Source organism: Ancylothrix sp. D3o (assembly GCF_025370775.1).
Taxonomy (GTDB): domain Bacteria; phylum Cyanobacteriota; class Cyanobacteriia; order Cyanobacteriales; family Oscillatoriaceae; genus Ancylothrix.
In genome coordinates, this window is record NZ_JAMXEX010000005.1 from 239,880 (window position 1) to 297,550 (window position 57,671).

Sequence of the window (57,671 nt, forward strand, 5' to 3'; positions counted from 1 at the left end):
TCAGCAGTGCAGGAGATGTCAACGGTGATGGTTTGGCTGATTTAATTGTTGGTGCACGCTATGCTGATACTGCTCCTAATAATGATGCCGGCAAGTCATACCTGGTGTTTGGCAAAACAAACAATACGGCAATTAATTTAAATTCTCTCGGTACTGGTGGTTTTATCATTAATGGTGAGGCGGCTAATGACTTTAGCGGCTATTCTGTCAGCAGTGCAGGAGATGTCAACGGTGATGGTTTGGCTGATTTAATTGTTGGTGCTCGCTTGGCTGATACTGCTCCTGGTAATAATGCCGGCAAGTCATACCTGGTGTTTGGCAAAGCAGACACTACGGCAATTAATTTAAGTTCTCTCGGTACTGGTGGTTTTATCATTAATGGTGAGGCGGCTTTTGATCAGAGCGGCGCTTCTGTCAGCAGTGCAGGAGATGTCAACGGTGATGGTTTGGCTGATTTAATTGTTGGTGCACGCTATGCTGATACTGCTCCTGGTAATAATGCCGGCAAGTCATACCTGGTGTTTGGCAAAACAGACAATACAGCAATTGATTTAAGCTCTCTCGGTAGTGGTGGTTTTATCATCAATGGTGAGGCGGCTAGTGACTTTAGCGGCCAATCAGTCAGCAGTGCAGGCGATGTCAACGGTGATGGTTTGGCTGATTTAATTGTTGGTGCTCCTGGTGCTGATCCTGCTTCTGTTACTAATGCCGGCAAGTCATACATCATATTTGGTGGAGACTTCACCAGCGCCGTCACTCAACTTGGTACTGCTGGTGTTGATAATCTCACCGGCACCGCAAATAATGAAGCTTTAGTTGGTGCAGCCGGCAATGATATTCTCACCGATGGTGGTTTCAGCAATATCCTGATGTATGGTGGCTCAGGAAATGATTCGATCAGCATCAGCAATGCTAATTTCCGCCGTTTAGATGGTGGTTTAGGGAATGATACTTTGGTGTTAGCAGGAAGTGGCATAACTTTAGACCTCACCGGCTCTTCAGATAATACCAAAATCGCCTCTTTTGAAACCATCGATTTAACCGGCACCGGCAATAACACCTTAAATTTAAGTTATGGTGCATTGTTGAATTTGGTTGAAGAAACTCGCGCAACGGGTGGTTTCAACCGTTTAACTATACGGGGTGATAGTGGAGATGCGGTGACTGCCAATTTAGCCGGCTTTGGTTTCAGTAGCAGTGTTGTTGGCTCTGAAACAATTTACACTAAAGGCAAGTTGCAGTTAGCTGTGGAAACCGATGTCACTCAAACCGGCATTGTGATTTAGTCTTAAGAAGCCGGCTTTTTCAGTTAACTTTTCACTTCGGAGTTAACCTTGGAAAAATGCCGGTTTCTCTCTTTAAATTTTGCCAATCAAAAAAAACCGAAAAACCCCCTAATTTCTGCCAAAAATCCCTTGACAATCAGCAGACCGGCGTGATATGCTAAAATCGATAAGGAAGAACCATCATAAAATATCACATTAAATTGTAGAGACCGGCATCTTAAAAGATTTATAACATCGCAGAGAGAAAGAGAATAGAAACCGGCTTTAAGAAGAGAGATTTAGCTTGACAAAACCCAGCAGATATGCTACACTGAAACCGATAAGGAAGAACTATCATAAAATAATCAGGTAATGAGAAGGGCCGGTTAGCCTAAATATATAAGCTTGCAGAAAAAAATAAAATAAAAACCTGCATTTTCCCCTCATTGAACCCAACAAACAAAAAAAGCGTTAGCTATTAAACCGGCCAGCCTTGCGGTCTTGTGAGAGAAAGCCCGCTCCAAAGCTAAATATCCGAACACAGTTTGATAGGATAAGGAAAATTGATGATTTTGTCAGGTTTTTTTTCAAGCAATTTTCTTTCCCCTATCCCCCATTCGTCTAATTATGCGATGTCCTTTTTGTCATTACACCGATAGTCGCGTTTTAGAGTCGAGGTCTTCAGAGGCCGGTGCCTCTATCCGACGCCGGCGCGAATGCCTTAACTGTAAGCGGCGTTTCACAACCTACGAACGTATAGAATATGTGCCCATAACAGTCATTAAACGTGATGGCCGGCGCGAGTCCTTTGACCGATTTAAACTATTACGCGGCATAGTCCGATCCTGTGAAAAAACCGGCATTCCCTCAGTTCGCTTAGAAGCATTTGTCGATGAAATAGAATCAGAAGTTCAGCAACAAACCACACGAGAAGTCACCAGTAGTGAAATTGGAGAACTCGTACTCAGCCGCATTCACAACCTCAGCGAAGTAGCCTATATCCGATTTGCCTCCGTCTACCGGCAGTTTCAAGGCATCCGCGATTTTGTCGAAACCTTAGACCACCTGCAAAACCGCCAAATTTCCTCCACCTCAGCCGAAAAGTTGCTTGACGAATCGCCAGAGCAGGAAGATAACGAGCCCGTCATCCCCAAACCCGCACCGCTTTCTCTTTAATTTCCTTAATCAGAATTTTTTTTAAAAAACCTTGTTCACATAAGCTGAAAATCAATATTATCAAGACTTTCGAGATTTTTGATAACCGGCCCAAACCCCAAAACCGTATCCCTCGTCTCTGACCAATCAGGCTGGATTTAAGGCAAGGGACAAATAAAAGTGATCGCAAGCCATAGCATCAAGTTATAATTGAAGATCGAAGCTTTCACGACTTCCAAGGCTCCGCCTAAAAAGCGATGGAAGCGTTGTAGATGTAACGAACCACGAAACTCAGCCGTGTTTGTCCTACATTTACAGGAGGCCAAATTACTACGGAGAATACCCAGCAGGAAACAAAACGCATGGTCAATCAGAAAACAATCACTAAAGAAGTTGGCTTTACTCACGAAGACTTCGCCGCCCTACTTGACAAATACGATTATCACTTTAGCCCTGGTGATGTAGTAGCAGGTACAGTATTCAGTATAGAACCTAGGGGCGCTCTGATTGACATCGGTGCTAAAACAGCGGCCTACATACCCGTTCAGGAGATGTCAATCAATCGCGTAGACTCTCCCGAAGAAGTTTTACAATCCAACGAAACCCGTGAATTCTTCATCCTCACCGATGAAAATGAGGATGGGCAGTTAACCCTATCAATCCGGCGTATCGAATATATGCGGGCTTGGGAGAGGGTACGCCAATTGCAAGCTGAAGATGCCACCGTGCGCTCACTCGTGTTTGCTACAAACCGAGGTGGAGCGCTTGTTCGCATTGAAGGGTTGCGTGGTTTTATCCCCGGATCTCATATCAGCACCCGCAAACCAAAAGAAGATTTGGTGGGAGAAGAATTACCTTTAAAATTCTTGGAAGTAGACGAAGATCGTAACCGTCTGGTTTTAAGTCACCGCCGCGCCTTAGTGGAGCGCAAGATGAACCGTCTCGAAGTTGGCGAGGTCGTTATCGGCAACGTTCGCGGCATCAAGCCTTATGGTGCGTTTATCGATATCGGTGGAGTCAGCGGCTTACTGCACATTTCCGAAATTTCTCACGATCATATTGATACTCCCCACAGTGTCTTTAATGTCAATGATGAAGTCAAAGTGATGATCATTGATTTGGATGCAGAACGGGGTCGGATTTCTCTGTCTACCAAGCAACTCGAACCAGAAGCGGGTGATATGGTGAAAAATCCGCAGTTGGTTTATGAAAAAGCAGAAGAAATGGCTGCCAAGTACCGCGAACAACAGCGGGCTAAACAGCAAGCTCAAGCTGCCGGTGCTGTGGCCGGTGCTACCGATGAAGCTACCGATGAACTAGAAGAAGTGCCCCCAGCAGCCGAACTAGAAGAAGTGCCCCCAGCAGCCGAACTAGAAGAAGTGCCCCCAGCAGCCGAACTAGAAGAAGCGCCCGCAGCAGCCGAACTAGAAGAAGCGCCGTCGGCGGTTGAAGTTTCCCCCGAAGAGGAATTAGTCAGCGCTGAAGAATAAGCCGACATGGCTGTATCTGTGCAGCCGGTGTTTGCTAAAAAGCCGGTTGCGCTTCCATTTTGGGCGCAACCCTCTTTTTTTTATGGCTTTCGATTGGACTGTGAGTTTTTTTCTAAATAGCAACGTAGATTTATTTTTTCAAGGGCAGATGTAAGCGGTTAAATAATACTCCTCAAAAACAGCCATAGTAAATTGGTATCGGCGGCGTAGAATCGAAAATTGGAGGAAATTTTGGCAACAATTGAATGTCGGGGTGTGAGCTTCCAAAACATTGAAGCGGTCATTTTTGATAAAGATGGCACCTTGGAAGATACGGCAGATTTTTTACGCAACCTCGGACAAAAACGCGCCCGGATGATTGATGCTCAAATTCCGGGCGTCGGGGAACCGCTGTTAATGGCTTATGGTATTGAGGGTGATGAACTTGATCCTGCCGGTTTGATGGCTGTGGGAAGCCGGCGCGAAAATGAAATTGCTTCGGCTGCTTATGTGGCTGAAACCGGCAGGGGTTGGCTAGAATCTCTGGAAATTGTCAGCCGTGCTTTTGAAGAGGCAAACCGGCCCTTAAAAAATAATGCCCCTTGTCCGCTTTTCACCGGCACCACAGAATTGCTGAAAATTTTGTCAGATGGCGGTTTAAAACTGGGTATTCTTTCAGCAGATACAACCGAAAACGTGCTGAAATTTGTTTCATACTATCAACTTGAGTCTTACATTCAACTGCAAATGGGAGTCGATGGCGGCGTCAGTAAACCTGATCCGTCGCTGTTTTTAGCGGCTTGCCGAACTTTGGCAGTTTCTCCGCAGTCTGCTTTGATGGTGGGAGACTCGCCGGTGGATATTCAAATGGCACGAAATGCTCAGGCTGCCGGTTGTATCGCTATTTGCCGCAAAAAGTCGGCGCATTCACATCTCAAAGATGCAGATGTGATTATCTCCCAACTTAACGAAATTTCCATCGTCTCCTGAATTTGTGCCATTTTGAGGGATGATGGATAAATTTACGACCACTTTGCCAAATTCTTCAAACTAGAAGGAGGAAGAATCCTTGACGAAACGTTATCTGTTTACTTCTGAATCTGTGACCGAAGGACATCCTGACAAAATCTGCGATCAAATTTCCGATACGATTTTGGATGCCCTGCTTTCAGAAGACCCGAAAAGCCGTGTTGCTGCTGAAGTTGTGGTGAACACCGGCCTGGTTTTGATTACCGGCGAAATTACCACCAAAGCCAATGTTAATTTCGTGAACTTGGCGCGGAAAAAAATTGCTGAAATTGGCTATACCGATGCTGATAATGGCTTTTCTGCCAATAGTTGCACGGTTTTGGTGGCTTTGGATGAGCAGTCTCCTGATATTGCTCAAGGTGTGAATACGGCTCAAGAAACTCGCCAGCAAAGCGATGATGAGTTAGATAAGGTGGGTGCCGGTGATCAGGGGATTATGTTTGGTTTTGCTTGCAACGAAACCCCGGAATTAATGCCCTTACCGATCAGTTTGGCACACCGGATTGCGCGCCGGCTGGCGGCTGTGCGGAAAACCGGCCAGTTGCCTTATTTGCGTCCCGATGGCAAAACTCAGGTCACGGTGGCTTATGAAGATGGCCGGCCTGTTGGCATTGATACCATTTTGGTTTCTACTCAGCATGATGCAACCATTGGTGAGTTGAGAACCGATGCCGAAGTGCAAGCCAAAATCAAGGAAGACCTCTGGACGGCAGTGGTGCAGCCAGTGTTTGCGGACATTGAGGTTCAGCCTGATTCACAAACTCGGTTTCTTGTCAACCCCACCGGCAAATTTGTTATCGGTGGCCCGCAGGGGGATTCGGGGTTGACGGGTCGGAAGATTATTGTTGATACCTATGGCGGTTATTCTCGTCATGGCGGCGGTGCGTTCTCTGGCAAAGATCCGACAAAGGTTGACCGCTCTGCTGCTTATGCTGCTCGCTATGTGGCAAAGAATATTGTCGCCGCTGGGTTGGCTGCTAAGTGTGAGGTGCAACTCAGTTATGCAATTGGGGTGGCACGTCCGGTGAGTATGATGATTGAAACGTTTGGTACTTCTACGGTGGATGAGCAACGTTTACTCGAAGCTGTGCAGCAGCTTTTTGAGTTGCGTCCAGCGGGGATTATTCAGGCGTTTAATTTGCAAAAGTTGCCGGCTGAACGAGGCGGTCGTTTCTATCAAGATGTGGCTGCCTATGGTCATTTGGGGCGGACTGATTTGGATCTGCCTTGGGAGCAAACTGATAAGGCGCTTTTGTTGAAAGAAATGCTTTCTGAGGCTGTTTCTGTTCGTTAAGCGTTTTTTTGTTTTTGGTTGGATCCCCGTTTTCTTTTTGAAGACGGGTTTTTTTTTAAAGGTAGAGGCGCGGTTTTGTTCGGCAGAGGGGCCGAGAGGGTTTTTTGCAATGGGTTATTCTATACTGTGGAGGATACTTGTACTTATAGCCTTGAGGTGGTAAGTATGGATTTTTCCTTTTTGTGGCCGCTTTTGTTCGCTGGTATTGTTTTTTTTATTTTGAAGCATTCGGCTGATGAAATTGCTTATATGTCGGTGGCAGTTTTTATTGTTTGTTTGCTTGTGAGTTTGGTGGTTGCTCCTTGGCAGGTTCAGTTTTTGCTTTTGGTTTTGGTGTTGTTGGGTACGCAACGTTTGTCTCAACCGGGTGATGTGGGTGTTGATGTTGGCGGAGAACAGGGGGGTTTTTTTGCTGGTTTGAAGAATTCGGCTAAGGTTGTGGATGGGGGAAGGCAAGATGCTGTGGTGTCTGGGGATGAGGGTTTACATGAGCATTTGAGTTACCGGGGGGTTGATTATGAGGTTGATCTGCCGGTTGTTGAGGAAACTAAGCAGGAAATTACGGGGAGATACCGGGGTCAGGTTTGGAGTTCTCACGAGGTTAAGCCTTCTGATTTGCCGCCGCCGGTTGAGATTAAGTATAGGGGTGCAACAATTAAAAAAATTGAGCCGGTTGAGGGCGATGAGGGTAAGGTTTAGGGGTTGTTCGGGGATGGGATTTTTTTAAGGGGGATGTTTTTTTTGGCAGTTTATAGAAGTTGTGTTGTGGGTGCGTTTGGTTGTTAAGCTTGTAGGGGAGCAATCTGTATTTGTTGAAGAGATGCCGGTTGTGAGTGTCTGTTAAACTATGTCAAAATTTGCGTCAAACTTTGCGTCAAACTTTGCTTGGGATGAGGGGTTACTTTGTAGGGCCGGCTATGATTGCCTGATGCTCTGATCTTAACTCGTGCAACATCTGGGGGTTTTATGAGAATGTGTTTATGTTTTCTTCCTCTGGGTAAATGGGGGTCTGAGTGGAGGGGGAGTGTTTTTTTATGAAGGGCAAGGAGTTTTGGCGCTATGGAGTCTCACGAGCATTCTACATCTGATAAAAACAGCGAAAAGAATATTGTTGCTGGTCAATTTTCTGAGCAAAGCAATAATCTGCAATTTGGCGCTCCTTGGAAATCTTCTGTGCGCCCTTGGCGAATTCATCAAAAAATTGGCTATGGGTATTTTTTGGCGCTTGCTATTGGTTTTTTTGGCTCCATGACTGGGATGATTATTGCTGATTATTTTCAGGGGGAGGGGGTTGAGCAGTTGGCTGATGCTCATGTGCAAGCGCAACTTTTGGGAAATTATAAGGATGCGGTGATGGAGGCTCAATTGCATGGGTCTCAGATGGGGTCGGTGGTGGATGATGCCCAGTTGCTTTCGCTTGAAAAAATGCGTTTTTTTGCTAGTGTTGCTCGTAGTAAAAAGTTGCGCCAGGAAGTTGAGCGGTTTATTAATACTGATCCGGCTTGGTTGGCTGCGAAGCCGCCAATTATTTATAAGTTAATCGGAAATTGTCAGGGTCGTTTGGAGTTGTATGCGGAGCAAATAAGTTTGATTTTGCAAGGTGTGGAGCCGACGAAAGCAGGGGGTGAGGAGATTGAGGAGCTAAGAAATAAGTTGCTTGCTGCGGCAAAAAGTGAGGGGGCGAGGAGTTTGGAAGAGTTGACTTTTGAGTTGGGGAAGCTGTTGGAAACGGCGCAAGAGCAAGAGCGGCAAGGGGAAGTTTTGATGGAGGATGCTCAGGGAATTGAAAAGTTGATTATTGTGCTTAGTATGTTGGTTTCGTTGGCTATTGCTTCGTTTTTGGCTTTGCGAACGAGTCGGGCTATTGCTAGGCCGGTGGTGACGGTGACGAGGGTGGCGGAACGGGTGGCGCGGGAGTCGAATTTTGATTTACGGGCGCCGGTGGCGGCGGAGGATGAAATTGGGTCTTTGGCGGTTTCTTTGAATCATTTAATTGAGCGGGTTTCTCAACGCACAAAGGAGTTGGAGCAGGCGTATGAGGCGGCGGAGGCGGCGAATAAGGCGAAAAGTCAGTTTTTGGCGAATATGAGCCATGAGCTTCGGACTCCTTTAAATGCGATTATTGGTTATAGTGAGTTGTTGCAGGAGGATGCTATTGATTTGGAGTTGGAAAATACGGATTTTGTAAGTGATTTGCGTTCGATTAATTCGGCTGGTAAGCATTTGTTGAATTTGATTAGTGATATTTTGGATTTCTCGAAGATTGAAGCGGGAAAGATGGAGCTTTTTACGGAGAGGTTTGAGGTTAAGAATTTAATTGAGTCGGTGGTGGGAATGGTAAGGCCGGTGATGGATAAAAATAATAATTTTTTTGAGTTGGCTTGTGCTGATAATCTTGGCCAAATGTACACGGATCAAACAAAGTTGCGTCAGGTTCTTTTTAATTTGTTGAGTAATGCGGCGAAGTTTACGGCAAATGGTAAGGTAACTTTAACTATTTTTAAGGAAGATGATATTAATCCTGGGTCTTTTCTTGTTTTTAAGGTGACTGATACGGGAATTGGGATGTCTCAAGAACAGTTGGAAAGGTTGTTTGAAGCTTTTAGTCAGGGGGATGCTTCGACGACTAAAAAGTATGGGGGTACGGGTTTGGGTTTGGCGATTAGTCGCTTTTTTTGTCAGATGATGGGGGGGGAGATTTTTGTGGAAAGTAAGCTTGGTGAGGGGTCTGTTTTTACTGTGCGTTTGCCGGTTTGTGTTAAGGAGTGATTGGGGAAGAGGAGGAACGGGCTTCTATTCGGCTGCTAAGTCGGCTTGGGTTTGGGCGTAGTTTAGGTTTTTTTGATATTCTATTGCTTTTTGTTGGGCGGTTTGGTAGTTAGGATGGGTGGGGGGTATTTTTTGCATTAATTCGATGGCTTGTTGCCATTTTAAGGCTACTTTTTCCCAGTCTTGTTGTGTTTTTGCGGTTTGGGTGATTAGGCCGGCATTCATGGCGTTATTCACTGCGTTTTGAAAGGGTTCTGTGCTTGGTTTTGCTGTTTGTGGGGGTTGGCTGGTGGTTTTGATTATGAATTCTACTCGGCGGTTTTTTTCTCTTCCTTTTGGGTTGTCTGTGTTGTCGGGGTTGTTGTTGGGGGCGATGGGTTTTGTTTCTCCATAGCCTTTGGTAAATATTAGGGTGGGGGTGATTTTAAAGTTGTTGACGAAGTAGTATTTTACGGCGGCTGCTCTTTTTTGGGATAGTTCTAAGTTGTAGTCGTTTTCGCCTTTGTTGTCTGTATGTCCATAAATGAGTATTTGCGAGTTTTTGTAGTGGGTTAACAGTTGATTTATTTTGGTTAGGGTGGGTTTTGCATTTGCTCGAACGTTGTATTTATCAAATTCAAATAAAATGTTTTCTGGGATGTTAATTTTTATGCCTTCGGGGGTTTTTTGGGCTTTTAATTCTGTTAATATTGGTTCTATAGTTTTTAGGTTGGTTTCGGGTAAGGCTGAGATTTCTACTTCTGTCGTTGTTGTGGTTGCCGGTTGGTTTTCTGTGGTGGTTGGTTGGGGGTTTTCTATGGTTGTTGTTGTGGTTGCCGGTTGGGTTTCTGTGGTGGTTGTGGTTTGAGTTTCGGGGGTGGTTGTTGTGGAGGTGGTATTTTCTTGGCTAGTTGTTGTGGTTGTGGGTTGATTTGTGCTGAGGGTTGTTGTGGTTTGGGTGTTATTTTCTAGGCTGGTTGTTGCGGTTGTGGGTGGATTTGTGCTGAGGGTTGTTGTGGTTGTTGTTCCGTTTGCGCTGAGGCTTGATACGCTTTCTGTTGCGGGAAATACTTGGTAGGTTGTTACAGACACCGGCACGATTTTAACGGTGGTTTCTTTGGGGTATTTGGGTTTTAATATTTCATAGGCAATGGCGCTGAAAATAACCAATAAAGCAAAACCGCCGGTTGCTTTGAGTGCGGGAATTATAACCTTTTTTTTGAAGGTTAAGAATTGGGCTTTTAACGCGGATATTTTCATGGGTTTATTATCTTTTGATAGGAATATTTACAAATTTTATTTCGGGGTTGGGACTTTGAGAATAATAACTGGGGCGAGTCTCATTTGTTACTAAATTTAAAAACCTAGTTCTTGGTGCTAAACGACCAATAAAAACAAACTGTCCTTGTAATGTGGCGCGTGGATCTATAGAAATTTTTGGGTTATCGGGGGGTTCTACTAACCTGTAAGTATTTCCTAAATCATCGGAGACAAACATATCATCTTTTCGGTTAAGACTAATAACTTGTTTTGTGCCATTTGTAACAGCTAAATCAACAATTATGCTATCTTCGCTAAAGGTGATTTTAGACAAACGCATGACTACGCCTTCCTCTGTATTTTGTTGTAAATCATAGGTTTGCTGTGGGGGAAGGGGGCCGGTTGCTTGCTGCGTTGTTGCTTGTTTTTCGGTTGTGGTTGTCTTGTTTGAGTCTTGGGAGTCGTCTTGTTTGCCGGCGCCAAAAAATTGACAACCGGCTGTTAATAACGAGAGTGCGGTGAGTAGGGGGAGGAGACGCTTGAGCATGATGGATTTCTAACGTTTTTTGGATTTTATCATTTTAGGGCGATTAGGGAAATAGGTTTTAATGCTTTTTCATATCTCAAAAAAGTGCCGGTGGTTGCGGAAGGAAAAAGTTTCAGCCTGCTAGTCGGTTTTTCTTAGCAGGCTAAATTTTTTGATAAAATTAGGCCGGTTTAGCTGGGGTTGCTATCACCATTAGCGTCAGGATCTATGCCTAATGCTCGCAGTTTGGCTGCTAATTTTTCGGCGCGATTTTCGGCTTGTTCGGCGCGATTTTCGGCTTGTTCGGCACGATTTTCGGCGTGTTGGGCCCGTTCTTTGCCGGAGGGAATTAGATTACCGCTGCGATCACACCAACGTAACCAAACATCGGTTTTTTCTTCAAATTCTCCTTCCCAAAGTGTCAACCCTAAACCGGCTTGTTCTAGCCATGTATCAGAAGTTTCTTGATAGCGGTTTGCTTGCAATACAAAAATCCGCAAGGCTTCTTGGCTCAAAATTTTTAAGGGGTCATAAACAACGTAATACCCTACTCCCATTTTTGCATAATCTTGGAGTTTTGATGTTAACTCATTACCAACGCGGTTAGAAACAATTTCTATGACAATATCCGGGCTTTTTCCAAATTCCCAAGTTAGGTAAGTGCGATTTTTTTTCTCTCGCCAATCTTCCGGCATTGTCACATCTAAGCTAACAAAAACATCAGGCACTAGCGGCGGTTGTTTGACGGCATAAAAAACCCCGACATTGGCAGCGGCAATAAACCGGCCCGTATCATCTAGTCCCCGCCAAGAGTCATAGAGAATTGTCGTTAAAAACCGCTGTTGCTTTTCACTGTAAAAATTATCCACCGGAGTATCGTCCTCTATGACTAAATCGCTGATATCGGGAGGGATGGGAGTTTCGGTTATCAAAATTTCTGCGACCATTTTTTAACTCCTTTAAAACTGCTTTTATTTTAACGTTTCAAAAATAGCTTGTAAAGAATAATCTAGTAAGATAAAATAAGTTGGTAAGCGACGTAAAACCACCGGCACACCATGACACAAACTCTCGATTTCCTTAGCCATCTCAATTCCTCCCAACGGCAAGCAGTGGAACATTTTTGCGGCCCTTTATTGGTTGTGGCCGGTGCCGGTTCGGGAAAGACTCGCGCCTTAACTTATCGCGTTGCCAACCTGATCCGCAATCACCGCGTAGATCCTGATAATATTTTGGCGGTTACTTTCACGAACAAAGCGGCGCGGGAAATGAAAGAACGCATCGAAAAACTATTTGCTAGTCAGCTTGCTTTAGAAAAATATGGTAAATCTTTTGCAGCCTTAAACCCGGATGAACAAACGCGCTTAAGATCGCGGGTTTATAAAACTTATATCAAACCCTTGTGGGTGGGAACTTTTCACAGTTTGTGCAGTCGAATTTTGCGATTTGATATTGAAAAATACCAAGATGAACGCGGACGCACTTGGAAGAAAAATTTTTCGATTTTGGATGAGTCAGACGCGCAAAGTTTGGTGAAAGATATTGTCATACGTCAGATGAATTTGGATGATAAAAAATTTGAGCCTCGTGCTGTTCGCTATGCCATCAGTAATGCCAAAAATCAAGGCTTATCGCCGCAACAATTTGAATTTGAGCAAGCGAATTATCGGGGTAAAATTATTGCTCAGGTGTACAGTCTTTATCAGGATGCTTTGGCTGCTAATAATGCCCTCGATTTTGATGAGTTGATCCGAGTGCCGGTGGAGTTATTTAAACAGAATGAATCGGTGTTAGGTTATTGGCATCAAAAATTTGCTCATATCTTGGTGGATGAATATCAAGATACTAACCGTGTGCAATATGATTTCATTCGGTTGCTGGTTACAAATGGTGCTCATCCTAAAGAAACTGACTGGCGAAATCGTTCGGTTTTTGTGGTGGGAGATGTGGATCAATCGATTTACTCTTTCCGCATGGCAGATTTTACAATTTTGCTGGATTTTCAAAAGGACTTTGGCGATGGTTTGGCTGATGATGATACGCGGACAATGGTAAAATTAGAAGAAAATTATCGCTCCAGAGATAATATTCTCCACGTTGCTAACCGGCTCATTGAAAATAACACCGAACGCATTGATAAAATTTTACGTCCCACACGCGGCGAGGGTGAACCGATTTATGTACACCGTGCTGAGGATGAAATAGAAGAGGGGCAATTTGTAACTCATCAAATTTTAGGAATGGTGCGCCAAAATCCTGAATTAAAATGGGGAGATTTTGCGATTCTTTACCGCACAAATGCTCAATCACGGGTGTTTGAAGAGGCTCTAGTACGCTGGAATGTGCCTTATACTTTGGTGGGGGGTTTAAAGTTTTATGACCGGAAAGAAGTTAAGGATGTTTTAGCTTATTTGCGGTTAATTGTCAACTCTGTTGATACGGTAAGTTTGCTGCGAATTATTAACACTCCCACACGAGGAATTGGCAAAACAACAATTGACAGAATTGTGCAAATGGCACAACAATTAACGGTGCCGGTGTGGGAAATTTTGAGCGATGAAGATTCGGTGAAAACAATTGCTGGAAGGGCTGCAAATCCCATTATTAAATTTGTGGAGATGATTCAAAAATGGCAGGGAGAATTAGATAATTTACCGGCATCTGAAATTGTCCAAGGAATTCTCGATGAATCGGGTTATGTTGAGGATTTAAAAAGTAAGAAAACTGATGAAGCGGAGGATCGTTTAGAAAACGTTAAAGAACTGTTGAATGCAGTTTCACAATATGAGGAAGAAAACACAGAAGTCAAATTGCAGGATTTTCTTTCAAATGCTGCATTGAGTTCGGATCTTGATGATGTGAAAGAGGGAGATGAGCGTGTTGCTTTGATGACGCTTCATGCTGCGAAAGGTTTAGAGTTTCCGGTAGTATTTTTGGTGGGAATGGAACAGGGAATTTTACCGCATTTCCGCTGTTTAGATGATCCTGCTTCTTTGGAGGAGGAACGCCGGCTATGTTATGTTGGGATTACTCGCGCACAAGAAAGATTGATTCTCAGTCATGCAATTGAAAGACGGACTTGGGGAAACCGGCAAACTGCTATTCCTTCGCTATTTTTAGGCGAACTACCCCAAGAATATCTCACCGGAAGTCTGGCTAAAAAACGTGCCGGAAGTACCCCATCTTCTACGCAATCCCTTTCTGGTAAATCTCCAACAGGAAATCTAAAATCTGTCGATTGGAAGGTGGGAGATAAGGTAACTCATCAACATTTTGGTTTTGGACAAGTTTCGCTGGTTTCTGGAAGTGGGGAAAAGATGTTTATTGCGGTGAAGTTTGCCAAAGTTGGGCAAAAAATTCTTGACCCCAAAATAGCGCCGGTGCAAAAAGTGGAATAATTTTTAACCGCTTCGGTAAGGCAGGCAGGATGCCTGCCCCACTACAGATGGACGCGGATAGGTTATCTGTATTTATCTGTGGAGCAGGCATCTTGCCTGCTTGACATCTGCGGTTAATTTTTTACCCCTCGCATCGCTAGTAAAGCACTCCCATAAGCGGCTTCTACAGACACCGGCTTGCTCATTTCTACCCCCAAATAACGACTGCGTATTTTTTCCCAAACTGCATTTTTTGCCCCACCTCCCGCAGTATAAACTCGCCGCAAACTTGTTGCGCCCAATTCTTGCAATAACTCATATCCCCGTGCTTCAATTTTGGCCATACTTTCTAATAAACCATGCAAAAATTCAATTTTATTTTCTGGCTGGGGTGTTAGTCGTGGTTGTAAAGCTGCATCATTAATTGGAAACCTCTCCCCTGGCTTTATTAACGGATAATAATCCAAATTAATTGATTTTTTGGCAGCAATTTGTAAGCTTAAATTCGCCAAATCTTCATCTGTAAAAAACTCCCGCAACACCGCACCCCCCGTATTAGAAGCACCACCAACTAGCCAAAGATTCTCGTTAGAAAGGGAGGGGAAACGGTGACTATAAATCCCCAACCGGCTATCATCAATTCGAGTATTACTGAGCAGTTTTAAGACTAAAGTTGAACCTAAAGAAGTCACAGCATCACCGGCCAATTTTGCCCCACTTGCCAAAAACGCCGCAATACTATCTGTAGTGCCGGCACAAACCACACAACCCAGCGGTAACTGCAAACTTTCGCACATTTCCTCTCTCACTTCCCCCACCGGCATCCCCGGCACCAAAACTTGCGGCAAATTCGGTAAATTTTCGATATTTAATAGCCAGTTTGGATACGAACAATTTTCAGGATCAGCCCCAAGTTTTAAGGCATTATGATAATCACTGATACCGAGTTTTCCGTGTAATAAAAACCCTAACCAGTCAGCTTGATGCAGAAACCAAAATTTTGATAAATTACCGTGTTGAGTTTGCCACCAAAGCAATTTTGCTAAACTCGACGTCGCGCTGATAACGGTATGATTAGGAGGAGCAATTATCTCTAATTCTTGCAGTTCAGAAACACCCCTCCCATCATTATAAAGCAGCGGTTCAGAAATAGGGCTGCCGCTCTCATTACATAACAGCACTGTTGAAGAAGTGCCATCAATAGCAATCGCTTTTATATAGCGGCGAATTTCTAGGGGAATTTGCGAAATAAGACTAAATAAGCCGGTTTGCCAAAGTTCAGGTAAATTATTTTGTTGGCTGAAAGGAAATTGCTCTTCAAAATGAACAATGGCGGCAGCATCAATTACCATTGCACGAGCGCCAGAAGTACCGAAATCAAGACCTAGATAAAAATTCATTAAACTGTTGGGGGTGGTAGAATATTAACTTGAAACAATTTTATACAAATTTGAGTTTAAAACTAACAAAACATGGCTATACCAGCAGAAATTAAAGCCCTCATTAACCGGCTAAACCAAGAACTTGAGGAAACAGAACGAGAAGCAACAGAGGGAGTGAACGCATTAAGACCGACGCTGTGGCTTTTTCCAGAGAATGCTATACTAACTCAGTTATTTGCTAATCTCAATAATGTTTTATTTTTTGTAGAAACCTACAGAGGAAGAATTCAAAGGATAGAGAACATACTAACCCTAGCAGACGCGACACCGAGTGAAATTCAAGAAGCCGGCCTAGAATTAGCAACTATCCTTGGTCGCGTCCTAGAAGCTAAAATAATGGTAGAAAGAATTATTGCGAGGTTGCGAGATTTGCCATGAAACAGTTACCAGATGAGAAAACACTGCTAGAAATGCTAGAACTCTCCAAAGCTGCTGAACAAAAAACTAAAGAAGCAGGTGAGTTAATGGATGTCTTTATCATCAAATGGGAAACCAAACTCAAAGACTTTCAACGAACCCCAGAAACAACCGGTGGAGTGTAAAACATATCAAAGGGGTGTAATGTGATCAACCACACCCCGATATCATCAAAAAACCGGCCAGCATCTTTCCTAACTACTGTAAAATTTCCACCGATTTAGCAATCACTTTTTCTAGCTTTTCTGGGCTGAAACTGCTGCACCCTTTTCAGTTACAATAAAAACCACACAAAAAACCACTCACACTCCCCCATGACAATAGCAGTCAACCTAGAAAACGTCCAAAAAACCTACAACAACCGGCCCGTAGTAAACAACTTATCCTTTACCATCAAACAAGGTGAAATGTTTGGATTGTTGGGGCCGAATGGGGCCGGTAAATCCACCACAATACGCATGATCACCACCCTAACAAAGCCCACCGGCGGACGCATAGAAGTCATAGGTTACGACGTTACAAAACAACCTAATTTTGTCAAACAAACCATCGGAGTTGTCTTGCAACAAACCAGCGTAGACGGCGACCTCTCCGTATGGGAAAACATGGAATTGCATGGAAGATTACACCACATTCCTAACCCAAGTCGGCAACAATTAATCAACCAATGGTTAGAATACGTCGAACTAAAAGACCGGAGCAAAGATTTAGTCAAAACCCTCTCTGGAGGAATGAAAAGACGCTTACAAATCGCCAGAGCATTATTACACAAACCGCAAATATTGTTTCTCGATGAACCCACCGTTGGACTCGACCCCCAAACGCGACGCCGATTGTGGGAAATTATCAGAGAACTCAACAAACAAGGCATGACCATGTTATTAACCACTCACTACATGGATGAAGTAGAATATTTATGCGACCGCATCGGTATTATGGATAATGGAAAACTCATAGAACTGGGAACCTTAGAAGAACTGCGAGCCAAACACGGTGAAGGATTAGTAATGAAACAAATAGGAGATCGTTGGGAATATGTATTTTTCCCAAGCCTAGAAGAAGCTAACAGCTACCTCGACCAACAAACCGACAAAACCGGCATGATGGTAAGACCTTCCAACCTAGAAGATATTTTTGTAGAGCTCACCGGCCGGCAACTAGATTAAATTGTCATCATCTCATTTGTCAATGACCCATAACCATTGACAAATGACAAATGACCATTGACCATTGACAAATGACAAATATGTTTAGATTAGCAACACAAATAGAAGCCATTTTGTATCTCAAAGGCAAGCCCGTATCCTTGGCAGAACTCGCCGAGTATGCCAAAGTAGACCGCACAAATGTCGAAGAAGCCCTCATCGAACTGATCAACGACTACGCACACCGCGACAGCGCCTTAGAAGTCGTGGAAACAAAAGGCGGCTATTGTTTGCAACTGCGAGATAGCTATCAAGAATTAGTCCATACCCTTATTCCCGTTGACTTGGGACTCGGAGCCTTGCGTACCCTCGCAGCCATTGCCCTCAAAGCCCCACTTACACAAAGTGAGCTAGTAGAAGTGCGCGGCTCCGGCGCCTACCAGCACGTTCAAGAATTACTGGAACAAGGCTTTATTCGCCGGCGTCGTAAACCTGATGGACGCTCCTACTGGCTGCAAGTCACCGATAAATTTCACCAATATTTTCAAGTAGATCAACTACCCCAACAACTTAAACTACAATTTCCTGCCATCACCCAACCCCAAGAATCCGAACCAAACCCCGATGAAGAACTCTCCCAAAATCTCCCAGAAGAACTATAACCCAAAGCAGACACACTCGCCTAATTTCCACTCAAAAATCAACCCTTAACCGAGCCACGCAAAGACACATTTGATCACAATCGTTTAAACTAGAACATAACAAGGCAAACATTCAGAGGCCCGATGGTGTTTAACCCTAACTTTCACAGTTTTGAAACAGAACAAATCGCAACCAACCCCCTATTAAAATACTTGCAGCATCAACCGCCGGAAGTTTTAGCTCGTGTGGCTAAGTCTGCCAGTCCAGAAATCAAGCAAATTATCTCTCAAAATGTGCAAGGACTGGTGGGAATGCTGCCCTCAGAAAACTTTGATGTTCAAATTACCACGAATCGGGAAAATTTAGCCGGTTTACTAGCCAGTGCTATGATGACCGGCTATTTTCTCCATCAAATGGAACAGCGAATGAAACTCGAAGAAACCTTAGCTGATTGTGGATCGCTCAACAAAGATCCAGACAGCAAAAGTGAAAAGTGAAAAGCCCACATAAAACCGTGAAATTCAGCAAAAACCTTAACTTTTATCAGACGGTTTTAGTTTTTTCACTCTTCACCTTTCACTGCAATTAACGTAAAGAATTGAGCGGGAAAGCCCCCGGACGTACCTGCACTTGTTTCGTCGCTCCGTTGCGGTTAACTTGCATTTGCACTGCTCCCCCAACACCGGCCTCTTCCACCTGTTCTTGAACCTCCGAGGTTGTTTTCACCGGCACCCCATTCATTTTTAGAATAATATCCCCCTCCTCTAAACCCGCCTTTTGAGCCGGTGAATCCTCAACCACCCCCAAAATCAACACCCCCCGATCTTGGGTAATTTTAAAACCACCTTCAACTTTTGAGTTAATTTCTTGGCGTCTTTGGGGGGTTAATTCCAGCATTCTAATCCCCAAAAACGGATGATCAACCTGACCTTTTGTAGCCAATTCATCGGCAATACGCTTAGCAGTTTCAATGGGAATTGCAAAACCCAAACCCTGAGCATTAGCCCGAATTGCCGTATTAACCCCAATAACTTCCCCCCGTTCATTTAAGAGGGGCCCGCCAGAATTCCCCGGATTAATCGCCGCATCCGTTTGAATAAAACGCACTCGTTTATCAGGAATCCCCACCTCCTCACTCGACCGGCCCGTAGCACTAATAATCCCCACCGTCACCGTATTATCTAACCCCAAAGGATTGCCAATCGCAATCGCCCACTGTCCGGGCACCAAAGCTTGAGAATTACCAATTTTAACTGCCGGCAAATTAACAGCCTCAATTTTCACCACCGCCACATCCGTCAGCGGGTCAGATCCCAAAACCTTACCTTCAAATTGCCGGCCATCTTTGAGCGTAACTGTTACCTCATCCGCACCGGCCACCACATGAGCATTTGTCAATAACCTGCCATCCGAACTCAAAATAAACCCAGAGCCGGTACCGCGTTCCACCCGTTCCGAAGGAGCGGGCATATCTTCACCAAAAAACTGACGAAAAAACGGATTTTCCAACTGTGGTAACATCCCGTCAGAAACCTTGCGAGCCGAATCAATTCGCACTACCGCCGTACCCAAAAGATCCGAAACTTCCGAAATAAAATTTGGGTAAGCACGACTTTTAACGGACGGCCCCGGCATCGGCAACTGAGCCATTGTAGAATTTCGTAGCACCACCGGCACCGTTTTCGGCAGTTGGGGAACGCCCTTATCCAAAAACTCGCTACCCCAATACCCCCCTGCACCCCCAATCACAACTACACTGCCATAAACCGCCCATTGCCGCACTAAATACTTCATAAAATTTTCTCTATTTTAAATTACATTTTATCCCACCCATATACTTTAGCTTAAAAATTTTCCCTTCCCAGCCTCTCACTCAACCAATTAACAAAAATTTCCTGAGCGTCAGATTTTTTTAAGTTTTTATTAACGCATTTTTTGAAAAAATCTTTAAATTCGCCCACAATTAAACTTAAATATTGTGATATTTTCTCTTAGTGAATCCCCGGAACCGGCCCCATTAAATATAAAATTTCAACCAAAAAGGTTAGCAAAAAATATCCTGTGGCCGTCAGCCAAAAAATGTATTAAATTATATTTGGGTGCGAGTCTAATAACCGCATCTTGAAACCTATCGCTATTATTAACAATTTTTGTGTTAACCCACACCTACGATTTACACTTAGTAGCGCTTTCAATAATCATAGCCACCGTTGCCTCACATACAGCACTTGATCTCGCTGGCCTGGTGAGAACCGGCAAAAAAAAGAAAATCGGCTGGTTGATTGGCGGCGCCTTGGCAATGGGAACAGGCATTTGGTCGATGCACTTTGTGGGAATGCTGGCTTTTCACCTTAGTGTGCCCGTTCGCTACAATCTGCCATGCTTGCTGCTATCGCTGTTTGCGCCTGTCCTCGCCTCAGCAGGAGCACTGGAACTGCTAAGCCGGGAAAATTTGGGAAGGCGACAAATCGTAGCCGGTGGCACCCTCATGGGATTAGCCATAGCAACAATGCACTACACCGGTATGGCAGCAATGCGAATGCCGGCCCATACCCACTATAACAGCCTTCTGGTGGGGCTGTCCGTCGTCATTGCCTGTCTCGCCTCCTACACCGCCTTGTGGTTGGGCCTGCAACTACGCAACAAAACCGCTTGGAATTGGCAAAAATTAGCCAGCCCCCTCTTAATGGGCGGGGGGATCAGCGCCATGCACTACACCGGCATGGCAGCAGCACACTTCACACCCAACCACAATGCCCCTGTTGATCCCTTAGCTATCGATACATCGTCTTTACCAATAGCCATCACCTACAGCACCCTGATTATTCTAGGATTAACCCTCTTTAAAAGCCGAGTAGACCGGCGCTTAGGCAGCAGTCAAGAATCCCTTGAAATGCTCCAAAAATTCATCCGAAAAATGCAAGTAGGAGTAATTTTTTTAAACACAGATTTAAAAATAATTTTAAGCAATTCCCTGGCCGAAAACTTACTAAATTTAAGCCCGGAAGAACTGCATAACAAAAATGCTTTTGATCCAAGTTGGGGACTGATTAACGAAGACGGCAGCCCCATCCAAGCCCACAGCAACCCAGCCATCACCGCCCTCACCACAAGAGCCTCCGTCACTAACATAATTTATGGCATTGATAGCCAACCAAATCAAGAATATCTCGACAACATTAAATCAATTCGCTGGCTATTAATCAACGCCAACCCCATGCTGACAGAAGAAGGCGAAATAGACGGGATAATTTGCACCTTTACGGACATCACTCAGAGAAAAGAAACAGAAAACGCTTTGTCTGGCAGCGAGGCAAAGTTACAAAAATTATCCGCCAACATTCCGGGCATGATTTATCAATTTTGCCTGGGAACTGATGGGAGTTTTTCATTTCCATTTGTTAGTTCCGGTTGTTACGAATTATTTGAAATTACAGCAGAAAACATCCAAGAAAATGCCAATTTATTAATGTCAGGTATTCATCCCGAAGATGCCGTTTTTTTTGTGGAGTCGATCTCAGTTTCTGCCCAAACCCTGCAACCTTGGCGCTGGGAAGGCCGGTTTATAACCCGACGAGGCAAAATAAAGTGGTTTAAAGCAGCTTCTCGACCAGAAAAACAAGCCAATGGAGAGATTATTTGGGATGGTGTGATCATTGACATCACAGATCAAAAAGAAATTGAAGAAGAACTCCTTAAACAAAATCAACGTATCCAACTTCTGGCAGACACCAACCTTAAAATCCGTGAATCTTTGCAACTGGAAACCATCTTACAAACCACCGTTGATCAAGTCCTAAAAATTCTCCAAACAGACCGCGTAGTAATTTATCGTTTTTGGCCCGATGGCAGCGGTAAGGTTGTCACCGAAGCAGTGGTAGGGGATTATCCTGTTATTTTAGGCAAACAAATCATTGACACTTGCTTTAACGAAATATATATCGAACAATACCGACAGGGAAGAGTTCGCTCTATTGCTGATATAGAAAGCGGCGAAATTCATCAATGTCATGCAGAATCGTTGAAACAATTTGCAATTAAAGCTAACTTGGTTGTTCCCATTATTCAAAGCCCAGAAAAGATTAGCGGCTTTGATATGCAAACTTCTCAAAACGAATCTCAAAATCATTTATGGGGATTATTAATTGCTCACCAATGTGGAACAACTCGCCGCTGGACAAGTGTTGAAACTGAACTGATGCAACAGTTAGCTAACCAATTGAGCATTGCCCTTGCCAAAGCAGAATTAATCGACAAAGAAAGGAAGGTTTCCAAACAACTCGTCGAGCAAAATATAGCTTTAGAAAAAACCCTCAAAGAACTACAACAAACCCAAGCGCAACTGGTACAACAAGAAAAAATGGCATCTTTGGGACAACTGGTGGCGGGCGTTGCCCACGAAATTAATAACCCCGTGAGTTTTATTGCTGGTAATATCACCTATGCGCGAAACTATGTACAGAATTTACTGCATCTGTTGAAAGTTTACGAAAATAGTTATCCCCAACCTAGCCAAGACGTTCTCGAAGCTGCTGAAGAAATCGACATTGAATTTATAAAAGAAGATTTACCAAAAACTTTATCTTCTATGGAGGTTGGGGCTGATCGCATCCGCAAAATTGTTTTAAGTTTGCGGAATTTTTCACGGCTGGATCAAGCAGATAAAAAACGGGTCGATATTCACGAGGGTATCGACAGTACGTTATTGATTTTACAACACCGGCTCAAGGACTGTGGCCGCCAAGGGGGAATTGAAATTATTAAAAACTATGGTGTTTTGCCGCCGGTGGAGTGTTATCCAGGGCAACTCAATCAGGTGTTTATGAACATTTTAAGTAATGCCATTGATGCTTTAGAAGATCAGCCCTATCCTAAACAAATCACCATTAGCACAGAAATTAAAAATTCTCACCCTTCTAAACAAATTTGTCTGCCGTTTAACGACAGCAGAATCAAGGCTGATAGTGGCTTGCGTCTAAGTGGAGAAAATTCTTTAAAACCTCAGTTTTATAGCCAAAGTTCTTGGGTGCTTATTCGCATTTCTGATAACGGTGCCGGGATGCCAGAAGACACCCAAAAGCGGCTTTTTGACCCGTTTTTTACTACCAAACCCCCCGGCAAAGGTACGGGTTTAGGTTTATCTATTAGTTACCAAATTATTGTGGAAAGACACGGCGGCAAGTTGTTTTGTTATTCCACAGTTGGTGAAGGCACAGAATTTTTGATCGAAATTCCGATGCTTTTGCCTGGATTAAAGAAAATCTAAAAAACCCGGAATGTTAAAGAAACCGGGTTCTTGATTTCAATTTTTAATCTCTGGGCTATTTTTTGAGTTTTGAATAGGTAGGGATACAGCAGTAGCGGTTCGTGACTCCGGGTTCTTGATTTTGTAACAATAACCCATATTCCAATCCTTCCACTACTGCTTGATAAGAAGCATCTAAAATATTCCCAGAAACCCCTACAGTCATCCAACGTTGTTTACCATTGCTTGACTCTATTAACACACGGGTTTTTGCAGAAGTGCCGCAGCCTCCATCCAAAATCCGCACTTTATAATCTGTTAACTGAAACTCGGCAATTTCTGGGTAAAAATTCACCAGTGCTTTTCTTAATGCCGCATCCAAAGCAGAAACCGGCCCGTTTCCTTCGGCTGCTTCCAATAAATTTTTCCCATTAACTGCCACTTTAATTGTTGCTAAAGCATTCTCTGTTCCTTGAGCAATATCGCAATGCACTTGAAAGCCTTTTAATTCAAAAAACTGCCGGCGTTGCCCCAAAGCTTCCCGCATTAATAACTCAAAAGATGCTTCGGCTGCTTCAAATTGATAACCTTGATTCTCTAATTCTTTTAAGCGTTCCAAAATTGACCGGCAAGCAGGATCTTGTTTATCCATTTCAATGCCAAAACTGCGGGCTTTTGCCAAAACATTACTCAATCCCGACTGGTCAGAAATCACAATTCGCCGCTGATTTCCTACTTGTTCTGGTTGAATATGCTCGTAAGTTTGGGGGTTACGTTCCACCGCTGAGACATGAATTCCGCCTTTGTGGGCAAAGGCTGACCGGCCTACATAAGCGGCAAATTCATCGGGTGCTAAATTCACAACTTCACTGACAAACCGGCTGGTTTCTGCTAACCTGCCTAACTGGGTTTCTTCAATGCACTTGTAACCGAGTTTTAACTGCAAATTTGGAATTATTGAACACAAATTCGCATTGCCACAACGTTCGCCATAACCGTTAATTGTTCCCTGTACCATTCTCACACCTTCCATCACCCCAGATAAAGCATTGGCAACGGCAGTATCAGCATCATTGTGGGTGTGAATTCCAAATTGAGGTGATGGGGAATTAAAACTTGAAAATTCGGCAACTACTTCGCGGGTAATTTTGGCAATTTCGTGAGGAAGTGTCCCCCCATTAGTATCACAAAAAACTAACCATTCTGCGCCGGCCTGCCATGCGGTTTTTAAGGTTAAAAGCGCATATTCACGGTTATTTTTATACCCATCAAACCAATGCTCGGCATCATAAATTACCCGGCGACCTTGGGAGATAAAATACTTGATCGTGTCTTCGATCATGGCTAAATTTTCTTCGAGGGTTGTTTTCAAACCTTCGGTAACATGAAGATCCCAAGACTTGCCAAACAGTGTTACCCAACGAGTGCCGGCGGCTAAAATTGGTTGTAACATGGCATCTTCGGCGGCGGTAGTTCCGGGCCGGCGTGTTGAACAAAAGGCAACTATTTCTGCTTGTTTGAGGGGTTGTTCTTTCAACTGCCAAAAAAACTGTACATCCTTGGGATTAGCGCCCGGCCAACCGCCCTCAATAAACGGAATCCCCATTTCATCGAGTTTATAGGCAATTCTTAATTTATCTTCAATGGAAAGGGCAAGTCCTTCGCGCTGGGCGCCATCGCGGAGGGTGGTATCGTAAAGCCAAATTTGATTAGAAGTTTGAGAATTCATGTTATGAATGTGTATGCACAATAATGTACTTTTGTCAATAGAATATGCTGGGAAAATTTATCTGAAACTGCATCCCCAAGCAGAGCTACAAAACTATTTTATAAAATGATGCGAATCAAGTTATAAAAATTAATATAAACTTTGTTTGAGAGAGGTAACAATGCCAAAAATTACAGCCCAGGGTAAAACGTTTGAGTGTGCTGAGGGTGCAAATTTACGTCAAGTTTTGCTGAAAAATGGCATTGACTTGTACAACGGGGGAGCAAAGGTCATCAATTGTCAGGGAATAGGAACTTGTGGGACTTGTGCGGTAGAAATTTCTGGGCCGGTGTCTGAGATCGGATGGCGAGAAAAAGCGCGGTTGTCTGTGCCTCCTCATTCGGGGCGGACAATCGCATCTGGGACAGATGCGCCACTGCGGTTAGCTTGCCAGACAAAAGTTTTAGGGGATATTAAAGTAACAAAATTTGAGGGTTTTTGGGGTCAAGGTACTCTGACGCGCTGGACACCGGAAGGTTAAATTTTTGTAAATGGCTGGGGGCCGGCGTAAATGTCTAGCTTTGTGTGCCTAATTTTGCAACAATTAGTAATAGCCAAAAAATTTGTATCCTGCCCGCCGGCCCCTGTAAAAATTCCTGATAAAGATTGTAATGAACTCAAAGCGTGACATTTTAATTATTGGTGGTGGCATTATTGGTTTATCAATTGCCATCGAACTCAAGTTAAGAGGTGCGAACGTCACCTTACTTTGCCGTGATTTTAAAGAAGCAGCCAGTCATGCTGCCGCCGGCATGATTGCCCCTCAAGCTGAGCAAATTAAAACCGGCCCGATGTTGGATTTATGTTTGCTTTCTCGGCAACTTTATCCAGACTGGACAAGCAAAATTGAAGAAATTTCTGGCTTAAGCACCGGCTATTGGCCTTGTGGAATTTTGGCGCCGGTTTATGAAGCTAATTCCCTAGAAAATTATACCCAATCTCCTGCTTTTTGGCTTGACAAAACGGCTGTTTCTCTGCATCAACCGGGTTTAGGAAAAGATGTGGCCGGTGCTTGGTGGTATCCCGAAGATGGGGAAGTGGATAATCAAGCGTTAACGCGGGCTTTGTGGGCGGCGGCGCGTGAGGTGGGGGTGGATGTGCGCGATGGCGTGACGGTGGAGGCTATTGGACAGCGCAACGGGCAAGTTTATGGTGTAAGAACCAATAGCGGTAATTTTTCAGCGTCCCATTATGTGTTGGCAACCGGCGCTTGGGCTTCGGAATTATTGCCGGTGCCGGTTTATCCAAAAAAAGGACAAATGTTTTCTCTACGAATGCCGGCTTTAATGACAGGAGAAAAGCCTGTTTTGCAGCGGGTTTTGTTTGGCCCAGATACCTATATTGTGCCGCGTCGGGATGGTCGAATTGTTGTGGGGGCGACAACTGAAGATGTGGGATTTACGCCCGGAAATACGCCCGCAGGAATGTCTAGTTTGTTGCAAAGGGCGTGCCGGTTATATCCAATTTTAAAAGATTTTCCGATTGAGGATTTTTGGTGGGGTTTTAGACCGGCTACCCCGGATGAAATGCCAATTTTAGGACGCAGTTTTTGCGAAAATTTAAGTTGGGCAACCGGCCATTATCGGAATGGGATTTTACTCGCACCGGCAACGGCAAAGTTAATGGCTGATTTGATTGTTGATGGCAAGTCAGACTTGCTATTAGAACATTTCAGCCCTAACCGATTTTTAAAGGCTTCCAGTTCGCTAAATTCTGAAAAAACCAATTCTGAAAAACCCATGCTTACCTACTCAACCCCCATAGAAAAACCAATTTTGTCTACAATGGGAGACAAATCTTTAGTGATTGCCGGTCGGCAGTTTAAATCACGGTTAATGACCGGCACCGGCAAGTATCGCAGCATAGAAGAAATGCAGCAAAGTGTAATAGAAAGCGGCTGTGAAATTGTGACGGTGGCGGTGAGACGGGTACAAACAAAAGCCGCCGGCCATGAAGGTTTAGCGGAGGCATTAGATTGGACAAAAATTTGGATGTTGCCGAATACTGCCGGTTGTCAAACCGCAGACGAAGCCATTCGCGTAGCAAGATTGGGGCGAGAAATGGCGAAGTTATTAGGGCAAGAAGACAATAATTTTATCAAGTTAGAAGTTATACCTGATTCTAAATATTTGCTACCAGATCCGATTGGAACTTTGCAAGCAGCGGAGCAATTAGTTAAGGAAGGTTTTGCAGTTTTGCCCTATATAAATGCTGACCCAATGTTAGCGAAACGCTTAGAAGAAATTGGCTGTGCAACGGTGATGCCTTTGGGTTCGCCGATAGGTTCAGGACGGGGAATTACGACGGCGGAAAATATTAGGATTATTATTGAGAGTACGAAAGTGCCGGTGGTGGTTGATGCCGGTATTGGAACGCCTTCGGAAGCGGCGCAGGCGATGGAAATGGGGGCTGATGCAGTGTTAATTAATAGTGCGATTGCCCTGGCAGAAAATGCCCCAGCGATGGCGAAGGCGATGGGGATGGCGGTTGAGGCGGGCCGGCTGGGTTATTTGGCTGGAAGGATGCCGGTGAAAACTGTCGCAAGTGCTAGTTCTCCCCTCACCGGCACGATTACAAGTTAGTCAATACTCAATGGTCATTTGTTAATTGTGATTTGACAAATGACCAATTCTGATAAAGTGGAGTAAGTAAAAAGACTGAGGTTAATATTCATGCCATATACCGAGGAAGAAGGCGGACGCCTGAACAACTTTGCAGTTGAGCCAAAAATCTATGAGGCTCAGCCTCCCAGCCAAACTCAACAAAAAAATTATCTGATTTTGGGAATTTTGGGGGCTGTGCTGGTGGCTGGTTTGATTTTTGTTGCTTTTTCTGTGTCAAAAATCGGCTGATAATAAACAATTTTCTTGAGTTTTTAATTTGTTGCTTTTTTTGCTTTGCCGGATGCCTAAAAATTAGGGATTCGGTTTTTTTAGTCTTTTATTTATGAGAAATTTTTTAAGGAAATCCCCGAATCCTGATTTTTAAATCAAAAGAGAAAATCCCGCTCTTATTGTTACGGATAACCGACTAAGCCGAAAATGAGAAAAGGTTTTTGTTAGTGGCGAGATACTTTTCTAGGAATTTGTCGAAGAAATTATGATTATCCTGATTCCCACAAAGACTTCCGTAGAAAGAATTGGAAGCTCTGATACGGACATCTTTTATGCGGATCTACACCGGTCTTTTTTTATTTAGCCTGCTGTTTGTCGGGTTAGCAGGACAGTTTCAAGGGGGTGCAAAAGTTGATGCAAGTTTGTCAGACGTTAATGTAAGCCAAACCGTTCAGGTGGAAACCGTACCGGATGATGATCATCGTGGTAGCGGAAGATTGGCTTAATTTTGATCGTGCCTTCTTTAATGATTAGCGACCTTTTTGAGGTTTCTTAAAACAATCTCTGAATATCTTTTTTTCCTTGCCCTATGCGGCTTTCTTCTTTGATAGGAAAGCGGCGTGGGGCAAAGGATTTTAAATTGATATTTTTTAATTAAAAATTTAAGATTTGAGCAGAAAGCCCTCTTTTTAAACACGCTTGGAGAGTGGGTTAAGTAGAAGCACTTAATTATTTGTAGGATGATTTTAGCGTAAGCCTTACCCATCAAAGCCTCTGTTGGGTTTCGTTCCTCTACCCACCCTACATTACACTCTTAGTTTAATTAAGTTGACTGACTTAATATTAAAGAAGCTGATAAAAAAAACAGGGAATATATGAGATTGTCAGAGAAATTTAATGAAGCGTTGATTTTTGCTGGAAAATTACACGCCACCCAAACTCGCAAAGCTAGTGAGATTCCTTACCTGGCGCATTTGTTGGGGGTGACGAGTATTGTTTTGGAATATGGGGGGGATGAGGAAGAAGCTATGGCGGCGCTTTTGCATGATGCTGTCGAAGATCAAGGCGGGGTGGCGACGCTGGAGGAAATACGCCGCTGCTTTGGGGAAAGGGTGGCGGAAATAGTGGCCGGTTGCACTGATACTACTACAACGCCTAAACCTCCTTGGCGAGAACGTAAAGAGGCTTATATTGCCCATATTCCAACGGCTTCAGCCTCGATTAGGTTGGTTTCTTGTGCAGATAAGTTGTATAATAGCCTGTCAATTGTCAAGGATTACCGGCTGGTGGGGGAGGAGGTTTGGAAGCGGTTTAAAGGGGGAAAAGAGGGCACGCTTTGGTATTATCGGGCGTTGGTGGAGGCGTTTTACAAAGCAGAGACGACTGCTCTTGTACAAGAATTAGATCGTGTTGTTTGCGAATTGGAACGTCTTGTTAGTTAATAATAAGGAATGGAGATAAGCAAATTTTTTCTCCATTCCCCAAACACTAATCACTAATTACTAATTACAAAATGTCTAATGTTCGTTTAGAAAATATTACGCGCCGGTTTGGCAATGTGACGGCAATTGAAGATATTAATTTAGCAATTCCCGATGGGGAGTTTTGCGTTTTGGTTGGGCCCTCTGGTTGTGGAAAGTCTACAATTATGCGGATGATTGCCGGTTTAGAAACTGCTACCTCTGGCAATATTTATATTGATGATAGTTTGGTAAATTCGGTGCCGGCAAGGGCGAGGGATGTGGCAATGGTGTTTCAAAATTATGCTCTTTATCCCCATAAAACTGTTGCGGAAAATTTGGCGTTTGGCTTACAAATGCGAAAGGTAGATCCGGGGATAATTAAAGAACAAGTTGAGACGGTGGCAAAGTCTTTGAATATTGCTCATTTATTAAATCGTAAACCAAAAGAATTATCAGGAGGACAACAGCAAAGGGTGGCGTTAGGACGGGCAATTGTGCGGAAACCGAAGGTTTTTTTGCTAGATGAACCTCTGTCAAATTTAGATGCACAATTACGGGATGATACGCGAGCAGAGTTAAAAGAATTGCATCAAAAAGTGGGGATTACGACTATTTATGTCACGCATGATCAGGTTGAGGCGATGACTTTGGCTGATAAAATTGTGGTGTTGAATGGGGGAAGAATTCAGCAAGTTGGAGAACCCCAAATGATTTATAACCGGCCTGCTAATCGGATGGTGGCTGAGTTTATTGGTAATCCACCAATGAATGTTTTTGCAGGGGTTTTTAATGGGATTGAATTTGAGGTTGGTGACCAGGTAATTAAGTGTTTACCGGCTGTTTTGGAGCAGGTGAGTGCGGTGGCTGGTCAAGGTTTTGATTTGGGAATTCGCCCGGAATTTATTAACATTTTTGCTTCAGAAAATCACTCGAATTCGGCTGAGTTAAAGGTTTTGGTTAAGGTGGTGGAACCTTTGGGGCGGGAGACTTTAATTCGGGTGAGTTTGGCTGGGGTTGATGGTTTTTTGAATTTGCTTTTACCGGCCTCTTTTCGTCCGGGGGTTGGGGAATGGATTTCGGTGTTTTTGGATTTGGATAATTTGTTTATTTTTGATGCTTCTACTGGGGAAAGGTTATTGCCGTTTTAGGCTTTTTTGGGTGCTGAGAATGGGGTTTAAAATGCTGTTGTCTTGGGATGGCTGAATGGTTTTTCGCCATTCCGTGATGCCGCCTTTTAAAACTACCATTTTCAGGCCGGTTTCTTGCAGAAGTTGATAGGCTTTATTGGAGCGCGGGCCTTTGGCACAATATAATACTAGGGTAGGTTTGGGTTCGGTGTTTGGAATGAGGTTAATTACTTGTTTAATTCCAAAACCGGCTTCGATATCTGTGATGGGAATAAGGGGGCTATTTCCGATGTGATCTTCTTGGTATTCTTCGGGGGTTCTGACGTCAATAAATATGACGCGATTGAGTTTGCCTTGTTGAATGTCGGCGGCGGTTATTTCTTCAACTTGCGTACCGGCAATTATGGCGGGGATATTAAAGACGTTGATGGCGATGGCGGTGGTAATTCCTAAAGCAAAAGCCGTTAAACACAAAATTAGAGGAAGTGTGCGAACACGCTGGGTGATTTTACTTAGCATTTTGGCGACTCCTATTATTATTGATGGGTCTAAGATAACACAAGGCCAGTTAAATTAATCAGGGTATTTTTGTTTCTGGAAAGGATAAAGAAGCTGTCCGAAATAGGTGGAAGGTACCGGCTGGGAAATGCCGTAGTTTTGGGGTTTTTTGTTGGGGGGTAGGTAAAATGTTCCAAAAATAATATCGATGATGGGGAGTTGGGCGGCAAAGTTTTTATGATGCGTTTCTGGGTAAAGGTTGTGGTGCCAGCGATGCAGTTGAGGGGTGACAAGAATGTAGTTGAGAAAGCCTAATTTTAAGTTCAGGTTTGCATGAATAAAAAATGCTTCAAAGGCGGAAAATAAGGCAAATAAGGTGAGTGTTTGTTGGTTGTATCCGAGCAGATAGATGGGGAAAATTTGGCAGATTTTGACAAAGATTTGATCGAGGGGATGGGCGCGTACTGCTGCTAACCAGTCGATGTGTTTTCCGCTGTGGTGGATGCTGTGAAATTTCCATAACCAGGGGATACTGTGGGTGAGCCGGTGGGCTGTATAATAACCAAGTTCCCCGATAATAATTGTTTGGATAAGTTGCAGCCACACCGGCTGATTAGCAATGAAGTTTTGCAGGTTTGGGTTAATTAAGTTTTTGAGAAAATAGGCGAGGAAAATGCTACTGATTAGCCAAAGTGTGCTGCGTCCAATAAAGTAGCCGGTGAGGTAATAAACTCCATCGGTTATCCACCCCGGACGAAAGATTTTTTGGGGGTGTAATGCAAAAAATCTCTCTAGGGGAACTAAGATTAAAAACAGCAGAAAAAAGCCTTTGAATGCCTCAACAATCATATTATCTTTCTGGGTAAGGATAAATTTGTTGGGTGTTGGGGTCGCAGGTTGGTTTATTATTTATAAAGGTGGGATTTGCCGGTTGAATTTTGCCGGCTTTTTCGGCTTCGCAAACAATTTCTTTAAAAAGAATTTCGTCTTTTGCTGTCGGAGATTTTGAGGGTACTAAGAAAACAGCACTGACATAACTTTTTGTAGTGTTTAAGCCTTGTTTTGAGATGGCGTAGTGATAGCTGGCGTTGCCGGTGCTGCGGAGAGAATAGGAGTAATTATTTGTTTCAGTTTTAATGCCAATTTCTAATGCTTGGATATCTTTTGCGAAAGATTTGTTCTCTAAATAATAGGCTTGTTGGGCGCGGTTCATTACGCCTACATTTTGTCGCGCTTCTACTTGTCTGGCTTTGTTTCCGCATCCAGCCAGTTCAGTAAAGAAACTAGGGACGAAAATTAAAAAACCCATACTTCCAAAAAATACCAGGCTGCGTATTAATAACCCCGGAAATTTTTTAGGGCGTTGGTAGGGTGTGGGGGTTTCTGGGGGGTTGGTTTCGGGTTTGAGAGAATCCTTTTTTTGCTTGAGTTGCATAATTTTCTCCTCGGCGCGGGTAGATGTTGTTTTTTTACTACCCGTTGGGGTTAGCATTTTTCGGAGACACCGGCCTTTTTTTTCCCAGGGGTAGTTAAAGCTTTCTGGTGTTTGCACCACAGATAAGTTTTCCGTTTTGCTCAACCGGCTCGGCTGGCTTTTTTGGCCCCGGAGAATTTGCTTCGCAAACAATGGCTTCAGTTATTCCTCCCTGGGAATTTTTGACGTTAAAAACACCACCCACATAGCTTTTTAAACGAGGATCACGGGGGATGGCGTAGTGAAATGCAGCTTTGCCAACAACTCGCATTACATAGCTGTAATTTTCGGTTGTATTTTTGATGCCAATGCCTAATTTTTCCAGGGAGTTAGTAAATTTCTCATATTCAATAAAATAGGCTTGTTGAGCGCGATTCATTGCCCCAACGTAATTTTTTCCTTCTGATTGTTTGGCGCGAATTGTTTGCTGTTGTAATATTTCAATTAAAGATGGTTCTTGCAAAGCCAAAGCGGGTAAAACTTGAGGCAAGAAAATTAATGTGCCCCAAGTTCCCACAGTTCCTAGCACTCCGGCACAAATTAACCGGCCAAATTGTTTTTTTAGCAAAAAAGCAGATTTTGAGGTTTTTTGTGATGGTAGGTGCATAGGTTTAATTTACACGGCTTGTTTTTGCTGATACTGTTTTATCTCACCAGGGGCAACGGTGCCAAATTCGGTGATAATGCCGGTGATTAATTCGGCAGGGGTGACGTCAAAGGCAGGGTTATAAAACTCTACACCAACCGGCGTAATTCTTGTATCTCCAACTTGATACACTTCCACTGGATCGCGTTCTTCAATGGGAATTTGCGAACCATCAGAAAGGGAAAAATCAATGGTGGAAAGCGGCGCCGCTACAAAGAAAGGAATTTTGTGCGCTTTGGCAACAATTGCTAAACTGTAAGTGCCAATTTTATTAGCTGCATCGCCATTTGCTGTAATGCGATCTGCGCCAACAACAACGGCATCAATTAAGCCTTGTTTCATGCAATGAGCAGCCATATTATCGCTGATTAATGTGACAGGAATTCCCTCTTGTACACACTCCCAAGCTGTTAGTTTTGCGCCTTGTAAACGGGGGCGAGTTTCGTCTGCATAAACTCGCGCAAGCCGGCCGGCACTCCAAGCCGAACGAATCACACCAACAGCAGTACCATAACCGGCAGTTGCTAAAGCACCGGCATTACAATGAGTTAAAATCCGCAATTTATCAGGAATTTGTGGCAAAGCTTTTAAGCCATGTTCTCCGATATCTTTGCAGGTTTGTAAGTCTTCGGCGTGAATAATTTTTGCCGTTTCTAGTAAGACATTTTTGAGGTGTTCCACCGGCCCAATTGTTGACCTTGCCGTGTTCATCATTCGGGTGATTGCCCAAAATAAATTTACGGCAGTTGGACGAGTTGATCGCAAGATTTCCGCAATGTTTTCTAGCTGATTTAAAAACTCTGTGCGGTCGTTTGTTTGCAGTTCTCTCGCACCCAAATATAACCCGTAGGCAGCAGAAACTCCGATAGCCGGTGCGCCTCGCACTATCATGGTTTTAATGGCATTTGCCATGCTTTGATAGTCGCAAATTTCCACAACAGTATATTCTGCCGGCAGTCGCGTTTGGTCGATGAGTAAAACGCGGTCTTCTTTCCAAATGATGGGGTTAACTTCCGTGATCGAGGCAGTCATAGAGGTTTTTGAGATGACATCTTATTTTACAACATCGTGTTTTGTTTCCAACCGGCTACGCGTTATTTTTCGGCATAAAATAAACCGTAGCCGGCAATCCCAACTTTTAGTAATTTATATTGAGCAACTCCAGCGCCAGCATTTTTGTCTAAAACTTGCAGAGTTTTGGAATTTTTCTTTAAAAGTTTCACCAGCTTTAAAAGCGGATAAGTAAACCGGCACATATTGTAAAGTTTTTGGGAAGAGGGAGTTACTTGTTCGGTTTTATCCCAAAAGTTGATATTTTGAAAGCCGGCAATTTCTAAATCTTTGTGGAATTCTGGGATTAAACTTGTGGCCGGTAATGCCAGTCCTTCTTCAAATTTATGGAGGTTGATTTCTTCTTCTGGCGTTTGGGGTTGCCGTTTTCTAAAGCCATCACATACCAAAACTCGCCCGTCGTTTTTTAGCAGCCTATAGGCTTCTTTTAAAAATTCCAGTTTAACATTGGCATGACAGACACTTTCTAAACCCCACACCACATCAAAAGAACTATCAGCAAAGCCGGTGTTTGTAAAATCTTTTCTATAAAATTCTGTCAATTTTTCGACACCATTTTCTTTAGCAAGTTTGGTGGCTTCTTGCTGTTGCTTTTGGCTGAGGGTAATGCCAATGACTTTACAGCCGATATTTTTTGCTAACCAAATTGAACTGCCACCAACACCACAACCGGCATCTAAAACAACATCATAAGCTTTAATATTGCCGGTTTCTGCCATAAATTTGTTTGTATTGATAAATGCTTCATGTAACGTTTTTGTGTCTTGTTCCCACAAACCATAATGCAGAGAATAACTATTTGAGCTTTTATACCAGTGTTTTTGATAAGACCCCAAGGTAACATCGTAATATTCAGCAATTTTTGCAGTTTCCATTTTTGTTGTGATGGTTTTTGTTGTTAATTTTACGTTTTTCTCAAAACCTTGTCAAGTTTTAGGGTGGGCAGAGCCCACCTTTATTTCAACTATTTAACAGGGGATAATTGCGGACTAAAGGTTTTAAGAATGCGGTCAGCAATTTGGGCGGGAGTTAAGCCTAAATCAACTTTTGATTCGTTGGGTTCGGCATGATCAACGAGGATGTCAGGAACACCAATTCGCATAACTGGCACCAAGACATTATTATCCTGTAAAGCTTCCGTAACGGCGGAACCAAAACCACCCATCGTGCAGCCTTCTTCGAGGGTAACAACGCGACCAATTTGTTTAGCCAGAGGTGCAATTAATTCGGTATCTAAAGGCTTGACAAAACGGGCGTTTACGACAGTAGCTTTTATGCCATGTTCGCTGAGAAGTTCTGCTACTTGAAGAGCAGGATTTACCATTGAACCATAACCCAATAAAAGCACATCATCGCCGTGTCGTAAAATTTCGGCTTTTCCGATGGGCAATTCTTCCCAGCCTTCATCCATTAAGGGTACGCCATAACCGTTGCCACGCGGGTAACGCATGGCGATGGGGCCGGCAGTATAGTTGATGCCGGTGAGGAGCATTCTTTGTAATTCGCCTTCATCTTTTGGTGCCATTATTACCATATTGGGAATGCAACGGAGGAAGGAAATGTCATACATTCCTTGGTGTGTGGGGCCGTCTGCGCCAACAATTCCAGCCCGATCTAGGCAGAAAAAGACTGGTAAATTTTGGATGCAAACGTCGTGGATAATTTGGTCGTAGGCGCGTTGTAAAAATGTGGAATAAATTGCTACAACGGGGCGTATTCCTTCGCAGGCTAAACCGGCTGCTAGGGTGACGGCGTGTTGTTCGGCAATACCCACATCGATGTATTGTTTTGGTAATTTTGCTTGCAATTTATCGAGGCCGGTGCCGGTTGCCATTGCGGCAGTTATTCCGACTACTTTGGGGTTTTCTTCGGCAATTTTGATGAGGGTTTCTGCAAAGACTTTTGAATAGGCGGGGGGTTTGGGTTTGTTGGAGGGAATGGCTTTGCCGGTGGCTAAGTTAAAGGGGTTTTGGGCATGATAACCGACTTGATCTTTTTCGGCGATTGCGTAACCTTTTCCTTTGACGGTGGCGACGTGAACTAAGACGGGGCCGGTCATTTTATGGGCTTGTTTGAAGGTAGTGATTAATTCTTCTAAATTGTGTCCGTCCACCGGCCCAATATAGGTAAAACCAAGTTCTTCAAAAACAGCGCCAACTTTGGGAACTGCAAGGCGTTTCATGCCTTCTTTGAGGCGTTGCATTTCGGGGGTGAATGTTTCGCCAACAAAGGGGATGTGTTTAAATTGTTCCTCTAAATTATCGGTGAGGAATTGCATGGGAGGAGAGAGGCGCATTTTGTTAAGATAACGAGGAATTGCGCCGACGTTTGGTGAGATTGACATTTCGTTGTCGTTGAGGACAACTAAAAGGTTTGTTTTGGGTAAATGACCGGCATGATTAATTGCTTCTAATGCCATGCCGCCGGTGAGTGCTCCGTCGCCAATAATGGCAGCAACTTTGTAATTTTCGCCTTGTAAATCTCGCGCTAATGCCATTCCTAATCCGGCGGAAATACTGGTGGAGGCGTGACCGGCACCGAAGTGATCAAATTGATTTTCGCAGCGTTTTAAATAGCCGGCAATTCCATCTTTTTGTCGCAGGGTGTGGAAGTCGTTGTAACGTCCGGTGAGCAGTTTGTGGGGATAGGCTTGATGGCCCACATCCCAGATTACTTTGTCGTGGTCGAGGTCGAGGGTTTGGTAGAGGGCGATGGTGAGTTCAACGACTCCTAAACCAGGGCCAAGATGTCCGCCGCTAGCGGCGACGGTTTCGAGGTGTTTTTCCCGAATTTGACGAGCGATTTGTTCAAGTTGGTGGATTGACAAACCGTGTAATTCGTTGGGATGTGTGAGTTCACTTAGGTGCATATTGATTCCCTGTTTAAGTGATGGTTTTTTCTGCCTGGTAATTAAATAAACAAAAACCTTCAATTGTCCCTGGCTGATGGCTGGGGCCGGTTTGATGGCTCTGTTTTCTAGGTTAATTCAATCTCACTGCTTTTATTCGCCTAATGTGAAATTTTTTAGCTGCTGTTGTGCTTCTGAGGGAAAAAACTTGATTGGTGAGGGAAACTATAAATGATAAAAATTGATTTTGATGTGTGTGATACTTCTTTGTTTTGGGCCGGTTGGTACAATTGTCCTTTATTTCAATTTCACAAGGCAACGATTGCTTAAAATTGGCAATACCATTGATAATTTTTGGGGGTTACTATGCAAAATCTAAATAAAAATTCCAAACCGAAGCATATTGTTTTAACTTCTCATCCTTCGCGTTTTGGCCCGAAACCGATTGCGATTCATTGGGGTGAAAATGAGCCGAGCAAACGGGGGCCGGTAATTGCAACTTGTACAAATCCTGCTCATCGTAATGTTATTGGTACTCATGCGGGTTCTTATGCTGTTTATCGTGCGTTGGCGGTGGCGGGAGGTAAGTTACAATCAAGTCATCGTGCAGATTTGACGAATACTTCGCCGACGGAAAAAATTGGGCCTCATCCAAGTTGGGGAGATGGAGAAAAAATTGTTTCTCTCGATCCTTTTGGGGCAATTGTTGGTGATGTTTTTGCTGATTTCTATGAGCGGGGTTATGATATTCGTCCGACAATTGCTATCACAAAGGCTCATATTAATATGCCAGAATTACAAGCAGCAATTGCGGCGGGCCGGTTGCCGGTTGATGGTAAAATTGTTAAGGAGGGTGGGGATTTGGTTGTGACAAAGGCGGCGATTGAGCCGGTGTGGTTTTTACCGGGAATTGCTAAACGTTTTGGGGTGGAAGAAAGTTTGTTAAGGCGGACGTTGTTTGAGCAAACCGGCGGGATGTTTCCTGAGTTGGTGACTCGCTCTGATTTGAAGGTTTTTTTACCTCCAATTGGGGGGATGACTGTTTATATTTTTGGCGATATTTCGGCGATTTCTGATCGTAGTAAATCGGTGGCTGTGCGCGTGCATGATGAGTGTAATGGTTCGGATGTTTTTGGCTCGGATATTTGCACTTGTCGGCCTTATTTGGTACACGGAATTGAGGTATGTTTGCAAATGGCTCAATCGGGGGGTGTGGGAATTATTGTTTATTTCCGTAAGGAGGGTCGTGCTTTGGGTGAGGTGACGAAATTTTTGGTTTATAATGCTCGCAAACGGCAGGAGGGGGGAGATCGTGCAGATGCCTATTTTACGCGCACAGAATGTGTGGCGGGGGTGCAAGATATGCGGTTTCAAGAGTTGATGCCGGATGTGTTGCATTGGTTGGGAATTACGAAAATTGATCGGTTGGTTTCGATGAGTGATATGAAATATAATGCGATTGTTAATTCAGGAATTGAGGTGATAGAAAGAGTAGCCATTCCAGAGGAGTTAATTCCCCCCGATGCTCAAGTAGAAATTGCGGCGAAAAAGGCGGCGGGTTATTATACGGTGGGTGAGGTGCCGGATGGGGAAATGTTGACGGAAATTGTGGGGCGGAATTTGATTTAGGTTAGGCCGGTATTCCAGCAGGCGGGTTTTAGCCGGCCCGCCATTTATACTAAGTTTCTAAAAAGGGGCTATAATTGTTTTAGGTTATTTTTTGAGGAAGTTATTATGACTGGTTTTGTGCAGTTACCAAATAATAATTTTACGTTTCAGGTTTTGCTAGATAAGGTAAGCGATGGGAAAGTTAGGGCAACAATTCTCGGTTTTCCTGATTGTAAAGTTGAGGCATCTACAAAAGAGGAGGCTTTGAAAGAAATTAAAGAATTGTTGAAGAAACGTTTAGAAAATAGTGAGATTGTGTCGGTGGAAATTGAGCCGGTGAAACCTAATCCTTGGCTGGCAATTGCCGGTAAATATAAAGACGATCCACTTTTCGATGAATTTTTGGCAGATATGGAAGCACATCGCCGACAAGAGGATGCACAAACCAACAAACAACCAGAGTATGAAGAGTGGGAAAAAGCGGCTATAGAACTCAAAAATAATCCTTTATTTGAGGAAGTTTTAGGATATATTGGAGAAGCTCGGCGTGAACTTGATGGCGAAATGGAAATAGATAATGATGAATTAGAAGTACCAGCAAAAGTCAAGTGACTAGATACATACTCGATACAGATCATGTCTCTCTGTTACAACAGTTTCACCCGCTTATCCGCCAGCGGGTAAAAACTATTCAATCTCAAAATATTGGGATAACAGTAGTGACGATTGAAGAACAAATGCGGGGATGGCTGAATGCTATTCGCCAAGCTTCTCAAGCTTCTCAATCAGAAAAATTAATTGCGGCTTACGCGGGGGTGCGGAATTCTGTAATTTTTTTCAAACCGTTCGAGATTTTGGAATTTACAGAAGAGGCAAATAATCGTTATATAGAGTTACGCCGGCAACTGAGAAGGCTGGGTACTCAAGATTTACGAATTGCCTCCATTGTACTTTCTGTAAATGGGATTATCGTTACCAGAAACAACCGCGATTTTTCTCAAATACCAGAGTTAGTTTTGGAAGATTGGACAGTTTAACTAAGTTAAAAAATCAGGAGTGCAACTTTGGATAAAAAAGCAAAAGACATCATTAATTATTTAAGATCACCGGCAGCCATTCGCCAATGCTGCAAACAAATATTTAACCTCGGATGTGAAGATAAACTGCGTTATTTTCGCTGCAACCTCAATCAATTAGATGCTGTTGCAGAGTATGTTATTGGAGTTATAAAACAAGACTACCCCGATTTAAACATTCCGTTTCATTCACGGTGGCGACATTTTGAGTGCGGTGGTGTGCGGCGCGTGGCACAGCTAGAAGAAAAATTAAGGCATTTGGCAATCGTTGAAAAGGCAAAAATTAAGTTTGATTTGGCAATTGTCAGCGTGTTGTTAGATGCCGGTGCCGGTGGCGAGTGGAAATATTATGAAAAAGAAACAAACCAAACTTTTCAGCGTTCCGAAGGTTTAGCAATTGCCAGTTTTCGGATGTTTTGCAATGGCAAATTTTCCCGTAACCCCCAGCAACCTCTACAAGCTGATGCGTTTGGGTTGGAAAATTTATCAGAGTCGAGTTTAGCTGAGGGTTTTCAGGTAAATGAAAATAACCCGATTGTTGGCTTAAATGGCCGATTGCAACTATTGCAAAGATTGGGAAAAATTTTGCAAAACTATCCTGAATTTTTTGGCGCTGAAAAGCCGCGTTTGGGAAATTTAGTAACCTATTTGGTAAATCAAGCACAAAATGGCACACTGCAAGCATCAATGGTTTTGCAGACAATCTTAGAAAGTTTAGGGGAAATTTGGCCGGGTAGATATACAATAAATGGGGTAAATTTGGGCGATGTTTGGCCTCATTATGCGTTGCAGGGAAATGATTTAGGGGCTGAGTATGTGCCGTTTCATAAACTTTCGCAGTGGTTGACTTATTCGCTGTTGGAACCTTTGGAAGAATTGGGTTTAAAAATAACAGGATTAGATGAATTAACCGGCTTGCCAGAGTATAGAAATGGCGGGCTTTGTTTAGATTTAGGCATACTCGAAATCAAAGATGAGGGTATTTTGCAAAAATCTCATTTACCCAATTCAGAAATCATTATTGAATGGCGAGCATTAACGGTGATTTTACTTGACCGGCTGGCTGATACTATCCGCCAAAAACTAGGTAAGAGTGCGGCAGATTTACCATTAGTGAAAGTTTTACAGGGGGGAACTTGGACGGCGGGGAGAAAAATTGCTGCTGAGTTAAGAAAAGGTGGCGTTTCTCCGATTACAATTGAAAGTGATGGTACGGTTTTTTAAGGAAAAATTATGAGCGCAAAAGTAACAGTGATTGAGCATCCATTAATTCAGCATAAGCTTACGCTGATGAGGAAAACAGACACCAGCACCGCGAAATTTCGAGATTTGCTCAAAGAAATCGGGATGTTGTTGGCGTATGAAGTTACGCGAGATTTGCCATTAAAATTTGAAGCAATAAAAACGCCTCTTGCTGAGATGAATGCTCCCGTTTTGGCAGCGGATAAAAAGCTTGTTTTAGTGTCAATTATGCGAGCAGGACAAGGCATTTTAGATGGGATGCTGGAACTGATGCCATCGGCGCGGGTGGGACATATTGGGTTATATAGAGATCCGCATACTTTGGTGCCGGTGGAGTATTATTTTAAGGTTCCCCATGATATTGAAGAAAGGGATATTTTGGTGGTTGATCCAATGATGGCAACCGGCAATTCTGCGGTGGCGGCGGTAAGCAGATTAAAAGAGGCGAATCCGCGTTCAATTAAGTTTATTTGTTTGCTGGCGGCACCGGAGGGAATTGAGTATTTTCAGAGTGTACATTCGGAGGTTCCGATATTTACGGCGGCGATTGATGAGCGCTTAGATGAACATGGTTATATTATCCCTGGTTTGGGTGATGCGGGGGATCGGTTGTACGGAACGAAATAAGTTGAATTTTGGCCGGCAGGGGGTTTTATGTTGGTGTCTCTGTCGGTTATATTTGGAGATGTTGTTATTTAATAAAAAGGCGATGATGATTAAAAATAATCTGATTGAGGTGGAGACTGGGGCGGGAATTGGTATTTATAACATTACTGATCAAATTGTGGAAATTCTGAAAAATTCTGGAATTCAGAACGGGCAGATTTTGGTATTTTCTCGTCATACAACGACTGCTTTAGCGATTAATGAATATGAGAAAAGATTGCTTGAGGATATTAAGGTTTATTTGCGAAAGTTGGCACCGGAAAATGATAAATATTTACATAATGATTTGCATTTAAGGGTTGTTCCGCCGGATGAGCCGGAGAATGCTCACTCTCACTTGATGGCGATGACTTTGAGTACAAGTGAGGTGGTGCCGGTGGTTGATGGCAAGTTAGGGTTGGGGACGTGGCAATCTGTGTTATTTTTTGAGTTGGATGGGCCCCGAACTCGCACAGTTTTGGTGCAAATTAGTGGGGAGTGAGTTTTATTTTTACTAACTTTTCTCCAGCCAATTTCTCTCATTTGATAATTCTTGTGCCACTTCTAATGCCAACTGTTTACGAACTTAATAAGAGGAAATTACCGCACAATTAGGTTGCCAATTTCGCAGCCACATCAACAAATTAATATTGCCCCTGCGAATGTAGGCTTGATAGCAGTAGGTTGGGTTAAGGGAAGCGAAACCCAACCTGTTTATCCTCAATCCATAAAAGCCAAAAAACTATTAATTATTTAACGCCCTTCTCGCCAGCTTTGCATAGCTCTTAATCGTCTCATAATTTAACCCCAAATTCTCCGCAATCTCCTGTGCTACCAACTCTTTATGAAGCTGCTCTAAATAAAGCCTCCAGAATAAAATCGTAGGAAGTAAGAGAAAATATCTATTACCAAAAACATTTGATCCAAAAACCAAGCGTGCAATTTTACAGCATACTGTGGCACACTCCTTATAAGCCGGCCAACTAGGCCCAAAAGCCATCGCTTTACCTCACCTCACTCTATATTATTATCTCAACCTTACCGCACTTGCATACCCCTGCGGGGATTTTTATACCTAATTCCACCCGACAAACCTTGACAGAAAACACCCCTTGAGATATGTCTTCCAAATTTTTTAAATATTCAAATTTACCCCAGTATGATATGGTTTTAGATCCGCTCATCTTTTCCAGGGATTACAGTCATGCAACGGCCCATTTTACAACCCAAACACTTTGAAGAATTAATCAAAGGTAGTGGCATAGACTCTAACCTTATTTCCCTGAATTTTACCTTTCTCCAAAACAACACCCCTTACGAATATTTATTCATTTCAAACCGGCTTCCTCGCACAAACAACGGCCAAATTAGTAGCGCTTGGTTGCGGCGTTATGCCTTTATTAAATGGGGGGGTTGGTGGTGTTCAGGACTTGACCCCTTAAATAATTGGGAATTAATGGAATGGGGATGTTTTAAGCCAAACAAACCCCGCCAGAACAAAAACAGAAAACCCATCAAATACGAACACCCACCCCTCACCCCGACTCGGCTTTTTTGCCTGCGAATTACCTTGCCTATTTGGCAACAAATAGCTACAAGATATAACCTTTCCCTACCCAAAAATATCACCCCCAGTCAAGACGGAGAAGCCTTTGGATTTTGGGAATGGGCTGTTAAAAATAAACTCCCTATTATTCTCTGCGAAGGTGTCAAAAAAGCCGCTGCTTTATTAACCCTTGGATACGCCGCCATTGCCCTACCAGGAATTACCAGCGGCTACCGCGTCACCAAAGACCCCCAAGGCAAAATTCTCAGCCGTCAACTCATCCCCGAACTCGCCTTCTTCACTCAATTATCCCCCACCTTTTATATATGCTTTGATTACGAAACCCAACCCAAAACAATCAAAGCCGTGAACAACGCTATTACCCATTTAGGACAACTTTTAGAACAGCAAAACTGCCCCGTCAAAGTCATCAATTTACCTGGCACCGAAAAAGGCGTTGATGAATTTATTGTCGAGCGAGGAAAACTCGCATTTGAAAACATTTACGCTCAAAGTTTAGACCTAGAAACTCACCTCGCCAAAAGCAAACCTCACAGCCAATTAACTTATCCTCCTTCCCTCACCCTCCAGCAACGCTATCTGGGTAAATTGCCTTTTCCCAAAAGCGGTTTAGTAGGCATAAAATCCCCCAAAGGCACGGGCAAAACTACTGCTTTATTAGAGCCGGTGCAACAAGCAAAAAAAACTAAACGGCCCGTTCTTCTCCTTACCCACCGCATCCAACTCGGTCGCTTTTTATGCGATAAAATTGGCGTTAAATGGATTAAAAATGACCTTCTTAAAAAACCCTTATCTACCCTCCCAAATTCCCTCGGCTTATGTTTAGATTCTGTTTGGAAACTAAACCCGGCTGACTGGCAAGGAGCGATAGTTATTTTAGATGAATTTGAGCAGTCTTTGTGGCATTTGCTCAACAGCAATACTTGCAAAGAAAAGCGCGTTAAACTTTTAAAAACGTTTCAAAATTTAATTTCTACCGTCCTCAAAACCGGCGGCTTAATTATTGCCCAAGATGCCGATTTATCAGACCTGTCTTTAGACTATCTTAAATCGCTTTCTACCCAAAAAATCGAGCCTTGGGTTGTTGTCAATGAATGGAAACCCCAAACCGGCTGGAATATTGACTTTTACGAATCTCCCAACCCCACCCCATTAATTCACCAACTCGAACAAGATTTAATGGCCGGTTTAAAATGTTATGTCACCACCGATAGCCGGTCAGGACGCTACAGTTGCGAAACCATTGAACGCTATATCAAACAACGGCTAGAAATTTTCCAAAAACGCTATCCAAAAACTTTAGTAATTAGCTCGCACACCATCAATACGCCCAATCACGAAGCGATGAGGTTTACAGAAGCCATCAATCAAAAAGCTTGCAAGTATGAAGCCGTTTTTGTTACCCCCAGCTTAGGGACAGGTATCAGCATTGATGTAGCGCATTTTGACCGCGTATATGGAATTTTTCAAGGCGTTATTCCAGACCCAGAAGCACGTCAAGCCTTAGCCAGAGTCCGCCCCAATGTTCCCCGCCTAATATGGTGTGCTAAACGCGGAATTGGCTTCATTGGTAGCGGCAGTAAAAACTACCGTGTTTTAGCAGAATGGTATCAGCTTTCCTCAAAAGAAAATCTCGCTTTGATGAATCCATTTTATCAAGTTGATGTAGATTTTCCCTTTGTTTGTGACTTCATTCATTTGCGTTGTTGGGCAAAATTAGCAGCGCGAGTTAATGCGTCTATTTCTCTCTACCGGCAATCAATGTTAGAAGGTTTACTCAGCGAAGGGCATCAAGTCAATAGAATTACGGAAGCATCCTGCACAGAACGCATCGCCGCATTGCGGAAAGCATTTTTGCTGACAAAATCCGAAGATTTCCCCTGTCAAAAAAAATTAATTTTAGAAATTTTTAAGCTGCAAAAACAATTAGAAAAACAAGCCACAAATGCCAAAAATGTTAAAGATCAAATTCTCAAACTTCAACAGCAAATCGAATGGCGTACAGCCGAAGCAATTGCCGGTGCCGACGATCTCAGTTCTTTTGAATATGAACGCTTACTCGCAAAACGCTCTCTCAGCGATGAGGAACGCTATCAAACCCATAAACACTTTTTAAAACAACGGTATGGGGTGCCGGTGACTCCCGAATTAAAAATCCGCGATGATCGAGGTTATTATTCCCAGCTTTTGACTCATTATTACCTCACTCATAAAAACCAATATTTTCAACTTCGAGACCAACAAGAATGGAACCAACAATTACAAAGAGGTGAGGGACAAGTTTTCTTGCCAGACTTAGAAAACCACACCCTAAAAATAGAAGTCCTCAGAGCTTTGGGTGCCGAAAAATTTTTACAACCAAACCGGCAATTTAAAGAAACCGATCCAGATTTAATCACCCTCAAAGATCAAGCTATTAAATATGCCAAACATATCAAACGAGCCACCGCTATTAATATTCCTCTCGACACCGAAAAACAACCCATTACTGCCATCCAAATTCTGCGGCAACTTTTACGTTTATTAGGATTAAAACTCAAACGCAGCAACAACCTTTATCAAATTGATGCAGCCACCCTCAATGATGGCCGGCAGGCTATTTTTGAAATGTGGCGCACTCAAGATATCCTCAAAACTAATTCCTATTTCCCCAACGTAGAAACATTAATTCCTAACTACCTCAGCAAAAAACAAGCTCAAACAAGTGAACATCTCACTTTTGCCTAAAACCCCTCACCTCTCCCCCCTACAGCCCTCTCCTTTTAGGGTTAGGAAAGAGAGGTTTTCCACCATTTATCCTCCCTATCTTTCGCTAGGAACCTGATCACATATCTGCCGATCATCCCTAACTGTTGGATTATTAATTAAATAATCTTTTAACCAATTACAACTTAACCCCAGTAGCCTGTTGATCTCCAACTCCAGCCGCCAAATAATCACCTTACTATCAGCCCCCCCACTCGCCAACCATTTGCTATCAGGACTAAAACTTATACTCGTAACCCGGTCATTGTGTCCCAAGAATGTTTGTAATTGTCGCTTATCAGAAACCCGCCAAATTTTAATCGTATTATCATCAGAAGCCGATGCCAAAAACTTCCCATCTGGACTAAAATTAACACTGTTAATCCGAGCAGTATGACTCATCTCACTCACTAAATTTGTTACCCGATTTTCTGCCCAGTTCCAAATTTTAATTGTTTTATCATCACTTCCCGAAGCAATCATTTTACCATCCGGACTCCAACTAATACTATTCACCGCCTCCGTGTGACCCGCTAACGTTTTCAACAACCCACCATCCCGACTCCAAAGCCTAATTGTTTTATCATAAGAAGCCGAAGCCAGAATTTTTCCATCCGGGCTAAAAGCCACCGCTGTAATGCGATCTTTATGGCCCCTTAACGTCTTTAATAACCGGCCCCCCCGACTCCAAAATTTAATTGTTTTATCATTACTTCCCGAAGCAATCATCTGATCATCTGGACTCCAACTCAGACTTGTCACCCAGTTTTTATGACCTTTTAAAATTGCCAATCTTTTGCCTTGAGAATTCCAGAGAATAATCGTCTGATCTTCAGCCCCAGCACCCGCAGAAGCCAGTCGCTCACCATCGTGACTCCAACTGACACTACTCACCCAATCGTTATGGCCGGTTAAAGTTTTAATTACCCGACCGGCACGATTCCAAAGTTTAACAGTCTTATCTGCCGAAGCCGAAATTACCGTATTACCATCGGGGCTAAAACTAACACTACTCACCCGATTTGTATGACTCGTAAAAATATCCGTCATTGCCCCATCTAACGCCCAAATTTTCACCGTTTTATCTTCACTAGCCGTTGCCAAAGTTTGGCCATCTGGTGAAAACCTTACCCCCCAAATTCGATCCGTATGACCTTCTAAAGTTTCCATTAATTGCCCATCTCTGTCCCAAAGTTTAACCGTTCCATCTTCACTCGCCGATGCCAGAATTGGCTGATTTGGCGAAAAACTCAACGCCAAAACTTTATCGCTTTGCTGCAAAGTTTTTACCAAAACCGGCGGCTTTTTACCTGTTTTATCCAACTTCCAAAGCATAATCGCTTGTTTGGCAGTAGTTTGGGGTGGTGCTTCGGCGACTTTATCCGTTGTGGCTGCCGCCGCTAAAAAGGTGCCATCTGGACTAAAAGTAACACTCGTAAACCCCGCTCCTTCTGGCGCTTTTAATGTTGCCAATTCAGTGCCGGCTAAATTCCAAATTTTTACAGTTCCGTCTAAACTTGCCGAAGCAAGTTTTTTGCGATCCTCAGAAAACACCACATCTAAAACCCAATCTTTATGACCTTCAATAGTTCGGATTTCTCGCCCCTCTTTGCTCCACAATTTTATCGTATAATCTGCGGACGCTGAAGCAATAAGTTGGCCGTTATTGAGCCAGCTTACTCTCGTCACAAAATCCTCATGTCCTTTTAAAACTTTGTGGGGTTCTTCGCTTAAAATTTTAGCGTCTTTTTCATTATATTTCCAAAGTTTTATAATCGTGTCTTCTGCCGTTGCAATCGCTGTGCCGAGAGGACTAAAACTCACTCTTGTAATCGCTTTATCACTGTTTAATCTTTGTAATACTTTGCCATCTTCTGTCCACAATTTAACAGTTTTGTCGGCACTGGCGCTGGCAACTGTTTTACCGTTAGGACTAAAACTAACATCCAAAACGCTGCCCATGTGTCCTTCTAGCCGATTGCGTTCTTGTACAGAAGAAATCGCTTGTTGTAACTTTTCCTCAGTTTGTATTCTAATGTCGAGATTATTTTTTGCATCCGTATTTTGCAATTTATTGCCAGCCTTCACACTCGCAATTAATGCCCCTAATTGATCATTCGACACCCGCAACGCTTTTGATTCAGAATTCCGGGCTTTAATTTCAGCAATTTCTGCTTGTTGTCTTGCTGAACGTGCCTGCCATGCCAAGGAACCAATACCAGCCATTGCAAAAAACGCAAGTATCAAAGCACCTAAATAAACTTTATTCAACCGCGATTTCATATTCTTTTCCTTCTCTTCGGCTTTTCTAAGTTTTTCGCTGAGTTCTTGTTGTTGTCGCAATTCCAAATTTTCTCGGCGAAGTTTTTCGGCTTCTAAAGGCGTAATTTCTTGTTGCTGGCGGATGAAAGTCACAAGATAATCATGGACAAGCTGAAAGAGTTCCGCCGGCATTTCTTTGATGCGGAAAACTAACCCTGATTTCACTAAAATATCTAAAACTAATTCTAGCTTATCATCTTCTTGATAGCGAGCTAAATCTGCCGCCAGTTCGGCGCGAGTTTTCAAAGGTCTGGTGTCATTTTCATCAGTCAGAAAATACAACATCAATCGAGCCGCCCGTTCGTTTTCTGGCCCGCAGTCGCGGATTACTTGTTCTAAAAATCGCTCAACCAGCTTTTCTTTTGGGCCTTTTTGTTGATATTGAGCAAGCGTTGTAATATTTTCTGCTTGCAATTGAGCGCCGACCACTTGTAATTCAATAGGCCGCACTTCTTGAGCATTCCCGGCCAAATCTCGCACCAGTTCCGATACAAGCGTATCTTCTAACTCAAACTGAGCGCGTTTTGTTAAACTTTGGATGATTTTACAAGTATTTTCTGGGCTAAAATTTCCCAAATAAAACAAAATATCTTTGCTGAGAATATCGTTATTAATCGCATCTAAAGAAGTCTGCCTAGTAGCTTCCAATAACAAATACAAATAATCTTCTCGAAACGAAAAAATTACCTTAACAAAAGGCTCATTTAAGCAATTTTTTAAAAATTCAAAAAAAACTTGTTTCTTATAGCGGTCTTTCCAAACAAAGAAAAACTCCTCAAATTGGTCAAAAATTAACACCGTCAGCAAATTATTGTCAGTATTTTTTTTCAATTGGGCAATAATGGCCGCTCCTGAGATTTCACCAACCGCCTCAGGTTCAATTTGATCGTTTCGTCTGGCTTTTAATTCTGCCGTCAAGCGCCTATAAATTTCGCCAAAAAAATCAGTATAAACCTGCACAACCACCGGCAACACTTCACGAATTCCCGCGTTTTTTTGTTGAAGTGCCGGCACTAGGCCCGCCATGACTAGCGAGCTTTTTCCTACCCCAGATTGACCATAAATAACAATTAATTTGTCTTTAGGAGTCAAACAACGATTGAGCAATTTATTAAGATCCTCAACCCGACCAGTCGCCGTAATTTCTATCGCCTGTTGAGATAAAGAATTCCCGCTATTAGTAACATTAGAAGATTCTTTAACCAATTCTAAAGCCGGATCAATCACTTGCCGATGAGGTTCAAGCCGACCGGCACCCATAAAAGCTCTTAACCCATACTGGGCTTCAATTTTACGGCTTTCTTGCTTGCGGTCAAACGCCGCTTGATAGTGACCTAAAGCAAAATAAACATCGTCCAATTCTTGCAAAATTTCCAAATATAATCGCGGATCATATTGAGGATCGGTTTCCTGATGCGCTTTTTCTAAATTATCTATTGCTTGCCAATTTTCACCTAATTTATGTTGTGCTTTCGCTTTCAGCAATAAATACAAACCCCGCTGTTGCGGGAGTAAAGCAGAGGCCGTATGGGTTGGAGAAATTTTGGCTAAAATTGACAAGGCTTTTGTCGCTTTTACTTCGGCTTTTTTCCACTCTTCCTCCTGCAAAGCAATGGCCGATAAAAAACCATAATCTTGCGCTAATCCAAACAATTGCCCGTGAACTTCATGGATATTTTGTGCCTTTATTGCCAGCGTTTCTAAATCTCTCCACGCTTGGAGATGTTGCAAAATTTCTCCCTGCTGGGTAATAAATTTACCCACTAAATCCGGGCGTTCTGCCTGCTCAAAAATATCTAAACATTGTTGCAAATAACTCCGGGCTTGTTCTAAACACTCACGGCTTTTTGAGCGGTTCTTTTCCGCCAACCGTCGATAACATAAGCCGGTGTGAAATAAAACAATTCCTTGCCTTTCCAAAATCAGGCGCAATTTCAAAGAAAACGAACCAGCAGCCCCACTCTCCCTAACCTCTTGATTAGCCGCTTGCTGCCAAAGTTTAAGGCTTTGTAAATATTGTTGTTTGGCCGTTTCAATTTGCTGTAAAATATAACTTTTTCGCCCTAACAAAAACAAAAGGCTGGCTTCTAAAACTGCATCTAATTTCACTCCTCGACTTTGCAAATCTTTCCCTGCAAATTCCAACTCGGAATCACAGGGTACTCCTAAAATTGTAGAATTTCTCAAAAATTGCTCAGCACCGGCATCCAAGACGCCACTAAACACTCGTTCCGTGCTTTGGCGAATAAAATCAATTAGCTCTTCTGTAGTCAAAGAAAATTCAAAAGCACTGCCGTAGGTTTCAAAATCTGGGGCGAGACGAATCAGCTTTTGCAAAACGTCATCATTCACCCACAATACCAGGGTAAAAGGAAAATTTTGGGGAAATTCATTGCGGACAAGGTTGGTAGAAATCAGCAACTCATCAAGCGCCGTAACGCCTTCTAAACCAAACACTATTAATGCTTCAGGCGTTTTGTTTTCCAAAGCATTTTTAATAGGCGTATAGAGCATTTTCGCATTAGCCGGCAACTGCAATTCTTCAATTTCAAGCTGAGACTCCAGCCGCAATTTTTCAGCGATTTTCTGGCGTACTTGCCCATAGTTACAGCGAGCTAAAATCAAAGAAAATTGCCCTTCCGAAAGCCTGATCGCTCTGGTGAGAGTCTGTAAGGCGCTTTGATTTTCGGCGGCGATGTCTGGCCCGTGCGTCTGTTGCATGATTGGTTTTATGTTTAGTTATCTTGACGACAAGGACACTTTGTTGAGGCTGGCTTCTCAAAAATTTGCTATCCCCCAAACGAAGAGCAAATTTTCTCGTTTCGTCCTTTTTTTAGCCATGCCTCTACGATAGCGTACCCCTCCACTGATCTGTGCAAATCTTGCTGTTTAAAAAAAACAGCCGATGTCTTTAATTACAATTAATTCCTAACCAAGTACACTCTTCTGTCCTTCCTTTTCTGCGTACATAATAACTCCATCCAACTAACTGCGGTTTCAGGCTGACTTGCGCTTGTGTGTAGGGCGATTTTATGTTGCTTTCACTTTTGGCAAGTTTTAGGCTCTGGGTCAGAGTTGCCGTCTCTGAAGCAACCAAAATCAAAATAAACGGCAAAGTCAGCAATATTTTAGCAACTTGATTTTTCATGGTCATGGCTCCTTTTTTTGTACATAAAAAATATTCAGGGTTCTATATCACTTTCTGGTAAATCCAGGTTTTATTTTGTGTCCATATTTAGTTAGAATCGTTATGTTGTCCAGAAGTTGCCATTTGCCTCTGTTTCTTCCAGCTTCAGTTTTCTGGGCGTTCTGTTCAACTCTGTTGCAATAAAATAAGAAATATTAATTTCCTAATTTACTTTTTCTGCTCTGGGAATAACTTTTTTTACAAATAAGATTCACTCCTTTAATTTTTGCTTGGCTGGCCTGAAGCTTGCAGCGGCGACGACACCGGCTTTTAAGCTTCTATCTTAATTCTCCCTCTTTTTTGGGGCAATGGGGTGTGGTATGTGTCACCTAAGCGAACAATCATGCTTTTGAGGGCTCACAGGAGCCGAAGTTTGAGGCAAATGTCGGGGCCGGTGGCAAAACTGTCATACCCCTGCACCGCACCTCAGCCCCTCTCCCCGCTTTTCAAAAAGGCAAGCGGCAATTTTTTCAGACTAGGGGAGAAAAATTTTTCAACTCAGAAATGCTTCTAATTATCTTTTAGAAAATCAGCCAGCCAGTTACTACCGCGCAACAATAAACCATCGAGATCCAAAGCTTGCGGTTCAATGCTGCCTAAGTCCCACAGCTTCACAGTTCCATCGCCGCCGGCACTCGCTAAAATATTTTCTTTTTCACTAAAACAAACTTGAAAAACCATATCTTTATGACCGGCAAACGTTTGTAACTCCGTGCCGTCGAGTTTCCACAATTTAACGGTATGATCTGCACTGGCCGAAGCTAAAATTTTCCCATCTGGACTAAAACAAACATCCACAATTCTATCCGAGTGAGCAGGCCAACTTTGCAACAAAACCGGCTCGTTTGTTTCTTCTATCTGCCAAATTTTAATAAATTTATCACCGCCAGCAGAAGCTAACAGTTTTTCTTTCGGACTAAAACAAACTGAAAACACCCGGTCTGTATGTGCTTCCCAAGATATAAACTTGCCAGTTTCAAGATTCCACAATTTCACCGTGCGATCCCAACTTCCAGACGCTAAAACTTTGCCATCGGCAGAAAAACTCACAGCCCAAACTTTATCAGTATGGCCGGTTAAAGTTTGCAAAACCGTTCCCTCCAAACTGTAAACTTTAATAGTTTTATCTGCACTTGCCGAAACAAACCTCAATCCATCGGGCCGAAACGCCAGCGCCGTTACCCAGTCTTGATGTTCCGATAAACTTGTTTGCAAAATCGGTAAGTTTTGCGGGGGTTGAAATTGCCAAATTTTTACCGTATTATCCGCACTGGCTGACAGAAATAAATTCCCAGTCGGTGAAAAAACTACTCTTTTTACCCAATCTTCATGTCCCCCTAAAGTTGCCAGTAAAGCCCCGTTTCTTTTCCAAAATTTAATTGTTTTATCAAAACCCGCCGTCGCTATAAACTCCCCATCTCGTGAAAAATTAACACCTAAAACATTGCCTTGGTGTCCCAATAAAGTTTGCACACAATTACCATCTGTATGCCAAAGGCGAATAATTTTATCAGCGCCAGCAGAAGCTAATGTAATTCCATCTTTAGAAAAACAAACACTGTTAACTTTATCCGTATGACCGTAAAAGGTTGCTTGTAAAACCGGCACGCCCGATTGAGTTAAATACCAAATTTTTACGGTGTTATCCCAACTGCCGGTCGCCAGCCTTTGTCCGTCGGGACTAAAACTAATACTTGTAGCCCAGTTTTGGTAGTTATCCAGCGTAGTTTGTAAAATCATGCCGGTGGTTTCAAGCAGCCAAATTTTGACCGTATTATCTGCCGAAGCCGATGCCAAAAGTCGGCCATCGGGGCTAAAAGCCACCTTCCAAACTCGCTCACTATGAGCCAAAATTTCTGTTAACAAACTACCATCTTTTTTCCAAAGTTTAATTTGGTTATTCCCGCAAGCAACCGCTAAAATTTCTCCATCCGGGCTAAAACTCAAATGATTGGCACCGCCAATATGACCGCCAAGAATTTTATTTTCTGTCCAGCCTTCCTGCACATTCCAAAGTGTAACCTTACCGTCTGCACTGCCGGCAGCAAGCAAACATCCATCGGGGCTAAAACTGACTGAATAAAGCCGGTCATTATGTTTGTCTAAACTGACAATTAAGCTGCCATCAAGATGCCAAATTTTCAGTGTTTTATCCCAACTTGCCGAGGCGATCATTTGACCATCCGGGCTGAATGAAATGCTGTTTACCCACTCTTGATGCTCTCGAAACGTTAAAATTTCTGTGCCGTCTGTTTGCCACAACTTTACAGTTGCATCAGCGCTGGCGGAGGCTAATATTTGACCGTCTGGACTGTAGACAACTTCTGTTACCCAATCTTGATGTCCTTGTAAACGGTTTTTTTCACGAACTTGAGCTAAAGTTTGACGTAATTTTTCAATGGTTTTTTGCTTGAGAATTTCAGAAGAATGTGTTTCTTTTAATCGTTGGCCGGCTTTAACAATCGCCTGTAATGCTCCTAGTTCATCATGGGAAAGTAGCATCACTTGAGACAAGGAACTAAGCGCTTCTATTTCAGCAATTTCGGCTCGGTTTCTTTCTTGTTGTTCTTGGTGCAAAACTTGTCGGAGTTGTTCTTTGGTAAATCGCAGTTCGGTTTGCAGTTCGGTTTCTTGCCGGTGGCGAATTAATGGCACTAAATAATCATGGATAAGTTGATAAAAATCCACCTCACTTTCTTTGACTAAAAAAGTAATTCCTGATTGGACTAAAATTTCTAAAACTACTTCAATTTTCCGGGTATCTTCTCCCAATTCTGCGGCAAGTTGAGCATAGGTTTTGAGAGGACGTAGGTTATTTTCATCGGTGAGCAGATATAACACCATTCGGGCCGCCGGTTCGTTTTCTGGGCCGCAGTCGTGGATCACTTCTTCTAAATAGTCAGCCACGAGTTTTTCTTTGGGGCCTTTTTTTTGATATTGTGCGAGAGTTCTAACTTTTTTGGTTTGCAGTTGATAGCCGGCTATTTGCAATTCTATGGGCCGAATTTCGCCGTTATTATCTGTTAAATCGACTACAAACTGCTCGATTAATTCGGGTTGCAAATAAAGTTGAGCATTTTCACTTAAGGTTTGGATGAGAGTTTTGGCTTGAGAGGGGGAAAAATTTCCCAAACAATACAGAATATCTTTGCTGAGAATATCGTTGTCTATGGCTTCGAGGTGGATGCGCTGAGGAGCTTCTAATAAATAATGCAAACAGTCTGTCCGCATAGACAAAATGATTTTGACAAAAGGCAAATTCAAGCAGTTATTGAGAAAGCGATAGAATTGCAGTTTAATTTCTAAGTCATTGCAAGTCCAGAAAAATTCTTCAAATTGATCGAAAATTAAAACGTTGAGTAAATTTCTGTTAGCCGTTTCTTGTAAAAATTCTAAAATTTGGGCGGGGCTATCGGGTGGAGTAATTTCAATGCCGCAGCGTTCTAAAAAAGATTCGGCTAATTTTTTGCCTAACCGGCTCGCCCATTCATTATAAACCGGCAAGACAACAGGCAAGACATAACGAGTGCGAATAGAAGATTGTTTAAGAGCAGGAACTAAGCCGGCTGTAATGATAGAACTTTTGCCGACTCCAGAGGCACCGTGAATAATGGTTAGGGTGTATTGATGGCTATTAATTCTAATTTTTAAATTTTCTATATCTTGTTGCCGGCCAGAGGCAATAATTTCGCGGGAAACACTACCTTGGGGGGCTAAATAGGCAACGGCGGGGTTTAAGGCTGCGTGTTGCGGTTGCAGGCGAACTGCGCCTATAAATGCTCGCAAACCATATTGTTGTTCGACAGAGCGCTGTTGTTGTTTGATGGCAAAAGCGGTGAGATAATCGCCTTCTTCAAAATACAAGTTTCGCAAAATTTCTAGGATGCGAATATAGCGCTGAGTATCATAACGTGGATCGCTATTTTTTAAGCCATTTTCTAATAAATTTGCTGCCCTTTGTATGTTTTGTTTAGCTTCTTCTTCTTGGTTTAAATGGCGATTTGCTTTGACTAAACATAAGCGAAACATTTGCTCCCACAAAAACGGGTAAAGATCGGGATGATTTTCTAAAGAAGAGGCTTGATTTAAGCTTTCTATGGCGAGTAGGGATGCTTGTTTGGCATCTTCCCACCGGCCTTGCTCAACGGCGACTTTTGCCAAAAATCCATAATCTTGTGAGAGGCGCAGAGGGTGCTGATAGGTTTGATGAAGTTTGGCTGATTTTTCGGCGATGATTTTTAAGGTATCCCAATCATTTTGGCGGAGTAAAATTTCTCCCAAATGACTTATTAATATTGCTACCAAATCGGGCCGGTTTACGTTCTCAAAAGTCTGGATGCCTTCTTGATAAAATTGGCGAGCTAAATTCCAGTAATGGTGTTTTTGGGCCGGAGATTTTTCGGCTTGACGCCCATAGCACAAGCCGATATGAAATAAAACAATTCCTTGATAAACTGGCCGAATTTCCGGGGCTATTTCTGGGCTTTCGTTTTGGAGGGGCAATTCTCCTGGTTTCCCCTGAGCTTGTCGAAGGGTGGTTGCGCCGGTTGGGGAAAGAGGTTCTTGCTGCCAAAATTGCAAGCTTTGTTGATAGAAATTGAGCGCTTGATCGAGTTGATCGCGGGCATAGGCATCTCGACCCTGCACAAATTCTACACCGGCTTGCAGTTCAGAATTAAGGGGGATTTGCAATCTTTGTAAATCGGTGAGGGCTGATTGAAATTCTGTCCAACCTTGCTCACCCAAAATACTAAAATTAGGGGGAATTTTCCCATTGGTGTTGCCGGTGGCGGCGGTAAAAATTGTGGTGATTTTTTCGCGTAAATTGGCTAAAAGCTGGTCGCCAGTGAGGTAAAATTTAACACTCGTACTCCAACTTTCAATATCAGGAGAACGCCGGATAAGTTGGGGGTGAATTTCGTCGTTTATCCACAACAAAAAGGGATAGGAGCAGTCTTGATTAAATTTTGGCCGATCAAGGTTCATTGACACGATGGCTTCATCTAAAGCTCTCAGATGTTCTAAACCAAAAAGCAGTAAAGCTTGGGGAATTTCCCCGGCCAAAATAGTTTGTAAGGTGTCATAAACTTTTGTGGTTGAGGGAGGCAAATAAATTTCTCGCAGTTCAATATCGCAGCGTTGTCGAAGTTCGCTCACCATTTGCCGGCGCAATGTTTCATAGTTGCACCTAACTAAAATTAGCGAAAATTCTCCCTCACCAAAAAAGATCGCTCGATACAGGGTTTCTATGGAACTCTGGTTGCGAGCGATAATTTCTTCATCTGGGTTTGAAGCGTTTTTAGGCAGTATCATTTTTGAAATTCTTTTGCCTCTGCCAAAATAGGGTTGACATCATACCACCGGCCTTGATCGTTGTTATATTCAAAAACATACATACTGCGTAACAAAATTTGGTATTCTGTTTCGCCGCGAACATTTTTATGTTGGGCGACCTGACGCAGCAATTCCCATTCTTCAGGGTCAATAGATCGCGTTAGTTCGTTACAGCGTTCACGGATGACACTTTCTAAACGTTGGCGATTAATTGGCGGATCTCCTTTTTGCAAACAACGATACAACAATCCTAGCAAATTACGGACATGACCGCCACTGACCCGACAAAGCCGGTCTAATGTTTCTTGACTATCAAATACTTCGCTTACTAAATCAAGTCGCTGATTTTTTTCCAGTTCAGGAAAAGCGCGAGCTAGTACCATTTGCCCTAATAATTCTATGCCTTCATTGCAATCACTTCCGTCGGATAATTGCGCCGGTACCATTGGCAAAACTTTGGCTCCCATGCCTTTGCCTAAGCGATAAATAACGGAACTATAATCATTAGAAAAAGTTAAGGCAAGGGGAATAGTATAAACCACATGGCAGTTAAGTTTACTAAGTTGCTCGCCCCGGTCTACAAACAAATATTCTGGCAAACTTCTTCCGGTTTGTAAGCGGCGGTTATCCACGCGGTCTAAGTTATCAACAATTACCACCAATCCTTGTTTACCGCGTCTTTGTAATTCCCGATTGGCCGGTTCTAAGAGTTCCCGGTTAATCGCTTCTTCGATGTTTTTTGTACGCGGTTCCAAATATTCTCTTAACCAGCTTCTTACATCAGGACTCGCCTTTGCTTGAGCAGTAATTTTGGCAATTCCTGTGGATAAAGAAAACTTGCCCTCGCTGCCACCGCTGAGAGTTCCAATCCCCGGAAGATTAGCTTCAGCGCTGATATCAATGCGGGTATTTAATAAGTCTTTTGCTCCTTTTAATAAGGCTTTAAAACCTTGCGGTTGTAAGGCAATATCTATTTTTTCAATACTTTCGCTGACTTGGCGAGCAATACTGAGAAAAATATCACTCACATCAACATCGCTCATTTCTAAGTCTTGAGTAGACTCAAAATAAACAACATGAAAACCTTTATTTTCCAGTTCGGATCGCAGTCTCAAAAGTTCCGTTGATTTGCCGCAACCAATATGACCACTAAATAGCTGACAAGTAGGTTCATCAGCTAGTAATAATGAAATTGTCCGCTC

General features: G+C 43.1%; 43 protein-coding genes and 2 pseudogenes (1 of these 45 only partly in view). 28 read left to right on the top strand and 17 right to left on the bottom strand.

Features of this window, described 5'->3' with window-relative positions; all coding sequences use genetic code 11:
• From NG798_RS12255 to NG798_RS12285, 7 genes and pseudogenes are all read left to right on the top strand, one after another.
• A pseudogene (locus NG798_RS12255) lies at window positions 1-1,286 on the top strand (integrin alpha); the annotation flags it as partial.
• 606 nt (window positions 1,287-1,892) lie between these two features.
• Window positions 1,893-2,441, top strand: a complete 549-nt coding sequence (gene nrdR / locus NG798_RS12260) for a transcriptional regulator NrdR (RefSeq protein ID WP_261222920.1) — start codon at window positions 1,893-1,895, stop codon at window positions 2,439-2,441.
• A 341-nt stretch (window positions 2,442-2,782) separates the two neighbouring features.
• Complete coding sequence (locus NG798_RS12265) at window positions 2,783-3,910, top strand: 30S ribosomal protein S1 (protein WP_261222922.1); 1,128 nt, start codon at window positions 2,783-2,785, stop codon at window positions 3,908-3,910.
• Between the two features lie 231 nt (window positions 3,911-4,141).
• On the top strand, window positions 4,142-4,879 hold the full coding sequence (locus NG798_RS12270; protein ID WP_261222924.1) for an HAD family hydrolase: 738 nt from the start codon (window positions 4,142-4,144) through the stop codon (window positions 4,877-4,879).
• A gap of 79 nt (window positions 4,880-4,958) precedes the next feature.
• Window positions 4,959-6,212 carry a methionine adenosyltransferase gene (gene metK / locus NG798_RS12275; RefSeq protein ID WP_261222932.1) on the top strand — a complete coding sequence of 418 codons (1,254 nt, stop codon included), beginning with the start codon at window positions 4,959-4,961 and terminating at the stop codon, window positions 6,210-6,212.
• A gap of 165 nt (window positions 6,213-6,377) precedes the next feature.
• Window positions 6,378-6,911: a DUF4278 domain-containing protein gene (locus NG798_RS12280; RefSeq protein ID WP_261222933.1), complete on the top strand. Its 534-nt coding sequence runs from the start codon at window positions 6,378-6,380 to the stop codon at window positions 6,909-6,911.
• Window positions 6,912-7,271: 360 nt separating this feature from the next.
• Window positions 7,272-8,981, top strand: coding sequence for a HAMP domain-containing sensor histidine kinase (locus tag NG798_RS12285; RefSeq protein ID WP_261222939.1), 1,710 nt, complete (start codon window positions 7,272-7,274; stop codon window positions 8,979-8,981).
• 24 nt (window positions 8,982-9,005) lie between these two features.
• On the opposite strand, the gene NG798_RS12290 is transcribed toward NG798_RS12285, so the two are convergent.
• The 3 genes from NG798_RS12290 to NG798_RS12300 all read right to left on the bottom strand — a co-directional run bounded on the left by NG798_RS12290 (window position 9,006) and on the right by NG798_RS12300 (window position 11,693).
• Complete coding sequence (locus NG798_RS12290; RefSeq protein WP_261222941.1) at window positions 9,006-10,220, bottom strand: OmpA family protein; 1,215 nt, start codon at window positions 10,218-10,220, stop codon at window positions 9,006-9,008.
• Window positions 10,221-10,227: 7 nt separating this feature from the next.
• On the bottom strand, window positions 10,228-10,767 hold the full coding sequence (locus NG798_RS12295; RefSeq protein WP_261222942.1) for a hypothetical protein: 540 nt from the start codon (window positions 10,765-10,767) through the stop codon (window positions 10,228-10,230).
• 170 nt (window positions 10,768-10,937) lie between these two features.
• Window positions 10,938-11,693, bottom strand: a complete 756-nt coding sequence (locus NG798_RS12300; protein ID WP_261222944.1) for a Uma2 family endonuclease — start codon at window positions 11,691-11,693, stop codon at window positions 10,938-10,940.
• Window positions 11,694-11,804: 111 nt separating this feature from the next.
• On the opposite strand from NG798_RS12300, the gene pcrA reads away from it, so the two are divergent.
• Entirely contained in the window at window positions 11,805-14,144 is a 2,340-nt protein-coding gene (gene pcrA / locus NG798_RS12305; protein WP_261222946.1) for a DNA helicase PcrA, read from the top strand.
• Between the two features lie 113 nt (window positions 14,145-14,257).
• Here the strand turns inward: pcrA and NG798_RS12310 are convergent, their stop codons facing one another.
• On the bottom strand, window positions 14,258-15,523 hold the full coding sequence (locus NG798_RS12310; RefSeq protein WP_261222949.1) for an FGGY-family carbohydrate kinase: 1,266 nt from the start codon (window positions 15,521-15,523) through the stop codon (window positions 14,258-14,260).
• A 72-nt stretch (window positions 15,524-15,595) separates the two neighbouring features.
• Here NG798_RS12310 and NG798_RS12315 point away from each other — a divergent pair, with 72 nt between their 5' ends.
• From NG798_RS12315 to NG798_RS12335, 5 genes are all read left to right on the top strand, one after another.
• Window positions 15,596-15,943 carry a hypothetical protein gene (locus tag NG798_RS12315; protein ID WP_261222951.1) on the top strand — a complete coding sequence of 116 codons (348 nt, stop codon included), beginning with the start codon at window positions 15,596-15,598 and terminating at the stop codon, window positions 15,941-15,943.
• Window positions 15,940-16,107 carry a hypothetical protein gene (locus NG798_RS12320; RefSeq protein ID WP_261222953.1) on the top strand — a complete coding sequence of 56 codons (168 nt, stop codon included), beginning with the start codon at window positions 15,940-15,942 and terminating at the stop codon, window positions 16,105-16,107. Before NG798_RS12315 ends, NG798_RS12320 begins: the two co-directional genes overlap by 4 nt.
• A gap of 189 nt (window positions 16,108-16,296) precedes the next feature.
• A complete protein-coding gene (locus NG798_RS12325; protein ID WP_261222955.1) occupies window positions 16,297-17,148 on the top strand; it encodes an ABC transporter ATP-binding protein in 852 nt (283 codons plus the stop codon).
• A gap of 80 nt (window positions 17,149-17,228) precedes the next feature.
• A complete protein-coding gene (scpB, locus tag NG798_RS12330) occupies window positions 17,229-17,789 on the top strand; it encodes an SMC-Scp complex subunit ScpB (protein ID WP_261222958.1) in 561 nt (186 codons plus the stop codon).
• A 123-nt stretch (window positions 17,790-17,912) separates the two neighbouring features.
• The gene (locus tag NG798_RS12335) at window positions 17,913-18,266 is read left to right on the top strand and encodes a DUF760 domain-containing protein (protein ID WP_261222960.1); all 354 of its coding nucleotides are present in this window, start codon (window positions 17,913-17,915) and stop codon (window positions 18,264-18,266) included.
• A gap of 88 nt (window positions 18,267-18,354) precedes the next feature.
• Here NG798_RS12335 and NG798_RS12340 read toward each other — a convergent pair whose 3' ends face one another.
• Window positions 18,355-19,563, bottom strand: a complete 1,209-nt coding sequence (locus NG798_RS12340; protein WP_261222962.1) for an HhoA/HhoB/HtrA family serine endopeptidase — start codon at window positions 19,561-19,563, stop codon at window positions 18,355-18,357.
• Window positions 19,564-19,921: 358 nt separating this feature from the next.
• Between NG798_RS12340 and NG798_RS12345 the strand changes: the two genes are divergently transcribed.
• A complete protein-coding gene (locus tag NG798_RS12345; protein ID WP_261222964.1) occupies window positions 19,922-23,035 on the top strand; it encodes an MHYT domain-containing protein in 3,114 nt (1,037 codons plus the stop codon).
• Window positions 23,036-23,090: 55 nt separating this feature from the next.
• Here the strand turns inward: NG798_RS12345 and cimA are convergent, their stop codons facing one another.
• On the bottom strand, window positions 23,091-24,743 hold the full coding sequence (cimA, locus tag NG798_RS12350; protein ID WP_261222966.1) for a citramalate synthase: 1,653 nt from the start codon (window positions 24,741-24,743) through the stop codon (window positions 23,091-23,093).
• 160 nt (window positions 24,744-24,903) lie between these two features.
• Here cimA and NG798_RS12355 point away from each other — a divergent pair, with 160 nt between their 5' ends.
• From NG798_RS12355 to NG798_RS12385, 7 genes and pseudogenes are all read left to right on the top strand, one after another.
• On the top strand, window positions 24,904-25,263 hold the full coding sequence (locus NG798_RS12355) for a (2Fe-2S)-binding protein (RefSeq protein WP_261222968.1): 360 nt from the start codon (window positions 24,904-24,906) through the stop codon (window positions 25,261-25,263).
• A 130-nt stretch (window positions 25,264-25,393) separates the two neighbouring features.
• A pseudogene (thiO, locus tag NG798_RS12360) lies at window positions 25,394-26,368 on the top strand (glycine oxidase ThiO); the annotation flags it as partial.
• Between the two features lie 153 nt (window positions 26,369-26,521).
• Window positions 26,522-27,364, top strand: a complete 843-nt coding sequence (locus NG798_RS12365; RefSeq protein ID WP_317619594.1) for a thiazole synthase — start codon at window positions 26,522-26,524, stop codon at window positions 27,362-27,364.
• A gap of 90 nt (window positions 27,365-27,454) precedes the next feature.
• Window positions 27,455-27,634 (top strand): photosystem II assembly protein Psb34, encoded by a 180-nt coding sequence (gene psb34 / locus NG798_RS12370; RefSeq protein WP_261222970.1) that lies wholly within the window; start codon window positions 27,455-27,457, stop codon window positions 27,632-27,634.
• Between the two features lie 314 nt (window positions 27,635-27,948).
• Window positions 27,949-28,122, top strand: a complete 174-nt coding sequence (locus NG798_RS12375) for a hypothetical protein (RefSeq protein ID WP_261222972.1) — start codon at window positions 27,949-27,951, stop codon at window positions 28,120-28,122.
• A gap of 369 nt (window positions 28,123-28,491) precedes the next feature.
• Window positions 28,492-29,058, top strand: a complete 567-nt coding sequence (locus tag NG798_RS12380; protein WP_261222973.1) for an HD domain-containing protein — start codon at window positions 28,492-28,494, stop codon at window positions 29,056-29,058.
• Between the two features lie 71 nt (window positions 29,059-29,129).
• Window positions 29,130-30,227 (top strand): ABC transporter ATP-binding protein, encoded by a 1,098-nt coding sequence (locus NG798_RS12385; protein ID WP_261222976.1) that lies wholly within the window; start codon window positions 29,130-29,132, stop codon window positions 30,225-30,227.
• Here the strand turns inward: NG798_RS12385 and NG798_RS12390 are convergent.
• From NG798_RS12390 to dxs, 7 genes are all read right to left on the bottom strand, one after another.
• The gene (locus NG798_RS12390) at window positions 30,213-30,725 is read right to left on the bottom strand and encodes a rhodanese-like domain-containing protein (RefSeq protein ID WP_261222978.1); all 513 of its coding nucleotides are present in this window, start codon (window positions 30,723-30,725) and stop codon (window positions 30,213-30,215) included. The genes NG798_RS12385 and NG798_RS12390 overlap by 15 nt on opposite strands.
• A 54-nt stretch (window positions 30,726-30,779) precedes the next feature.
• Window positions 30,780-31,553: a sterol desaturase family protein gene (locus NG798_RS12395; RefSeq protein WP_261222979.1), complete on the bottom strand. Its 774-nt coding sequence runs from the start codon at window positions 31,551-31,553 to the stop codon at window positions 30,780-30,782.
• A 1-nt stretch (window position 31,554) separates the two neighbouring features.
• Window positions 31,555-32,259 carry a type IV pilin-like G/H family protein gene (locus NG798_RS12400; RefSeq protein WP_261222980.1) on the bottom strand — a complete coding sequence of 235 codons (705 nt, stop codon included), beginning with the start codon at window positions 32,257-32,259 and terminating at the stop codon, window positions 31,555-31,557.
• The gene (locus NG798_RS12405) at window positions 32,234-32,785 is read right to left on the bottom strand and encodes a type IV pilin-like G/H family protein (protein WP_261222981.1); all 552 of its coding nucleotides are present in this window, start codon (window positions 32,783-32,785) and stop codon (window positions 32,234-32,236) included. The genes NG798_RS12400 and NG798_RS12405 overlap by 26 nt, the downstream gene beginning before the upstream one ends.
• Before the next feature lie 9 nt (window positions 32,786-32,794).
• The gene (gene mtnA, locus NG798_RS12410; protein WP_261222983.1) at window positions 32,795-33,856 is read right to left on the bottom strand and encodes an S-methyl-5-thioribose-1-phosphate isomerase; all 1,062 of its coding nucleotides are present in this window, start codon (window positions 33,854-33,856) and stop codon (window positions 32,795-32,797) included.
• A gap of 62 nt (window positions 33,857-33,918) precedes the next feature.
• Complete coding sequence (locus NG798_RS12415; RefSeq protein ID WP_261222985.1) at window positions 33,919-34,770, bottom strand: cyclopropane-fatty-acyl-phospholipid synthase family protein; 852 nt, start codon at window positions 34,768-34,770, stop codon at window positions 33,919-33,921.
• Window positions 34,771-34,859: 89 nt separating this feature from the next.
• Window positions 34,860-36,764, bottom strand: coding sequence for a 1-deoxy-D-xylulose-5-phosphate synthase (gene dxs, locus NG798_RS12420; protein ID WP_261222994.1), 1,905 nt, complete (start codon window positions 36,762-36,764; stop codon window positions 34,860-34,862).
• Window positions 36,765-37,109: 345 nt separating this feature from the next.
• On the opposite strand from dxs, the gene NG798_RS12425 reads away from it, so the two are divergent.
• The 7 genes from NG798_RS12425 (at window position 37,110) to NG798_RS12455 (ending at window position 45,608) form a co-directional block, all read left to right on the top strand.
• On the top strand, window positions 37,110-38,372 hold the full coding sequence (locus NG798_RS12425) for a GTP cyclohydrolase II (RefSeq protein ID WP_261222996.1): 1,263 nt from the start codon (window positions 37,110-37,112) through the stop codon (window positions 38,370-38,372).
• A gap of 105 nt (window positions 38,373-38,477) precedes the next feature.
• On the top strand, window positions 38,478-38,963 hold the full coding sequence (locus tag NG798_RS12430) for a type II toxin-antitoxin system HicB family antitoxin (protein WP_261222998.1): 486 nt from the start codon (window positions 38,478-38,480) through the stop codon (window positions 38,961-38,963).
• The gene (locus NG798_RS12435; protein WP_261223000.1) at window positions 38,960-39,388 is read left to right on the top strand and encodes a type II toxin-antitoxin system VapC family toxin; all 429 of its coding nucleotides are present in this window, start codon (window positions 38,960-38,962) and stop codon (window positions 39,386-39,388) included. The genes NG798_RS12430 and NG798_RS12435 overlap by 4 nt, the downstream gene beginning before the upstream one ends.
• Window positions 39,389-39,415: 27 nt before the next feature.
• Window positions 39,416-40,651, top strand: coding sequence for a URC4/urg3 family protein (locus NG798_RS12440; protein WP_261223002.1), 1,236 nt, complete (start codon window positions 39,416-39,418; stop codon window positions 40,649-40,651).
• Between the two features lie 9 nt (window positions 40,652-40,660).
• Window positions 40,661-41,296, top strand: coding sequence for a uracil phosphoribosyltransferase (gene upp / locus NG798_RS12445; protein WP_261223004.1), 636 nt, complete (start codon window positions 40,661-40,663; stop codon window positions 41,294-41,296).
• Window positions 41,297-41,378: 82 nt separating this feature from the next.
• On the top strand, window positions 41,379-41,816 hold the full coding sequence (locus NG798_RS12450; protein WP_261223006.1) for a secondary thiamine-phosphate synthase enzyme YjbQ: 438 nt from the start codon (window positions 41,379-41,381) through the stop codon (window positions 41,814-41,816).
• A gap of 702 nt (window positions 41,817-42,518) precedes the next feature.
• Complete coding sequence (locus tag NG798_RS12455) at window positions 42,519-45,608, top strand: plasmid replication protein, CyRepA1 family (protein ID WP_261223008.1); 3,090 nt, start codon at window positions 42,519-42,521, stop codon at window positions 45,606-45,608.
• Between the two features lie 75 nt (window positions 45,609-45,683).
• Here NG798_RS12455 and NG798_RS12460 read toward each other — a convergent pair whose 3' ends face one another.
• The 4 genes from NG798_RS12460 to NG798_RS12475 all read right to left on the bottom strand — a co-directional run.
• Window positions 45,684-50,669, bottom strand: a complete 4,986-nt coding sequence (locus tag NG798_RS12460; protein ID WP_261223009.1) for a hypothetical protein — start codon at window positions 50,667-50,669, stop codon at window positions 45,684-45,686.
• A gap of 190 nt (window positions 50,670-50,859) precedes the next feature.
• Window positions 50,860-51,102 carry a hypothetical protein gene (locus NG798_RS12465; RefSeq protein WP_261223011.1) on the bottom strand — a complete coding sequence of 81 codons (243 nt, stop codon included), beginning with the start codon at window positions 51,100-51,102 and terminating at the stop codon, window positions 50,860-50,862.
• Window positions 51,103-51,645: 543 nt separating this feature from the next.
• Window positions 51,646-56,448 carry a hypothetical protein gene (locus tag NG798_RS12470; RefSeq protein WP_261223013.1) on the bottom strand — a complete coding sequence of 1,601 codons (4,803 nt, stop codon included), beginning with the start codon at window positions 56,446-56,448 and terminating at the stop codon, window positions 51,646-51,648.
• Window positions 56,445-57,671 carry the 3' portion of an ATP-binding protein gene (locus NG798_RS12475; protein WP_261223016.1) on the bottom strand. The gene runs 132 nt beyond the window's last position, so only the last 1,227 of its 1,359 coding nucleotides appear in the window; the start codon falls outside the window, past its right edge; its stop codon occupies window positions 56,445-56,447. Before NG798_RS12475 ends, NG798_RS12470 begins: the two co-directional genes overlap by 4 nt.

What these genes read in the sequence shown, in the direction of transcription:
- upp (WP_261223004.1), top strand. Translation starts at nt 40,661, where the DNA reads ATGAGCGCAAAAGTAACAGTGATTGAGCATCCATTAATTCAGCATAAG.
- pcrA (WP_261222946.1), top strand. Translation starts at nt 11,805, where the DNA reads ATGACACAAACTCTCGATTTCCTTAGCCATCTCAATTCCTCCCAACGG.
- nrdR (WP_261222920.1), top strand. Translation starts at nt 1,893, where the DNA reads ATGCGATGTCCTTTTTGTCATTACACCGATAGTCGCGTTTTAGAGTCG.
- NG798_RS12465 (WP_261223011.1), bottom strand. Translation starts at nt 51,102, where the DNA reads ATGACCATGAAAAATCAAGTTGCTAAAATATTGCTGACTTTGCCGTTT.
- NG798_RS12460 (WP_261223009.1), bottom strand. Translation starts at nt 50,669, where the DNA reads ATGCAACAGACGCACGGGCCAGACATCGCCGCCGAAAATCAAAGCGCC.
- NG798_RS12335 (WP_261222960.1), top strand. Translation starts at nt 17,913, where the DNA reads ATGGTGTTTAACCCTAACTTTCACAGTTTTGAAACAGAACAAATCGCA.
- NG798_RS12365 (WP_317619594.1), top strand. Translation starts at nt 26,522, where the DNA reads ATGCTTACCTACTCAACCCCCATAGAAAAACCAATTTTGTCTACAATG.
- NG798_RS12320 (WP_261222953.1), top strand. Translation starts at nt 15,940, where the DNA reads ATGAAACAGTTACCAGATGAGAAAACACTGCTAGAAATGCTAGAACTC.
- dxs (WP_261222994.1), bottom strand. Translation starts at nt 36,764, where the DNA reads ATGCACCTAAGTGAACTCACACATCCCAACGAATTACACGGTTTGTCA.
- psb34 (WP_261222970.1), top strand. Translation starts at nt 27,455, where the DNA reads ATGCCATATACCGAGGAAGAAGGCGGACGCCTGAACAACTTTGCAGTT.
- NG798_RS12390 (WP_261222978.1), bottom strand. Translation starts at nt 30,725, where the DNA reads ATGCTAAGTAAAATCACCCAGCGTGTTCGCACACTTCCTCTAATTTTG.
- NG798_RS12470 (WP_261223013.1), bottom strand. Translation starts at nt 56,448, where the DNA reads ATGATACTGCCTAAAAACGCTTCAAACCCAGATGAAGAAATTATCGCT.
- mtnA (WP_261222983.1), bottom strand. Translation starts at nt 33,856, where the DNA reads ATGACTGCCTCGATCACGGAAGTTAACCCCATCATTTGGAAAGAAGAC.
- NG798_RS12265 (WP_261222922.1), top strand. Translation starts at nt 2,783, where the DNA reads ATGGTCAATCAGAAAACAATCACTAAAGAAGTTGGCTTTACTCACGAA.
- NG798_RS12290 (WP_261222941.1), bottom strand. Translation starts at nt 10,220, where the DNA reads ATGAAAATATCCGCGTTAAAAGCCCAATTCTTAACCTTCAAAAAAAAG.
- NG798_RS12415 (WP_261222985.1), bottom strand. Translation starts at nt 34,770, where the DNA reads ATGGAAACTGCAAAAATTGCTGAATATTACGATGTTACCTTGGGGTCT.
- NG798_RS12385 (WP_261222976.1), top strand. Translation starts at nt 29,130, where the DNA reads ATGTCTAATGTTCGTTTAGAAAATATTACGCGCCGGTTTGGCAATGTG.
- NG798_RS12405 (WP_261222981.1), bottom strand. Translation starts at nt 32,785, where the DNA reads ATGCACCTACCATCACAAAAAACCTCAAAATCTGCTTTTTTGCTAAAA.
- NG798_RS12280 (WP_261222933.1), top strand. Translation starts at nt 6,378, where the DNA reads ATGGATTTTTCCTTTTTGTGGCCGCTTTTGTTCGCTGGTATTGTTTTT.
- NG798_RS12340 (WP_261222962.1), bottom strand. Translation starts at nt 19,563, where the DNA reads ATGAAGTATTTAGTGCGGCAATGGGCGGTTTATGGCAGTGTAGTTGTG.
- NG798_RS12300 (WP_261222944.1), bottom strand. Translation starts at nt 11,693, where the DNA reads ATGGTCGCAGAAATTTTGATAACCGAAACTCCCATCCCTCCCGATATC.
- NG798_RS12455 (WP_261223008.1), top strand. Translation starts at nt 42,519, where the DNA reads ATGCAACGGCCCATTTTACAACCCAAACACTTTGAAGAATTAATCAAA.
- NG798_RS12395 (WP_261222979.1), bottom strand. Translation starts at nt 31,553, where the DNA reads ATGATTGTTGAGGCATTCAAAGGCTTTTTTCTGCTGTTTTTAATCTTA.
- NG798_RS12375 (WP_261222972.1), top strand. Translation starts at nt 27,949, where the DNA reads ATGCGGATCTACACCGGTCTTTTTTTATTTAGCCTGCTGTTTGTCGGG.
- NG798_RS12310 (WP_261222949.1), bottom strand. Translation starts at nt 15,523, where the DNA reads ATGAATTTTTATCTAGGTCTTGATTTCGGTACTTCTGGCGCTCGTGCA.
- scpB (WP_261222958.1), top strand. Translation starts at nt 17,229, where the DNA reads ATGTTTAGATTAGCAACACAAATAGAAGCCATTTTGTATCTCAAAGGC.
- NG798_RS12450 (WP_261223006.1), top strand. Translation starts at nt 41,379, where the DNA reads ATGATGATTAAAAATAATCTGATTGAGGTGGAGACTGGGGCGGGAATT.
- NG798_RS12285 (WP_261222939.1), top strand. Translation starts at nt 7,272, where the DNA reads ATGGAGTCTCACGAGCATTCTACATCTGATAAAAACAGCGAAAAGAAT.
- NG798_RS12315 (WP_261222951.1), top strand. Translation starts at nt 15,596, where the DNA reads ATGGCTATACCAGCAGAAATTAAAGCCCTCATTAACCGGCTAAACCAA.
- NG798_RS12355 (WP_261222968.1), top strand. Translation starts at nt 24,904, where the DNA reads ATGCCAAAAATTACAGCCCAGGGTAAAACGTTTGAGTGTGCTGAGGGT.
- NG798_RS12325 (WP_261222955.1), top strand. Translation starts at nt 16,297, where the DNA reads ATGACAATAGCAGTCAACCTAGAAAACGTCCAAAAAACCTACAACAAC.
- NG798_RS12295 (WP_261222942.1), bottom strand. Translation starts at nt 10,767, where the DNA reads ATGCTCAAGCGTCTCCTCCCCCTACTCACCGCACTCTCGTTATTAACA.
- NG798_RS12380 (WP_261222973.1), top strand. Translation starts at nt 28,492, where the DNA reads ATGAGATTGTCAGAGAAATTTAATGAAGCGTTGATTTTTGCTGGAAAA.
- NG798_RS12430 (WP_261222998.1), top strand. Translation starts at nt 38,478, where the DNA reads ATGACTGGTTTTGTGCAGTTACCAAATAATAATTTTACGTTTCAGGTT.
- cimA (WP_261222966.1), bottom strand. Translation starts at nt 24,743, where the DNA reads ATGAATTCTCAAACTTCTAATCAAATTTGGCTTTACGATACCACCCTC.
- NG798_RS12425 (WP_261222996.1), top strand. Translation starts at nt 37,110, where the DNA reads ATGCAAAATCTAAATAAAAATTCCAAACCGAAGCATATTGTTTTAACT.